This is a genomic window from Microbulbifer maximicatervae (SeqCode), assembly GCF_052468295.1.
The window spans coordinates 3,132,843-3,190,513 of the sequence record NZ_CP174340.1 but is presented as its reverse complement, the minus strand read 5'-3'; the positions used below and the strand labels follow the sequence as shown (position 1 = coordinate 3,190,513).

The following is a 57,671-nucleotide window of genomic DNA, read 5'->3' as shown; positions in this document are numbered from 1 at the left end:
GCTCTCTGCGATTTCGAGAGCCTCCTCGGCGACTCTTTGCGCAGTGGCCTGGCGATTACGCATCTGTTCTACCAGGGAGGGCTCCCGGTTGGCCTTCTGGTTCTGGATATGTACCGCTTGCCTGTATACCTTATCTGACACAATAAACTCTTCCGCTCGCTGGTTGATTTCGCTGTAGCGTGTATTCAGTTCTGAGATCTTCTTGGATAGATGTTCAAGATCCAGGATATCGTCGAAGTAAAGGGCGATCAGCCGCTCGCACTCCCTGGCGATTGCAAGGTACTCATTGCCTACCTGCCGGTGTCCCTCATAGTTCTTTTTAAAATTGAAGAAAGTTTGCACACCGCCCAATAGCGCGGCCAGCAGGGCCAGCGCCGCACCACTCCACTTGGTCCAATCAGGCAGCTCCGCATTGATCAAGGAGAAGAAAAGCGAACCGAGGAATAAGTTGACGACAACGATGGGCACCCCGCAAAGCACATGCAAATTGCGCCCCTTCATAGAGGCTCGAAAGTGGCTGTGTTTGCACAGGTGAGCATTCCAGCGGAGCTTCTCCAGGACTTCCACGGTATTGGGTATAGTGCTCATGATTCCTTTCCGCCCTCATTCTACTTCTAGCTATTGTGGGCGATAGTTTGACGGATGCCAGCGAGATGTACAGGGAAGATGACCACATTCGAAAGTTTGGACTACGGGGGTGGCCTAGATGTTCCGTTTTAAGCCTCGGGAGGAGGTATGTGGGTACTCACATCCTCCCGAGGCCAAATGCTTTGCAGGAATTAGAAGCTGTAAATGATTCCCAGTGCAGTGAAGTTAGCTTTCTCATCTTCTATTTCAAAGATGGTGTGCTCAAGGCCAATATCCCAAGTGCCAGTAGACCAGGATATCTCTGCACCATAGTAGGGATTACTGCTGCTCTCTTTCTCAGCATCCCAATCTCCAGACCAAGAGTCGCTTTCTGACTCCAGGAGCTCTCCACTTGGGGAGTACCAGCTGCCGGAATAGGCGTAACTAGCTGTGCCACCAGAGGTTTTGCGCCATTGGTGAACTCCAAATCTGGCACTCGCGTTTAGGTGTCTGTGCAATTGTGCCGTAAATGCAGTGCCAAGGCTGTACGATTTATACTCGGTTTTAGCGTGGCTAGCAGAAGAAACATCTACGATATATTTATAGCCATCAATGTCATATTCACCTTCATCGTGCAGTCCATATCTAGATTGCTGCTCTAGGCTACCCAGATCAGTCATTCCTGCTTCAATAGCAATATACTTATTGATGCGATAACCAAGAGTAAATCCATAACCAGTAGAGTCTAAGTCTTCCTTAGTCACATAGGCGTTATCGGAGGAGTCGAACTGTGTGAAACCCAGAGAAGCCTTCAGATAGAAAGGCTGTTCTTCGGCGTAAATACTGGAACTGAATAACGCGATAACAGCGGCGATAGCGGTGCGTTTCAAGGGGTACCTCATATACTAACTGGTCGTTTTTTATACTAGTTCTCACTTTAGGATGGCTGAGCATCTATTTAGTGCGGACTAAAAAGCTAAAAATAATGGAATGTCATTATTGTATATTTTTACCTATTTTTCTAAAAGTGCCCGCTGATAGATTTTCTTATTTGATGGGCTCTACTCAATAAGTGGTTACTTGCTTGCATCACAAAGTGAAGGTTAATACCGTGAGTGAAAATCAAGCAGTTATGTTTACTCCATGTTGCTCCTAAACGCTTATAGAATTTCTTCCTCTGAAGTACTGCGCAGACCGCCTACTTTCTTGTATTTTGTATACCTGCCTGAGATGCGTTAACAGATGCCTTTACTGGCCTGAACCTAGAATCTCAGGAAATATAAACTTATAAAAATCAACCCTTGAGTTGTTGGGGGCAGGTATGTCGATTGCGCGGCAGCGCTTTATAGTTTTGGGTCCTCTTTTTGCTGTGGCCTTCTATTTCTTTGTATCAGCGTTGGGAATGCAGTATCTACCGGCAGTAACTGCTGCAATTACCTTGTTAACAGTGATTTGGTGGATAACGGAGGCACTGCCAATCCCCGCAACGTCACTGGTGCCTTTTGTCCTCTTGCCTCTATTTGGAGTAGCGGATCATCGGGAGGTGGCAGCTTCCTTGGGAAGTCATGTCATTCTGTTGCTGATGGGGGCCTTTATTTTGTCCAAGGCCCTGGAGAAAAGTGGGGCCCACGAGCGCCTTGCCCTGTATATGTTGCGTATTGTGGGGGTCTCCAGCGGCCGCAGGCTGGTACTCGGATTTATGTTGGCGGCAGGCTTCCTGAGCATGTGGATTTCCAATACCGCTACCACATTGATGATGCTGCCTATAGCCCTGGCAATTCTCAGTAAGATCGATAACGAACGCTTAAGTATTGCCCTGATCCTGGGTATTGCCTATGCCGCAAGTCTGGGTGGGGTAGGTACTCCTCTGGGCACGCCGCCCAATGTTATTTTTATGGGAATATACGAGGAAGTAACCGGACGAGAGTTTAGCTTTCTGGGTTGGATGAAAATAGGAGTCCCAGTTGCTTTGGTGACACTGCCTATAATGGCCCTCTGGCTGACCCGTCATGTGCATCTGAAAAATGACATTGAGCCCCCTCAAGTGGGAGAGTGGAGGCAAGAGGAAAAGCGAACCTTAATGGTTTTCGGTGTGGCAATTCTCCTATGGGTTACTCGCAATGCACCGTTTGGTGGTTGGAGTGAATTGATAGGTATTGATGCTGCCGGTGATGGAACCGTAGCTCTAGCAGCCGTTGTCGCTATGTTTCTAGTGCCTAACGGTAAGGGAGGGCGCCTGCTCGATTGGCAGACCGCAGAGACGATCCCCTGGGGAATGCTATTACTGTTTGCCGGTGGTATAGCGCTAGCAAAAGGTTTCTCCAGTTCCGGACTGAGCGATATGCTCGGCAACGGTCTTTCTTTCCTGACGGCGATGCCACTGTGGTTGTTGTTGGTAATTCTATGCCTTAGTGTGACCTTCTTGACAGAGATAACCAGCAATACAGCTACGGCAACTCTACTTATGCCAATTTTAGCTGTAGCCGCCACTTCAGCGGGTTTTGAGCCCATGGTGCTGATGATACCTGCGGCGATGAGTGCCAGTTGTGCATTTATGCTGCCTGTAGCTACAGCGCCTAATGCGATTGCGTATGGAACCGGTAAAGTACGTATACAGGATATGGTTCGAGAGGGCGCGATACTTAGTGTGACAGCATCGCTGATAATAGCGGGGATGAGTTGGTTGATCCTGGCTGGTTAGTGTTCGCCAAGGCCATAAAAGTAGGGCTTAAATAGTTGTTAGAATATGTATTTAAAGGTTGGGTATTGGAATTCACACGCTGATTGAGTCTCTGAGGATCAAATTCAGACAATAAAATATCAATGGAACAAAGAAAAATAGGTAGGAGAGATAGAGTTCTATGAATAAAACCACGGCAACACTGTTGCTCACCCTTAGTTTAGTAGGGTGTGGCGAGACAGAAAATAACCAAGTAGCAGAGGACAAAACCTTGTTTAGCGAGCAGGCTTCCGCTCCTGTAGCCAAGAAAGTGCCTCATAAAATTGTTATGCATGGTCATGAGCGTATCGATAATTACTATTGGATGCGCGATGATGAACGTAAAGCGCCAGATGTTATTGCTCATCTCGAAGCAGAAAATGCTTATACCGACTCGGTAATGCACCACACCAAAGAGTTACAGGAATTACTCTTTGAGGAAATGACTGGTCGTCTGGAGAAAGATAAATCAACGGTCCCCGTTTACTATAATGGTTATTGGTATTACAGCCGCTATCTTCCCGAGAAAGAATACGCGATCCACGCGCGACGTAAAGGGACCCAGGAAGCACCTGAAGAGGTTTTGCTGGATGTGAATATGCTGGCTGAAGACCACGGCTACTTTAGTGTAGGGCGCCTGGCGGTTTCTCCCAGTAATCAATTGGTAGCATATCCTGAAGATAGTGTTGGGCGCCGTGTTTACACGATTCGCTTCAAGGACTTAAAGACTGGTGAGATGCTGCCAGATAAATTGGAGAATGCTTCACCAGTTGCCGTTTGGGCAAACGATAACCAAACTGTCTTCTATATCAATAAAGACCATCAAACTCTGCTCGGCTATCAGGTAATGCGCCATAAGTTGGGCACGCCACAGAGTGAAGATGTTGTTGTTTACGAAGAGATGGATAAGGCTTTCTATACGTGGATTTCCAAATCCCGGGATGGGGAGCTGATACGCATTCACCACAGCTCTACAACTAGCAGTGGCCAGTCAATCCTGGACGCAAACACCCCTCTCGCGGATTTTGCTCCCTTATACCCCCGGGAAGAGGATCATGAGTATTCAGCGCTAAAGTTAGGGAATGATTTTTATATCATGACTAACTGGCAAGCTGAAAACTTCCGACTTATGAAGGTTGCCATGGATGACGCAGCAGATAAGTCTAATTGGCAGGAAGTCATACCTCATAGTAGTGAGGTTTTGTTGGAAGATTTCACTTTATTTGATCATCATCTGGCAGTAATAGAACGAAAAGCGGGGCAAACGGGTCTCCGAATTATCAATTTAGAGAATAATAAAGACTTTCAAGTCGGGTTTAATGATCCAGTATATAGGCTGGGCTTGAGTTCAAACCCAAACTTGGACTCAGAGAGTGTTCGAGTATCTTATTCGAGTTTAACGACACCAAATAGTGTCTATGAAGCCAAGCTAGATAGTGGCGATTTGGAATTGCTTAAACAAGACAAGGTTCTGGGTGGTTTTGACCCAGAGCACTATCAGAGCGAGGGTATCCTGGTAGCTGCACGCGATGGTGTTAAGGTGCCAGTATCTTTGGTTTATCGTAAAGATAAATTTAAGAAAGATGGCTCTAATCCATTACTGCAATATGCCTATGGCTCATACGGTAGTACCGTTGACCCCTGGTTCCGCTCTTCAGTAGTGTCTTTGCTTGATCGTGGTTTTGTATTTGCTATTGCCCATATTCGTGGCGGCCAAAAGTTGGGGCGTGCCTGGTACGAAGATGGAAAGATGTTCAATAAAAAGAATACTTTCACTGATTTTATCGACGTTACCAAGGCGTTGGGGAAATTAAAATATGGCGCCCCTGATAAGATCTTTGCTTCAGGTGGTAGTGCCGGGGGGCTGTTGATGGGGGCGGTAGTCAATATGGAGCCGGATTTGTACCGGGGAGTTACTGCGGCGGTGCCATTTGTTGATGTGGTAACTACCATGCTGGATGAGTCAATTCCCCTGACTGTTAATGAGTATGACGAGTGGGGCAATCCTAATAATAAGGATAGTTACGAATATATGCTTTCCTATTCTCCCTATGACCAGGTGAAAGCTCAGGATTACCCCAATATGTTGGTAACCACTGGGCTACATGATTCCCAGGTGCAATACTTTGAGCCAATGAAATGGGTGGCAAAGTTACGCGAATTGAAGACCGATGAAAATCAGTTGTTATTCAATACCAATATGGAAGCCGGTCACGGTGGCTCTTCGGGTCGTTTCCGTCGCTATAAGGAGACCGCTTTACAGTATGCATTTTACCTCGATTTACTTGGGTATAAAAATGGAGAGACTGATAAGAAGGTTAAGTAATAAATCTGTTATGCTTATTTTAGAGATATAGGTCTGATTATGGGTAGCTAATTATTCTTTATATTTCTACTTAAGTATCATGTAAATAAAGGGGAGCTAGCTTCCCTTTATTTGTTGGGGAAGTTGAAATGTCCTTTTCTTTTTCAGCTTTCTGAAATATTAACTTCTAGAGTCAGTTGGCTTTTCGTGTTGTTTGGGCAGGATAAACACGCATCACCTTTTTAGTATTCCGCTAAAACTCCAAATGCTTTGAATTTCTATTTATAGGCGTAGAATGGAGATAGATTTACTGGAAGGTCTGAATTATGCGTGAGTTCGCCGCCATTGAGGCACCTGTGATTGATCGATTTGGAGGGTTAGACGGACTTCAGTCGAAGCTGGTTAAGCCAAAGCCTGCGCAGCTCTTGAGAGAGATACATGATAGTCTGTGGTTGTCATCGGCATCCCGGGCTGTTTTTCAAGCCGGTTTTAGTTGGAAGGTTGTTGAAAAAAAGTGGCCGGATATAGAGAAGATCTTTTATGGCTTTGATGTTTCATTCTGTCGTTACTTACCGGAAGAGGCGTTAGATGACCTAATGCGGCAGGAAGGTATGATCAAGCACTGGACTAAAACTCGCTCCATTCAGAGAAATGCAGACTTCTTTTGGCATTTATCTAATGAGCATGGAAGTTTGGGAGCGTATTTCTCTAGCTGGAATACAGACAACTATATTGAGAATCTTCTGTACTTGCGTAAAGGTGGTGATCGACTCGGCGGTAAGACTGCCCAAGTATTTCTAAGACGAATGGGAGTTGATACTTTGGTTTTTGCAAGTGATACCATTCGAGCCTTAATCCGAGAAGGGGTTGTCGACAAGTCTCCCTCCTCCAAGAAAGACTGGGCTGCACTAAAAGCAGCCATCGAAACTTGGCAGTCCCAGTCAAATCGTAGTTTGAATGAGATTAGCCAGATATTATCACTTTCAGTAGGTTAAACAACTGGGGTATTTAGTTGGTAGATGTTCCTACCAACCTGAATGCTTGATCGAAAGTTAATCGGTTATAGCTGACGGCACAACCTGAAAGTCCACGGACAACGAAGCCTCATACTGAACTTCGTCGAAGGAACTAACCTCTGTTTCTATATATGCTTCTGAAAAGCTATCTTCAAGTTTACTGTTTCTAGCTCTGGAAGCAGTAACGATAACCTCTTCTATAGCTCCAACTCCCGCTGTCCATGATAGCCGATATTCTTTGTACGGATATTGACTGGAGTTAACTGAATGCTCAGGGTTCTCTCATAGTCAGCTTTTTGTTCCATGATTTTGGCTAGCGCCTTAGATCGGACCTTTTTTGTATATTCAGATACTTCTGAATGCTCAAAAGAAGTACTCACTATTTCTATTTCTTTATTTTCATCGGTTAGCCTTGCGATAGACTGTAAATGTCCCTCCTTGTTAATAGTTATTGCAACCCTGTTAATAACTTTATAGCTGGAAGGATTTTTGCCTAGCCAACCAAATTGTGGGGAAGATGAAAATTTTGAATTTTTAATCTTAGCTCGGTCTATGCCAGCCTTTATTAAGCTCTCGGTTAATTATTCACGCAAAGAACTATTGCTGGCAATGGCGTCTGATAGGAGAGGCTCTTCAGTGGTGACAATAATATTGACTATAGCTTGGTCTGAATAAGCCGTTTCTTTTGCACTGCCGTGGAGAGTCAAAACTCTTGATATTGGGTAAATTAGGTCGCGTAAGTCCTGGGGGGAGCCTTTAATCTCTGGGGTTGCCATTGAAAGGCTGGGAATGATTAGCGAAGCTAAAAGAGCAAGTCTTTTCATATTGACACTTCCAAACTGTGAATAAATGACAATCTATCAGGAAACTGGCTTATTGCCGATCAATGGCACTATATCGACTTTCCTAGTTTCCTTCCAATTGTTGCAGCTGAAACAGTTCATTGTAGCTGTATATTCGCAAAGTATCGCCCAATTACCATTCATGATACGACTATTACTACTTTGGTATTTTAGTACCGCTTATCGCTGCAAAATTACCATTTATCGGTCTCAGCCAGGTTCTAAAACCAGTTCACAGACAATCGATTGCATCACTTTAAAGTGCGCACTTGGTCATCAATTGAGGATAAAAATTCAATGGATGACAGCAAGCAATAACAAATTATCTTAGTGACATACGAGTTGGGCAGAGCTGATGGGTTTACTGGTAAATAAGAAGTTAATAGCGCTTTCTTTGACGGCATTGCTGGCCGCGTGTGGAGGTGGTGGAGGGAGCTCCTCTTCGGATTCGGACAACCCCTCTTCAGATAGTAGCGGTAGTGGTAATAATAGTGGCGGTAGCGGTAGCGGTAGCGGTAGCGGTAGTGGTAGCGATCAGGGTTCGTCCGGTAGCGATGATAATCCGATCTCGGATAATGTGGGCACTACAGTTGTGGTGGGAGACGTAGAGCATACAGATTTAGGCTTCGCCTCATTGACTGCCATTGACGTAACTTTGCCAGAAGGTATGAACAATGCCCGTGAGGTTTACCAGATGGCACACTATATAGCGCGAACTGACGGGGAGCAGGATGAAGAGGATATTGATATCCCGATTCGTAGTTATACTGCGACCTGTGCAACAGATACCGATACTCCGAGAATGTTTGTTTCCACTACTTTGTCAGAGGGGGACACTGCTGCGGATACAACTCACGGTTCTATTTATGAGCTACAGTATGATCCGGATACTTCCAGTTTTGAGCCAACAGGTAATGCAACGCTGTTAAATCAGTGTTATGAATCCCACGGTGTGGCTGTAAGCTCTGATTGCTCCACAGTAGCAGTTCTATGCAATACAGATTATCAAGCCAATGAGCGTTATGAGGTTGAAGCTGACCTTGTTGAGCAATACGGTTCAACGTGGATGAAAATGGAAGATAACATTGACACCATTGAATCCCGTATTGCGAATGAAATTGGTCTTCTGGTTGCGACCAACCACGGTAAATATATCGACTTCTTTACTGAACACCCTACGCTGACGTTTGACGATTTCCTTCCTGGTTTGAAGGCAAACTTCCCGGATACTGATTTTGGGGACTCGCCATCCTTTACCACTATTAAAGATTCCGATATGCAAGAGGAGATGGAGTATATTATTTCCAGTCTTTCCTCTGGCGACTATGACGATTTACTACAACACATTCGAGATGCCAGTTACAGCTATAACGAGCAGGTTTGGCTGCTAGAGTGGGAAAATCAGCCTTTAAGTGAAGTTCCTGATGCTTACGTAGTAAATAAAATGCACGGTGGAACTCATCTTGGTGCACAAGAGCTGATTTATGTTGAGGCTGACAGCCAGGGTCGTAGTAGCTATGGTTTCTCGGTTTCTGCTCGGGTATTTGATGGGAATGGGAGTTCTCATTATTCAGCGGGCTTAACGGTTATTGACCGTAAAAATTGGTCCCTGGATATGAGCAGCTCAGATAATCGCGGTTGGTATTGGGCCTGCGGTGACGGTCATGTAGTAAACATTCGCTCATTCTATAATCCAGACAACGAGATGTTTGGTGCAATTTGCACCAGTGATTGGAACGACTGGATAGGTAGCACTCATGGGCAACTGGGAACCATTGCAGTGAAAATGGAAACTTCCAGTTCGTCTACAGAAGGGCGCTTTAATCACTTCGTACCATCAACGTCTGCGATGGTATCAAATGGTGGCGGTCATACTGTTGTACCAGTGGATGCCAATACGAACCTTTCTTTGATCGTCTCGCCTAAATATATTGAAGATGCGGATATGGATCGCTTTCTCCAGGATGAGGTTGGTATTGATCCATCTGGGGAAGGCCCGTTTGATGAAGATTGTGCAGATTACGACACCACAAACTGTTTCCTGTCCTATATGAGTTATAACTATTGGGAAGATGACGATAATTTCTCCACAATAACAAGGCAGGGACTTTATTCTGGTGATGCATTAGACTTCAGCTCTTTAACCCGTGTTGGCATCGCCAAAATCAGCTCTACCGGTAGTATGGAAGGCCAGGGTTTTAATTGGTTGGTTGAGGATGATGATTGCCAAATTAGTGATCCACAACTTATTGATTTAAAAAATGGACGCTACTTATTTGGGTATGCAAAATTCCAGTGTATTTCTGATAACCTGGCCTATAACCGTATTTATGCTGACAGCGGCTCTAAAAGATTATTAGTGCCAAAAGCCTATTATGTAATGGAAGTTGATGCAGAACTAAACGTACTTGAAGGGCCAATCGAGTTACCTAATTATGGATGGGGTGGTTTGGATGAGCCTATGTCCTTAGGTGATGGAAAAGTAGCTTGGACTTATATTAAAAACCCCACCTACGATAACTATGTAAGTGGTCAGCAAAATGTTTGGCAGGCGATGATTTACCATTCAAATAGCGTTAATTAATTTTGTCTCTTGAACTGTTGTAATGATACTGGGAGATAAATTTGGTAAGGGGGCTCCCCCTTACCGCCCTCCTATTTTTTTCTAATCGAATTCGTCCTGATTTCTGAAATATGGCCGCGTATATGGGGAATGAAGAACTTACTTTTTTGCTATCAAAAAAATTGATTCCTTACTAGGCTGCCACTCCTGGTCAATAAAAAAACCAACTCGTGTAAGCTTGTCTAAAAGCTCCTGTCTGTCAATTTTGTGGACATAAGGGGCCAGGTTTATGCGTTGCATCACTGGGATCAGGAATCGCCAATTGCTTTTCTTAATTAATGCAGTACTTGATACAAATATGCCCCCCGGTTTTAATAAATTGTAAACCCGCGCGATAGCACCATCTATATCCTCCAGAAGATGTAATATATTTAGCCCTAAGATGGCGTTAAAACTATCTGGTTCGAATTTTAGTGAACCTAAGGTGCCTTGTTGAAAACTTATGTTTTTTATGGAAGCGATTTTTGCTTTTTGCTTGGCAATATCCAGCATCTTCTCGGAAATATCAGTAGCAGTTATACTGTTTACATAGGGAGAATGATGAATAGCGGTGCTGCCGGTGCCGCATCCAAATTCCAGTACAGACCAGTCTGCCTGAAAATATTCTTGTGTTATAGCCAGTTTTCTCTTGTAACTTTTTAAATCTTTTATAGGGCTTTTGCCATAGCGCGCTGCAGTTTTATCCCAAAACTTTTTTGGCTCTATCATTTTTCCTTCCTACCGTAGATGTTCAATGAGTATGCATTCGGCCGGCGGATAACTTACTACTAGATGATTACCTTTTGATTTTAAGTGTATGTAGTATATTTCCCGAGTAGTTAGCCTCTAAAAATTATCTCCGTAGAGATTCTCATATATTTATACCTTGTAATTCTTGCTGCATGTTTTAATTTAGTGCCACAATTTTTATGGAAAGGGTGCATAACGTGTCATAGGTATATCGATAGAAAAGTGGCTGCGATACTTGTGTGCTAGGATAGGGCTTGGTTGAAATTTAAGCGATCCAGCCTTTTCTTTATATAAATCATTTCTTCGAAAAGATAGCTTGCTCCAAAATTTTTTTGGAAGTGCTCACTCACCTTTAGTTTCATTAATACTGTGACCTAGAGCGAAGTCGCGGTTTTTAGTTTTTGCGAACTTTGTCACACTCAGGTGAGCCCCCTTCTATTTGTGACTGTAAAGTCACTTTGCTTGTCGCCCTAAGATTCTGTTTGGCGCTATTAGTCATATTCTTGGCACTTATTAACCGGATACCTTTCGCAAGCCATAAAACAGTCTCGGCAACATAAAAAGACAATTTAAAAAATTGGGACCAAGCCCGAGCAAAAATAAAAAGGACATCACAATGACACTTTATCAACGATTGGGTGCGAGCTTCTCTTTACTATTAGCGGGGCTTTTGGGATCAGCCTCTGCAAGTGCGGATAACTGCTACATCCTGGTTCATGGCCATGGTACTGAGGGCCATATCAAGCAGCGTACTAACTCCCAGGGTAATCTTGAGCAGCCGGCTTTAGATTATTGGAGTGAGGCCTACTTCGATGAATACGCGGGTAGTGACTTTATTGAACAATTACGTGTAAATGGCGGCAATTACGGTGTGGTTGGTTACAACTCCACCGATGAGGGCGAGATGCCCTACTGGCATGACGGCACAGCGGGTGAAATCGCTCGGCAGATAATCGCTATTCGCAATGGCGAAGGCGATGATTATGAGCATGAAAACCAGTGTGCTGCCGATGACACTTTCTATGTGATTGCCCACAGTCAGGGCGCCACCCAGATGATGTACCTCGCGGGCAATGCCGTACCGGGGTCCCCTTACTATAACCGTGCTTACAACCAGCTGGATTCCAATACTGTGACCGAAACCTCGAAGGTTTGTACTGGCTCCTGGTTCTGGAAAAGCTGTAAGACGAAAACCGAAACCGTTAATGTCGCAGGTCTGAATGATAGCTACGCAGTTGAAGTGGACTTTGATACTGCCATTAGCGGTATCGCGGCAATCTTTACTACTGGTGGTGCAATCACCGGTACAGAAGGGGTTGATCGACTGTGTAACGGTAGCTGGATCGAAGATTTGATCAACGATTGGTTTATCGGTCGTGAGTGCGCAGCAGTACGTTACCTGCAAACCAATGATGTCTATGCTGTACGCAACTATGTCGGCACCAACCTGGCTGCACCGGTTTATACCATTGGAGGCTACGCCGGTTTCCCAGGTATTGAGAGTGCTAGCTCTTTGCTGTTGGGCGGTGAGGACGATGGTTACATCAATCTGGCTTCCCAGATGAACTGCTCTGGTTCTGCTAAGCGCAACTTGTGGTCAAATCTGAAGGAATACAAGACCTTCCTGGGCATCGCTTACGGTAGTGCTATCTTCTCCTGCGATAATGACAACAAAGGGACAGCGCGTTCCTATAACCTAGCGAGCATTTATACCGACCATGATGCTCAGCGTAATGGCGGTATCATGGCCCCAGACTACACCGGTATCCCCGATGGCCTGAACTGTGGTGCCGGTAAAAATACGGCTGGTCGTATTGCTGCCTGTACAGAGTAATTGCCTCATCGTTTTAAAAAAGCCCGCTTTTAAGCGGGCTTTTTAGTTAGCGGGAATCACATATTTACTTCTATTAATTTTTAGCTCTAGTGATCCTCTACCACTTGCAAATTGTTCTCTGCTTTCTCACGAGATATTTCGATCTCTTCCGCAAAAATCTCATGGATGCCGAAACGGTAACTGTCAGTACTATTTGCCGCATGGGTACCGCCTGGAATCGTTGTAAATGCAACGCGCCAGGGAGTGTTCTCTCGTTCTTTCCAGTACTGATGCCAGGAGAGTGCATCTTTGCGCAGGTTTGGCATGTCTTTGGAGCCACTGGTTACTACCAGAGTCAGATCCTCTCTTGTCGCTTGTACAGGTTCCCTGTAGAAAAATTCCTGTTGTGGTAGGAAGGTGGCATTGCTGGCTATCAATCCTTTAAACAGGTCGGGCTTAGAAAATGCCGTGTAAAGCACAAAATATCCCCCTCGACTTTGACCGAAGAGAACTCGTTGATGAGGGTCTACCGAGTAGTGGCTTTCAACTGCTGGCAAGAGCTCCCGCTCTAGAAAGTTGAGAAACTGCGGTGCACCGCCATACTTAAGTGTGTCACTGTCACTGTCACTGTCACTGTCACTGTCACTGTCACTGTCACCGGGTAGTGAAAAGTCAAAACTCCGATGATTGATCTCGGGTTTAAATGAGCCGTAAGCAATACCTACGATAATCGCCTCGGGGGCGTAATCATCGTAATGCATAAACAGGTGATTAGTAGCCAAAATTGGGAACAGTGAATCCCCATCGAGGAGATAAATGACCGGGTAAGTTGTATCCTCGTTTGGATTATAGCCCTCAGGCAGGCGAGTATAGATATGGTAGGGGCGCCCAATAATCGCTGAATCCAGCTTAAAGTAGTCCCCTTTCAGGGCAGGCAAAAACTCAAGAGGCTGGAAATGACTTTCAGGAGAAGAGTTACTTTGGTGATTAGCAGGGCAGCCACTTAGCAGTCCGGCTGCTAATAGCGTTGATAGAAAACGAATAAGGGGCTTTTTCATCGAATCTCCTATACTAACGATGGGATTCATTGGTTGACCAATTCTATTCTTATATTCTCAAGTGGGGTGCTAATGAGCAATATAAAGCTTGCTGCTGGTATCGATTTTCCTGCAATAGAAGTAAAGCGACTTGGTGGAGGTGAGTTGGTACTGGGGAAGGCCGAAGGTAGTTTCCCTTGGCAGATGGTAGTCGTTTACCGAGGCAAGCACTGCCCGCTTTGTACCAAGTATTTGCGTGTATTGAGTGTGCTACTACCCCGCTATCATGCGGAGGGTATTGACGTAGCTGCTGTCTCTGCCGATACGGAGGAAAAAGCTTCTCTGCATATGGAAACAATTCAGCCGGGATTTACTGTCGGTTACGGTTTATCAATACCCCAAATGCAGCAGCTTGGGCTCTATATTTCAAAACCCCGCTCCCCTGAAGAAACAGATAGGCCCTTTGCTGAACCGGGTGTTTTTGTCATCAACGAATCTGGAAGGCTGCAAATAGTCGACATTTCCAATGCACCTTTTGCGAGGCCTGACTTGCAAACGCTATTGGTGGGTATCGAGTTTATCCGAAACCCTGATAACCATTACCCAATTAGGGGAACATATTAAGGTTTTTTAAATACTCTGCTAATTCAGGGGGTTATATTTGGATTAAAAGTTTGTAGTAAAGTTAGAGATCTGGAATTTAAGGGGGTAGGGTAGTGACGAATGCTTTTCTCTCAGAGGTGAATAACTTCAAGCTTAATCCAATTGATAATAGTAAAGTCGTATTAATTGATGGCTCCAACCAAAGAGCTATACCCGTTTATGGTAGAGAGATTGTTGCTCAATACCAATTTCTCGATAAAGTGTTAGTTATCCTACATGATTGATGGTCTCTGGATCAGGGAGTTAATATCTACCTGCTCTCTAGAGGAAGAATTTTGGATTTTGCTTTGAGTTCGGATATCGACTTATGGGGAGATTTAGATGACGTGAAAGTTATGCAGCCGGATACTATTTGCTTTTCTTTTCCGAGTGCTTTGCACTGGCGACTGCGCTGCTATAAGCGGGCAAGACCGGCTTTATATCTTTCTCTTCCTTATAGTTTTTGGTGGCGTCGAAACTTATTTTATTCCTGGTTTTCATTGCAACGCCTCAAGTGAATAGTATATATAAATATCAGGCGGCGAATCTGTAATTGTACATTACCCAAGTAAGATAACAGGTGTTTACCCTGTTATCTCACTTTTATTCAATAGAGCTGAACTTTCTTTGTCGGATTTTTGAAGCGATAGCTTCAACGTGAATAGCCTATTTAGAAATTGTTCAGCTCTTCCCGTAGATCGATCTCTAGTTCCTCTGAGCTAGTAATCCATACGCTTTTATCCGGCGCAGGAAACACACCTATTTCAATGCCGTCACCTTTTAAGCCAGAAAGCCATTTCTTTAAAAACTGTGGTAAGGGAATACTTTTAGGGGTGAGGCCCGTTTCATTCTCAGCATAGGCTTGGGCAAATTCAGCGCTTGGCCATACTGGCAGATATTCAAAGCCACCATCTTCATCGGTGTGTATTTTAAGAAAGCAATTTTGGCTATCGATCAGTATCCAGATCTCCCGCTCTTCTCCGGCTATGCTCAGAAAATACTCGTAGCGATCTTCACAGCTGAGATTAGTTATTTCACTTAAATCTGGGGTACTCATATATCAATTCATTGTAGCTAGGTAATAGGCGAGTAGGGATAACTGAAGGCCTGCTCATCTAGAGGCATAGCTGTTATACCAATTAATGCGGGGCATTATGCGCGAATACAAGCCGCTATCCAAATGCTTTGCCGAGATGGTCAGCGGCAGGGGGAGAGAAAGAGTTTCTATAGAACTTAAGTCTATGGTTAGAGTGAAGAGGAAATTGGAATGCTCAAAATAAAAAAAACGGGCATTAAGCCCGTTTTCAATACTTCTCTTCCTGTGAGCGACTACTTTCTCCTTTTTAGTAATTCGCTAACCAGGAAGCGCTGTGAATACCGTCATTCAGTGACATTAAAATTACTGTAAAATCAATAGGTTACGCGTCTATCACACCATCAAGTGACTCTTAGATTGATAGCATCTGGCGACTCTGGTGTAGAAAAAGGACACTATCTGATGACTCAACCTTTATTGAAACTCATTCATGGGGGGGGCTGCTTTCTATCTAAGTTGTCCACTACACTCAGTTTGCTCAAGAAAAAGCACCCGTTTATCTCATTTAGCTCATAACCTAAACATTCGTAAAGTTGGCCTTAGTAGTTGCGGTTCAGTGCCGGTGAAAGCCCATCACAAAGCAGGTTGGCTACCGTAAGGCCTCCATGCATCATCTGCTTGTTGATGACCCAGCTGGTAGCGCTGACGGAGTAACGATGAAAGCGTATTATTATGTTGGAGCCACGTCGCTTAGCCGCACGAACTGCAGCAGTGCGAATGGCTTCTATGCTGGGTGAGAGAGTTGGTGAAACCGTTGGGTTTCAGGTGCGGGGGGAGCGGAAGTCCAGTAAAAGGGCTCGTATTCTGGTTGTAACTGAGCGCATTCTCACACGCCTTTTACAGGCAGATCCAGAGCTGATATCAAGCGCCCTGATTATATTCGAAGAGTTCAATAAGCACAGACTGCGGGCGGACCTCTCCTTCGCCCTGCATCTCCAGTCCCAGGAGTACCTGCGAGACGACCTTAAACTACTGGTGATGTCAGCCGCTCTGGATACTGATGCGATCTCCTCACTGCTAAACGACGCCCATACCATCACTAGTGAAGGGCGAAACCTCGAATACCTTGAACAACGGTAGGAACCTGAGAGTCCGCGCCAGATGCCATCATTAATGGCAACGTGCAATCCTTGCGTAGGGAGGAAGGTAGTATTTTGGCTTTTCTGCCTGGAGTCGCCGAGATCAAGCAGGTGGAAACCTTGCTCAGGGGGCGACTAAATAAGGATAGCAACCGGCGAATTATTGTCATCGCCCCACTGTTCGGGGATTTGAGCCGGGAACAACAGGACCAAGCTATATCTCCCTCAGCAGAAGGAATACGCAAAATAGTTTTGGCTTCTAATGTGGTCGAAACCAGTCTGACTATTGAGGGTGTTTGAATTGTCATCGATTCCGGACTCGTTGGAACTTGACCTTGTAGGGTGGACCCGCCTAATGGTTGTAAAAATGTCGGAAAACCACGGATATGCTAGAAAAAACGGATGGGATAGATCAAAAAAAGCTAATTTCTCTACAGATTTTGTAAAGATTGGAAGTTGTGCTCGGAAGAGTAAGATTATTTCAAAAGCCTGATAGTGAACAAGGCCCTGCTGTATAGATATCGTGAGGCACGATAGTAATTTTCTAATATCCTTTACTATTGCCAAGTGTGCCAATCATTATTGGAGCTTGGGGTGCCTGAAAACTAATATATGTAATTGGTACGAAGGCGTTAAATAAATAGGCTGCTCTGATCTTAAAAAAATATATATTTTAGTTGTGATCTCTTGCTCAGAATAGGCTGACGGTATTTGACTATAGCAGGGATAATCTTTAGCGGTTAAAGTCAATTTTTGCCTGCTTATAGCAGGTGAGTGATCAAATAATCAATGGACAGATTTTTGTCAATGATGAATTTACTAAAATTTGCTCTTTGCTCGCTAATTTTTTTCACGCATTTAGCTGTTAGTCAGTCCATTTCTTATCGTTATGATGAGCAATCACGCTTAACTGAAGTGATTTATCCAGATGGTATTTCCCTAAATTACACCTATGACAGTATGGGAAATAGGTTAATAAAGAGAGTTGAGCGTTCTGACATCGATAAAAAAATACCAAGGAAACCCAGGTTAAAATTACCCAGTAATTATTTGGAAGTAGAATATCCAGTTGTTAACCTAGAGTGGGATTTAGAGCAAGGTACGATAGAGCCTAAGTATTTTGAAATTTTCTTAGGGCATGATTCCAGTCCATCTCTTTATAAATCGGCGATTACAGGCATGACAATGGAATACATTATGCCTGAACTTACTGCTGATCCAATTTATTGGCGTGTGGTTTCCGTATCGGAAGATGGAAGCAAAATATCGAGTGATACTTACCAGTTTAGCCCTTTGGATGGCGATTCAGATGGAATTCCTGATCATATAGAAGATTTACTGTGTACAGATAAAAATAGCTCTGATTCAGATGGTGATGGATTATCTGATTATCAAGAAAATAAAGTAAGCTTTTACCATAGGGATGTGGGTGAAACTGATCCGTGTGATAATGATAGTGATAATGATCTAATCCCTGATGGTTGGGAAATTGCTTATGGTATTGACCCGCTAGTTGATGATAGTTCTGAGGACTATGATAACGATGGTATTTCGAACTTTGTTACATATGTGCTCGACACTCCTGATTACCCTGCTGCAGCGGACCGCGATGCAGATACTCTACCTGATGTTTGGGAGGCCGCTAACGGGTTAGATCCTTTACAGGCAGACGATGCAGTACTTGACCGGGACGGCGATGGTTTTAGTACGGTAGAAGAATATCTGGTGGGCCGGGATCACAATGACATTAACGATAAGCCCCAAGGTACTTGGACGGATTTTGAAGACGCTACGCTGTCACCGTTCCACTGGTTTATGCGTGATTCGGTTGCCTGGCAAGTGGATGATGAGCGTACAGTAGATGGAAGCCTCTACGCATTACGCCCAGGGGTAATTGGCCATGGCCAGCAATCGACACTCGAAACAATTATCAACAGCCAAGGTGGATTGTTCCGTTTTGATGTGTCAACCAACTCTGAAAATACGCATGATAAATTGCGGCTTTATATTAATGGCCAATTGGAAGGGACGTGGTCAGGAGAGCAGGCATTCTCGATTACGGGTAAGCTCCCTGCTAATCGTAGGCTGGCTAACACCAATATCCCTGGCGATTGCCCTCTGGCTCCAATCACTTTTCTTTAGCGCCCAGATCTGGCATCGTTATTCTTCGGTCAGCTGTCGGTAGCATTCTGTCATCACTTAATCTCTTGGTGGAGAAGAAGCGGCAGATGTTACCTTCAGATGACCGTTCTTTTCCAGGGGGTTAAGTGATGCACTTCAAAGTTTAATGCAGGAAGCTATATAAATTTGACAATAAAAATGTTGACAAAGGTAGCTCTTTACAGGTTATCTTAATAGGCGAATTACATTCAATAGGGAAGTTGGTTGTGAAGAAGTATAACGTTGTCCGGAAACTGTTCATTGCGTTGATAACCGTTTTGGCACCCACTCTTGCGTATTCCGGTACGGAAGACCAAGCGACTAACCCTGATCCCGAACTGTCAAGCAGCTCTCAAGTTACGAGAAAAATAGAAGGCGAGTTTTCCGTAGATCCGTCAGGGAACTCGAATTACACAATCCCATTATTTGTTCCAAAAGGCACCGCCAATCACCAACCTTCAATTCACATTTCATACTCAACTGGAAGCGGTATTGATTTAGTTGGATATGGGATGGATATTGGTGAGGTCTCCTCAATTGTACCCCGTCAGCACCTTCCGGACATATTAGCCTGATTGCATATGTCTAAGAGACACTTTTGGCTCATCGTTACCCCTGAGTGGAATGGTGATGACTAAACGAGGCCAATCAAAACATAGTGCAGAGAAAGCTGTACGTGATATCCGCAGTGCCACACGACGTCAATACTTCGCTGAAGAAAAGCTCCGCATAGTACTGGAAGGTCTTCGTGGTGAGGATAGCGTTGCTGAGCTATGCCGACGCGAGGGCATTACGATAATTCAGCAATAGTACAAGCTTGATGAGAAAAACCGTCTCTTAAATCAGGCAGCAATGTGTCCGGAAGGTTCTGACGACGTACAGGTCTGATTCCTTCTATTAATATAGTGTTTTCTAGATAGTCTCATTGTACCAATTGTCACGGAATCAGACCCTCTTTATTCACCCTTAATGGGACAGCAGTGTATTAGTATGGAAACTTTAGTCGAGATTCTTAGAGAAAATAGTAGTTTCACACCAGAAAAAAAAGCTTATATCTATTTAAAAAATGGGGAAGAAGAATCGGATTCACTTACCTATCAGAACCTGCTAGAGCTGGCTGAACAAATGGCCGGGCAGATCCTGGAACGAAGCCAGGTCGGAGACCGTGTTCTGCTTTTAATGCCGCCAGGCCTCGACTACATCAAAAGCTTTTTTGCTTGTCTGTTCGCCGGTGTTATTGCCGTTCCGGCCTATCCGCCACATAGCGCCAAACATTCATTCTCCCGAATTACCTCCATTTTAAAAGACTGCCAACCTAGCCTGCTGATTACCTGCGCTGATTTGGCTGACAAATTTGCAACGCCGATATTTCAACCCATAGAAGAAGAGTTTGGCTGCCAGGTAGAGTACGTCAGTAACCTCACCCAGCCCAGCGACAAGCAATTACCCGAAATCGACCCGCAGGGCATCGCTTTTTTGCAATATACCTCGGGCTCTACCGGCGATCCCAAAGGCGTTATGGTGACGCACCATAACCTGGTGGAAAATGAGAAACTGATCCATCAGGCATTCGCCCATACCTCCGACAGCATTATCGTGGGCTGGTTGCCGCTGTTTCATGACATGGGGCTTATCGGCAACTTGCTTCAGCCGCTGTTTGTCGGCGCTACCGCAATTTTAATGCCGCCCCAGGCATTTATTCAAAAACCCGTGCGCTGGCTCAATGCCATTGCACACTACAAGGCAAATTCCAGCGGCGGGCCAAATTTTGCGTACCGTTTATGCGTAGACAAAATCCGCCCGGAAGAAGTGCAAGACCTGGACTTATCTCACTGGCGGCTGGCTTTTAACGGTTCGGAAAAGGTACAGGCCAATACGCTTCGCGATTTTACCCACTTGCTTTCCAATACCGGCTTTAGCGAGCAGGCACTGTTTCCCTGTTATGGTATGGCTGAGGCGACCTTGTATGTTTCAGGGATGAAAACGCAGCCGAATTATTATATGGCCGAGATCGGGGCACTGGCAGAGAATCAATTTAAGCCAGCCCCTCAAGGTCTGGAGCTGGTCGGCAGTGGCGTGCCGGAACCGGGCATGCGTATCGCCATCGTTGAGCCGGAGCAGCATGTCCGTTTAGCCGACGGCGGCATCGGAGAGATCTGGCTGCAACATGCCAGTGTCGCCAAGGGATACTGGCAAAAGCCCGAGCTGACTCGAGAGTATTTTGCCGCGCAACTGACCGGCGAGCAGGGAAATTGGCTGCGCACCGGCGATCTTGGCTTTATGCTGGGGGATGAACTGGTTGTTACCGGCAGGCGCAAGGAAATGCTAATTATCTGCGGCCGCAATTATTATCCGCAAGATATCGAAGAGACCGTCCGCCAGGCAAGCGAGTTATGCCAGCAAGATGCTACGGCCAGCTTCGCCGTTGACGGAGCGGGACAGGAACAGCTGGTTGTCGTGCAGGAAGTCAAACGCAGTGCATTGCGGGGACTGAACAGCGAAGAGCTGAGCGCAAAAATCCGCAAAGCGGTCGCCTTGGAGCACCAGCTGGAAGTAACTGAAGTGGTCCTGATAAAACCGGCATCCATTTTGAAAACTACCAGCGGCAAAATCCGCCGCCTGGCGCTGAAACAAGCCTATCTGGCCAATGAATTAAAGCGGGTATCATCTTTAAAATCGCCTGATAAAAAGGCGGCTGGCAAGCTTAACAACAGCGCCGAAGTCGCCGCGTTAATCGAAAAATTACAGGAATTTACAGGCCCTGAAGTAGTGCTTGGCGCGGATACGGAAATTTTTTCCATTGCGCAAAACTCACTGAAAATGATCCAGCTGCAGCACTTTATCGAAGAGCAACTGGCGACAGAGATCAGCCTGTCTGCGTTATTAGAGTGCGAGCACCTAGCGCAACTGGCGGCATTGCTTGGCGGGGCTAAGCAGAATCAGCAGAAAACGGATCCAGGTCTGGCGCAAGCCAGCGACGCACTGCCAACAGCCTTGCAGTATTTATGTTTTGAACAGTTAAAAGATCCGCAAAGTAATAAATACAACCTGGCCATGGCACTTGAGCTTCACAGCGGTCCAGATGCCGGGCAACTGGCCTCAGTTGTGGGCGAGCAGTTGCAGCGGCTACCGCTTTTAAGCACGCGTTTTCGCGAGCAGGCCGGACAAATAGAAAGTTTTATCCAGGAGGATGTGCAGGCCTTTTTTGCCCACCCTGAGTGTACGCCTGAGCAGGCGCAGCAAGCACTTACCACCCTGGTACAAACTCCGCTTGATTTATCCTGCTCCCAGCTTTACCAGGTACATTATTGGCCGCATTCCGGCGGTGGCGCCAGCCTGCTGGTGTTAATCCACCATGCCATTGCCGATGCCACCAGCTTACAGTATCTGGCTCTGGAGCTGCTTGGCGAGCCTGCTTCCAGCGCGCCTGCCTTTTCGGAGTTTTCCGCCCGCGCCTGCGTAGCTGCGGTAAATACGGGCGGGACGCCTTCTCAGGACGAACACCAGCAGCCGCTGAAATTAAGCCGGGAAATCGGCGAAAATGGTCAGGGGAGCGGGGTACATTTCTTTAACCTTAACGCAAGCCTGAAAACGCAGCTGGAACAAGTGGCAAGAGCCAATAAAACCACGCTGAACCATGTTTTACAGCTTGCCTTTAGCATAGGCTTGTCGCGTTACAGCGAAGCGAGCCTGATCCATTTGATCAACCCGGTAACCGTGAGAGGGCAAAGGTATCTCTCCAGTATTGGCTATTTTGTCAATCCCGTGATCGTGACTTTTTCTCCGTCCGCCGACATGAGCTTCAGCCAGTTGCTCAAGGCAAGCCGCGAGCACTTTTTCTCCCGGCTGGAGCAGGCAACGAACCAGTCAGGCCGACGTCCGGGAGAGCACAAGGGGCAAGCCCTGTTCACTTTCCTGGAGTCGTCGGAAAATATCGATGGCCGCCTGCTGTTGGGGGATGCCAATGTGGCTGGCGATTATAACGGCCACCGCATTAACAGCATCGCCCTTCCGGTAACGGATTTGATCAGCGAACTCGACATTTATATCGCCCAGGGCGAAGCGCTGGCGGGCAAACTGGTATTTGACCGCGCCCTATGGTCGCAGCAAGATGCCGGGCAGTTTATCTCGGACTTTATCTCTATCCTGGGCTTTGCCGCCGAATCAAGCGACAGACCAAGCTGGCGCTGGTTTGAACAGCCGGACACAGCACCCGATGCCGCAGAAAAACAGCCGTTTAAAGGCCCTGATCTGCTGGCACAAATCGCACACCAGGTGCAAGTACAACCGGATGCGCCTGCTTTGCGGGACTTACACGGCAACGAACTCAGTTATGCCGGGCTATGGCAATTTAGCGGCGAGCTGGCCAACCGCTTGAAAAACGAATACCGGCTGGGCTGGCAAGACAGCGTGGCGATTTACATGGATGCCGGGGTTTGCCGGGTGATTGCCATGTTAGCTGTGTTGCGCGTCGGCGCCAATTATGTGCCGGTTGATAAAAACTATCCGCAGGGGCGTTGCCGCGATATTCTCTCGGTTGCCAAGCCGCAACTGGCCCTGGTCGACAGCTGCAGCGAGGCATTGCCGGTAAGGCAATGTCCGTTATCTCTGGATGTTTTCGGTTGCACTTCGAGCGAACTGGCAGCGGTCGAGTTGCCACCAGAGCGGCTTGCCTACACCATTTTTACATCGGGCAGTACCGGCCGTCCAAAAGGGGTTGCCGTTTCCTATCTGGGTATCAACCAATTGCTGGCATGGGCACAGACCCGCTACAGCCGGGAAGATTGCGCCCAGGTGCTGGCTTCAACCTCCATTTGTTTTGATATTTCCGTTTTTGAACTTTTTATCCCGCTGGCGATGGGCGGCCAGGTGGCGCTGATCGGCTCTATTCTGGAGTTGCCGGGCTTGCCGGATAAAGAAAAGCTGACCTTAGTCAACAGCGTGCCTTCGGCCGTATCGGCAGCGCTTGAGGCTGCATTGCTTCCCAAGAGCTTGCGGGTCGTCAACCTGGCCGGAGAAGCGCTTTCCCGGCAGCTGGTCAAACGCCTGAAGGCAGAGTTGCCGTGCCGGGTTTTCAATTTATACGGGCCTTCTGAAGATACGGTTTATTCCACCTGCCAGGAAGTTGCCGGCAATGATAAACCATTGATCGGAAGGGAATTAACGGGCAGCCAGGGTTATATTCTCGATGCCTGGCTCAACCCGGTACCCGAAGGGGCTGTCGGGGAATTGTACCTGTCAGGTCCCGGCGTCTGCCGCGGCTATATGTCGCAGCCTGAATTGACGGCTTCGGCATTTTTGCCGGATCCCTTTGCATCCATCCCGGGGCAGCGAATGTACCGCACCGGCGATCTGGTCCGGCGTCAGCGCGACGGCAGCCTGGAGTATATCGGGCGCAAAGATCAGCAAATCAAACTCAGGGGCCAGCGTATCGAACTCGAGGAAATCGAGTCGCAATTATGCCTGCTTGAAGATATCCATGAAGCCGTGGTTTCGGTCCATCAAGAGCAACTGGTCGCTTATGTGGTTACCCGCAGCGAGACTATGCGCAGCGGGCAGTTGAAGCAGCACCTGGCTGAGCACTTGCCTGCCTATATGGTGCCCTCGTTATTTGTCGAACTGGCACAAATCCCCAGGTTGGCCAACGGCAAAACCGACCGCTCTTCGCTGCCCCAGGTAAACCTCAGCCAGGAGTTTTCCGCCCCCGAGGGGGAGCTGGAAAATGCCCTGGCGGCAATCTGGCAACAAGAGCTGTCGCTTGAGCAAATTGGCCGCAACGACGACCTGTTTACCCTGGGGGCACACTCGCTCAGTGTGTTGAAGGTCAAGTACCAGATCAGCGAACAATTCGGGGCCGATCTTGAAATCGCCGATCTGATCGAGCTGCGGACCGTGTCCGAGTTGGCAGCCCTGATACAAAGTAAAAATGAAGTAAAGGAATTATTGATTGAAATCGGCCAGCAGGACGAAGACGATCAGGAGCTTGAGGAATTCGTGTTATGACACTTGAGAGTCTGTTAAGCGCTCTAAAGGGAGCAAAAGTATCTTTGTCTTTAAAAGGCGGGGAATTGTCAGTAAAAGCTCCCAAGGGGGCGCTGACCGCCGAACTTAAAGCAGCTATGGTGTCCCATAAAGCCGAATTGCTTAAAGCGCTGCAGGCCCAGGTGCAGGACTTGCCCCGGGTCGACAAAGCCAGTGTGCCGCTAACCCGTACCCAATATGGCATCTGGCTTGCCCATAATCTCGATGCCTCCCAGGCAAGCGCCTACAATATGCCGGCTGCGGTGGAGATCCGCGGCGAGCTGAACGAGGCGGCCTTGCGCCGGGCGATGCAGGCTTTGGTTGCGCTCAATCCCGTCCTGAATAGCCATATCGCCCAGCAGGGAGATGAGGTAAACCTGGTAAGAAATAACAGTGAATTTCCCCTGGATGCCTTACACAAGGTAAATAAAAGCGACCTGCAGGCCCATATCGACGATTTTTTGGGTCAGCCGTTTGACCTTGCCGCCGGGCCCTTATTGCGCACCCGGTTGATTGAACTGTCAAAGGCGGAACATGTGTTATTGGTGGTGGTGCACCATATTGTTGCCGACGGGCATTCTGTCAATGTGCTCAAACAACAGCTGTGCGACTTGTATCAGCAATATTGCGATGCCCCGGATCAGGCCGCGCCCAAGCCCGGCCAATGGGGCTTTGAAAATTACGCCCTGTGGTGCCATCAGCAAGATACCAGCGCCCGGCTGAATTACTGGACCAATGAATTAAACGATGCCCCGCAATGCCTGAGCTTACCCTTTAAACAGTTAAACGAGGCGTCGCAAAGCCGTCCGGTGCAGCGCCGTTTATCCCTGTCGCCCGAGCAGAGCCTGGAAATCAGAACTTTTGCCCGGCAGCAGGGCTGTACCACCAACATGCTGATGTTAAGCGCCTTTCACCTCTTGCTGGGCAAGTTAAGCGGCAGCCGCGATGTTGTGGTGGGCGTGCCCGGCATTCACCGGCCGTTTCAGGCATTGGAGGATGCGGTAGGGCTTTTTTTAGATGTCATGCCGATACGGATGCGTTGGCAGGACGATACTTCTGTAGAAGATTTGCTCGGTCAGTGCCGTAGCGGCATGACAGAAGCTTTTCGCAATACCGGCATCGCCTTTCATGATTTGATCGCCGAATTAAAGCTGGCGCGGGATAAGCACCATCCGATTTTTCAGTGTTTTTTCAATTTTCTTTCCCAGGGCAGCCGCGACTGGCATTTCGGTGCTGCGGCAACGACAGATCTGGAAGTGCCGATCGTCGCCAACAAATTTGATCTGACTTTCTATGTTGAAGACAAAGAAAGCCTGCAACTGATCGCCCAGTTTGATGAAAGCCGTTATTCAGCCTCCCATGTGGAAATCTGGCTGCAGCAATACCGGCAGCTTTTAACCCTGATGTGCAGTCAGGGACAAGCCCGTATCGGGGAGGTCTCCCTGTTATCGCTTGCCCCTGCGCTATCAGAGGGCCCTTTGTTACCGGATGAATCCCTTATCAGGCCGCAAGAGCAACTGCTGAGCTGGGCAGAGCGCCAGCCGGATGCAATTGCCGTCCAGGCCGGGGAGAAAAGCTACACTTACCGGGATTTGGCCGCAGATGTCCAGCACAAGGCAGAAGAGCTCAGCCATAGCGGTTTGGACCGGGGCTGTGTTGCCATTATTGCCCGGCGCAGTTATGAACTTGTGGTTCATATGTATGCCTGTTTGCAAAGCCAAAGGCCGTTTTTTCTGCTTAACCCGGATTATCCCGCCGATAAACTCAAGCGCCTGATCGCGCAGGCCGGTGCCGAAACCGTTATTGACCTGGCGGGTAAGTTATCCTCAGGGGACGGACAATCCGCCCGGCGGTATAAAGACGTAACCGATATCCGGTTGCAAGATGCTTCCCTGGCCTATCTGGCCGCCACGTCAGGCAGCTCGGCCCAGGCGAAAATTGTCTTGGGGCGGTGGCAGGCTATTGCCAACTACACCCGCTGGACCCGGCGTTATTTTGAAATTCAGCCGGGTACTGTCTGCGCCATGTTGTCAAATGTCGGTCATGATCCCCTGTTGCGGGATGTCTTCTCCTGCCTGGGGAACGGGGCGACTTTGGCCATTGCCGATAAGGTCCAGTCTGCGGAGCAGCTTGCCGACTATTTAAAGCAAAACCGGATCCGGGTGGCGGGTATGTCGCCTGCGCTGGCCCGGTTATTGACCACGGTTGACGGCGCGCGGGAATTACCGGCATTGCGCGATTTGTGGCTGGTGGGTGAAAGCCTGAGTTCCAGCCAGGCGGCAGAATTACTGAAACAGCTAAAAGATACCCGTTTGCATAACCTTTACGGCGCCACCGAAACGCAGCAGATGCTCAGCGTTTACAGTGTTTGCAGCCAAGAGCAGCTGCGCTGGTCAAACTGTCCGGTCGGCCGGAGCCTGGACGGGGGCGAGCTGCTGGTGCTTAACGGCAATACGGCAGCCGGCACCGGCGAACTCGGCGAAGTGGTATTTGTCAGCCCCTACCTGAGCTTAGGTTATCTGGCGGATGATGCCGACAGCAGTGCCGACAACAATGCATTCTTTGCTTACCGGGGCATACCGGCGTACCGCACCGGGGATTTGGGCTATCTGGATGAGCAGGGAGTTCTGCATCTGCAGGGCCGTAAAGACAGCCAGATCCAGATCCGCGGGTTCAGGGTAGAGCCGCAAGAAATCATTGCTACTCTTGAATTGCTTGAGGGAGTCAAAGATGCCGTGATCCTCGCGGCAGACGACACACAGGAAGGACTTGTCGCCTGCCTGGCCAGCTCCCGCGCAATAGAATTTGCCGAACTGCTTAACCATTGCCAAACCTATTTGCCGCAGTACATGTGTCCTGTGGCCCTGATTTGCCTGGACGAACTGCCGCGCACGGCGCACGGTAAAATCGACCGTGAAAAGTTACGTCAGCTGCAGCAGCAAACCACCACGGCGCTTATTCCACCTGCCGGTAAGCTGGAACAGGAAATCGCCGGAATATTTGCCGAGGTACTTAACACCCGGGTGTGTTGCCGGCTGCATTTTTATGCCCAGGGCGGACATTCGCTGGCCGCGCTGCAAATCATTTCCCTGTTAAAAGCCCGTCTGGATTTGTCGGTTTCGATAGAGCAGTTTATCACCCTCGGATGCGTGGCGGACCTGGCCGGGTATTTCGAGCAGCAGCCGCAGCTAGAGGCGGACGAGTCCCAGCCGGTGATTATGGCCGAGCCCGAATCCAGGTTCGAACCTATGGCATTTACCGTGATGCAGGAAGGGTTGCAGGTTTCACGTGAATTCAAGCAGGGCTCTGCTGCCGCCGGTGGTTTCTCATACCTGGAAGTTGATGTCAGCAATATGGCGATTGAACGCCTGCAACAGGTACTGAATATCCTGATACGGCGCCATGATATGCTGCGGGTGATCGAATTGCCGGACCAGCGTTTTGCCGTGCTCGATGACGTTGAAGAATTTATTATTAAAGTGCACGATCTCAGCACTTTACCCCAGGCCGAGCGGGAGGCGCAGCATGCCTTGCTGCGCCGGAAGATCAGCACCCAGTCAATGGACTGGACCCGCTGGCCGAGCTTTAAAGCCGAGCTGTTCTGCCTGGACGGCCGGGAGCAAAGACTGGCCCTGTGTTTCTCGCATATGTTTATCGATCACCGCAGCGGCCAGATCCTGGCGCAGGAAATGTTTGATCTGTACCGTAACCCGGAGCAGCTGCCTGCACCGCTGCAGCTGAGTTTCAGGGATGTTGCCCGTGCCCGTATGCAACAAAAGCAGACGGCAAAATACCGGGACGACAAAGCCTACTGGCTGGCGCAGATCCCTGAGATGCCGTTTTCGCCGCAGCTGCCGTTGGCCGGGAATGCCGACACCAACTCCCATGACAGCAAAGTCCTCAAGGGACGCCTGGAAAAGGCAAAATGGCACCGCCTGGTGCGTCTTGCCGGTATGCAGGGCTGCTCGGCATCGGCCTTTTTACTGGAATGTCTGTGCCAGGTGCTTTCCGCCTGGAGCGAAAACAGCCAGTTTACCCTTAGCCTGCTGATCAATGACCGTCCGGCAGCGCCGCAGGAGATTGAAAAGCTGGTGGGTAATTTCAGCTCGCTCTTGCTGTACAGCCATCTGCCGCAGCCTTACCAGACGTTTAATGCCAGACTGAATATCGCCCAGCGGACACTTTCCGACAATATGGCGCACCGCTCCTTTGAAGGGCTGGAGGTCTTACATGAGTTTAACCGGATAAGAAAGTGCAATCAGACTTTGCCGGTGACCTTTACCAGTTTATTAAACAGCCAGGTTGGCGCGATTAAAGATCCTGTCCGCTACCGGCATGTCGACAATGTCGACCACCTCGGCCTGGAGTGTGTTTTCCAGGAAACGCCGGATGGTCTGGAGTTTCGCTGGCATGAAAAGCAGGGGCTGTTTAAGTTTTCGTCACAGCTGATGTTAGATGCCATGCTAGGTTTTCTTGAGCACCTGGCGCTGCCCGATACCGACTGGCACGCCTGGCAACCGCTCAGCTGCGCCGGTGAAAACCGCCTGGCGTTCAACCAAACTTATCAACCCCTGCCCGAGGGACTGCTGCATCAGCCGCTGGTAGAACAGGCCCTGGCTGAGCCGGAAAAAACGGCAATCGTACAGGGACAGACACGGATCACCTACGGCCAGCTGCTGATGATGGCGGATCAGCTGGCAGGGGAGCTACGCGCAGCGCAGGTACAGAACAATGAGCTGGTGGCTGTGCATATGAGCAAGTCCTGGCAGCAGGTGGTGGCTGTGCTCGCCATTCACCTGGCGGGAGCGGCCTATCTGCCTATCGACAGTTCGCTTCCTCTTGCCAGGCGCCGGCAACTGCTGGTTCAGGGGGAGGTCCGGGTGGCGCTGGTCAGCGAAGAAGATGCTGCGCTGACCGATGTCCGCCAGCTGAAAGTGGCAAGCACGCCTGTCACAGACTATACCCTGGCACGTCCCGGGCAATCGCCGGTCAGCGGCGATGACCTGGCCTATGTGTTATTTACTTCCGGCTCTACCGGGACTCCCAAAGGGGTGATGATCCGCCATGAAGCGGCTAGAAATACCATAGAAGATATCAATAAACGTTTTGCCGTGGGCTCGTCAGACGCCGTTTTGGGCATTTCTTCATTAAGCTTCGATCTTTCGGTATATGACATCTTCGGCGTGCTGGCCACCGGGGCTAAACTGGTCCTGCCTCTGGCGGAGCAAAACCGCGATCCGGGAGCCTGGAGCCGCTTGCTGGCAGACGAGCAGGTTTCCCTGTGGAACAGCGTGCCGGCGCTGATGCAAATGTATCTGGATCACAATGACGGCGAAATAGCTCCTGACCTGCGTTTGTGTATGCTAAGCGGCGACTGGATAGGGTTAAAGCTGGCCAAACAAATTCTCGAACAGCCGCATGTCAGCCTGATCAGTTTAGGCGGGGCGACGGAAGCTTCCATTTGGTCTATCTATTATCCGGTTACGCAAATCCAGAGCCAGTGGCACAGTATTCCCTATGGCCGTCCGCTGGCCAACCAGGGATATTTTGTCCTTAACGACCAGATGCAAGATTGTCCCGACGGTATCAAAGGCGATCTCTATATCAGCGGTCAGGGCTTAGCCGACGGCTACTGGAAAGATGAGCAGCGCAGCGCACAAAGCTTTATCTATTGTCCCGGCCGCAAGATGCGCTTATACAAAACCGGCGATAAGGGCTGTTTTTTAGCCAACGGCAATATCGAGTTCCTGGGACGTGAAGACAGTCAGATCAAGCTGCACGGCTACCGTATCGAGCTGGGGGAAATTGAAGCCCGGCTGCTCGACTCCCCTGAGGTGTCGGCAGCCGTGGTCGATGTGCGCAGCAATAAAGATCACAAACAGCTGGTTGCCTATCTGGTTACCGAGGCCCGGGAAAACGCAGTGCCCAATCCCGACTTGCTAACGGCCTTGGATCAGGCGCTGAGCGAAAGCCTTCCGCCCTACATGTTGCCGCAAGAATATGCCGCGCTGGCCAGCCTGCCCCTGACGGCAAACGGCAAGGTGGACCGAAGTGTGCTGGCCGATCTGGCCACCACCCCCAGACCCATTCGACAAGAAACTACTTTGGTGGATGCCGGGCAGGACGATGAGGTGGCCATTGCGGTGAAAGCGGCCATCGGCCGTTTGCTGAAACTGCCGGTGGTGGCGCCCGACGCCAGTTTTGCCGCGCAGGGGGGCGATTCCATCCAGGCGGTGAGGCTGTCAAACCAGCTGCGCAAACAAGGGATAAACCTGGAACTGGTGACCATTTTTAACGCTGCCGACGTAGCCACCTTATGCCGTAAGGCGGTCCGGCTGCAGCAGGGGGAGAAAGTCTCCCTTGAAGCCAGCAAGATAGCGCTGGATGGTCATCCCGAATTCAGCGGTTTCAGTCATGCCATTGCGGCCACGCCGATGCAGCGCGCCATGTTATTGCATACGCAAATGGATGCAACCGCCTATGTCAACCAGATACTGCTGGATATCGACAGCGGTTTCGATAAAACCGCACTGGAGCAGGCCTGGACAGCTTTGGCTCAGCGCCACCCGATTTTAACAACCCGGTTTGGCGTACTTGAAGAGCAGGGCGTTGTGCAGCTGCTGGGGGCCAAGTCCGAGGTGCAGATCTGCGAGCATGATCTGACCGGTATGCCCGATGCGCGCAGCCAGGTTGAAGAGCAGCGCAACCGGATGAAACATTTTGCCGACGGCTGTTATGGCGCGGCCCTGCTCCGGTTTGACGTTTTTTACCTCGGCCATGATGAAGCTGTGTTGGTGTTTACCTTCCACCATGCCTTGTTAGACGGCTGGTCATTGCCGCTGCTGTTTGCGGAACTGTTAAGCCTGTACCGCTCATCCGAAAGCCAGGCGCTGGCTCAGGCGCCGCAGTTTGCCGATTATGTCGCCTGGCTTGAAAGACAGGAGGCGGAAACCGCCAACAATTACTGGCGCGACCAGCTGAGCGGCTTCACAGCCCCGACCCGGTTATTGCCGGCCCAGGTAACGGATGCCCCCGGCAGTATTCTCGAACTGCCCCAGTTGCTGGATGAAAGCCTGACAACCCAGTTAAATCAATTGGCCCAGGCTGCCAATGTCACACTCGGGGTCTTGATCCGCCTGGCCTGGGCGCGCACGCTGCAGCGTTTGTCCGGCCAGCAGCAAGTGCTGTTCGGGGCCGTCAGCAGCGGCCGTCCTCCCGAAGTGGACGGTATCGACAGCATGCTCGGCCTGTTTTTAGTGTCTCTGCCTGTTACTTTCGGCGCAGAGCATGAAGCAAGTGTCGCCGAAGTCCTCAGGGACATGTTTGCCCAGCAACTGGAGTCCGAGCGCCATGGTTGGTTATCCCTGGCGGAGATCCAAAAACAAAGTGAAATCGCACCGGCTTCCGCCTTGTTCGAAAGCATTGTAGTGATGGAAAACTATCCGCTGGACGGCCTGTTACAGCACAACGACGGCTTATCTATCCGGGATATTTCGGTCTTTAGCGATACCCATTTTGAACTGGCATTGGTCGTCACGCCGGGGCAGAGGCTGAAACTGACCTTGCAATACCAGTCGGCCCTTTTGGAAACTCAGGCGGCGACAAATATTTTCGCCCAATTTAAACGTATTTTACATGAACTGGCCCAGGCAGAGTTAAACCAGCCTGTGCTTGAGATCTGCGGTGGCAGCATCGAGGATAAAAAAGTGCAGCAGCAATGGCTGGCAGGGGCTCAGGGGACTTTCCCGGTCGAGGATGTGCTTGAGCAAATTCAGCTACGCGCATTTGAGCGCGGGCAGCAGCTGGCGCTGCAGTGCGCGCGCCATCAGCTAACTTATCAGCAGCTGGCTTCATCGGTTGGCCAGCTGGCCGGTTTTTTCCGGGATCAGGGCATATCCGCCGGTAGTCCGGTCGTGGTTTGTTTGCCCCGCGGCTGTGACGTCGTGGTGACCATGTTGTCCCTGTGGCAGCTGGGGGCGGTATACGTACCCGTAGATGCCAAAATGCCGGCGCAGCGCATTGCCAATGTGATCTCGCAATCTTCACCTGTTGTGGTGCTTTGCGATGCGCAAACGGCGCATTTATGCCCGCCTTCCGTCACTCAGCTGCTATTGCCTGAGCTGTCCTGTGATACCAGCCCCGGGCAGCTGAAAGTCGCCAGGGGCGCCGGTTACCAGTTATTTACCTCGGGCACGACGGGGCAGCCCAAAGGGGTATGCGTCGATTATCTTGCCCTGGGAGCGTTTTTAGCGGCGGCGCAGCAGCGCCTGCAATGCACTGCGGATACCCGGGTATTGTCGGTCACGACCCCGACATTTGATATTTCCCTGCTGGAATGGCTTGCACCTTTGCTGGCGGGGGGCTGCGTGACTGTGGCCTCGGCAGATGAAGTACAGGACGGTAAAAAGCTGGCCGTCCTGGTATCGGAGCAGCAAATCAACTGGCTGCAAATGACCCCGACCGGCTGGCAGGTGCTGCTGGCAAGCGGCTGGCAGGGAGAGGCCGGTATGACCGCCCTGACTGGCGGCGAGCCCTTGACCGAGGCACTGGCCGGCCAGTTACTGGCCAAATGTGCCCGGGTGTTCAACTGCTACGGGCCGACCGAAGCTACGGTCTGGAGCATGATAGGCCAAGTCTCTGAATTGGATCTGGGTAAAGAAATCGAATTGACCGGCCCCTTATCGCAAAGTGCCCATCTGGTGCTGGACGATAATCTGCAGTCGGTCCCTGTCGGCGGCACGGGCGAGTTATGGATCGCCGGCGGCTCACTGGCCTGCGGTTATCTCAACGACGATAAGCAAACACAGCAAAGGTTTGTCGAAATCGACTGCGGCCTGGCAACGCCGGTCCGGGCTTACCGTACCGGAGATCTGGTCAGGCTCAGCAGCGGGCATTCGCTGCGTTATCTCGGCAGAAACGATCAGCAGATCAAACTCAACGGTTTTAGGGTCGAGCTGCAGGAAATTGAGCAGGAGATCGGCAACGGCATTGACCTTGATGCCGTGGTTTGCCTGCTGGCGGAAAACGAAGCGGGACAGTCAAGCCTGGTGGCCTTTGTCGTTGGCGCCGATGAGCAGGGCATAGAGCAGGCAAAACAGCATCTGCAAAATCGCCTGCCGCACTATATGCAGCCTGCAAACTGGTTATTGCTCGATGCGCTGCCGACCCATCCCAGCGGTAAAGTAAACCGCGCAGCCTTGCTGGAGAGTTTTACCCTCCGGGCCGGACATGAGCAAGCGGATTCCGAGCTGGAAGAGAAGCTTGTGGCCATCTGGGAAAAGGTGTTCGAGCATGCGCCGATTTCGGTAACCGCCGGCTTTTTCGAGATCGGCGGCAACTCGCTGCTGGCGACACGCCTGAGTGTCCTGTGCGAGGAAGAATTAAACAATATCACGCTTGATGTTAAACAGCTGCTGGCGGGCGCCAGCATCAGGACCATTGCTTGGACGCTGGAGCCCAGCTATTTGGTGAGCAAAAACCGTACGGCGGCATTGGCAGCAGAAGACTTAGAAGAATTTGAATGGCAGTAAGGAAAGATATGCAAGTTCAAGCTTTAGTGAATGAGTTAAATGAGAGCGGAATTTTTCTATTTGTAAGCGACGGCAAGCTCAAGGCGAAATCCAAGCCCGGTGCATTGACGCCCGAGCGGGCCGAGCTGATTAAAAATAACAAAGAGCAGCTGCTGAGCTTCTTAACTGCCGCCGGCGACCAGGAAAAGGTGGCCATGGAGCGGGTTGATCGCGACCAGGGCTGCGAACTTTCATTCTCCCAACAGAGGTTGTGGTTCTTAAACCAGCTTGCAGAGGGCACCTCGGCCTACAATATGCCGTTGGCGCTGGCGTTAGAAGGGGAGCTGGATATTGAACTGGCGGAGTCGGCCTTTAACACCATTATCGGGCGTCACGAAACCCTCAGAACCTGCTTTATAGAAACCGACGGCGAGGTGCGCCAGTTTATCCGGGACGAGGTGGAGTTTAGCTTGCCGGTGCAGGATCTTTCCCATCTTAGCGGTGAAGCGCTTGAGAGCCGGATAGAATGCCAGGTAGCGGCAGAAGCCGAACGTTTGTTTATGCTGGATAAAGATCTCATGCTTCGCGCCTGTTTGCTCCGTTGCAGCAAGGATCGGCATATCCTGTTGATCACTATGCACCATATTGCCAGCGACGGCTGGTCTTTGGGCCTGTTAACCGAAGAGTTTTGCGAGCTCTACAATGCCGGACAAGAGCAACGTTTGCCTGTACTGCCCCAGCTGTCTTATCAATATGCCGACTATGCGGTTCAGCAAAAGAAAACCATGGCCACGGCAGCCGCGCAAGCCGAACTCAACACCTTTAAGCAGGCGCTGGAAAAGGCGCCGCGCTTGCACAGCATACCTTTGGATAAAGCCCGTCCGACGGAGCAAAAATACCATGGCGAGCTACACCGCCAGCGGCTTTCGCCCGAGCTGAGCGAGCAATTGCGCCGCTTTGCCGGCAGCCGCGACGTATCCCTGTTTGCGTTAATGGAAACCGTATTTGCCATCCTTATCGGCCGCTTTAGCCGCAGCGAAGATGTGGTATTTGGTATGCCGGTGGCCAACCGTACCGATCGCAGCATGGAAAAAGTGATGGGCTTTTTTGCCAATACCCTGGTGCTCAATCACCAGCTGCCGGCTCAGGCGACTTTCAGCGAGCTGCTGACCCGTCACTCCCGGGAAATCTCACAAAGCTACAGCGCGCAGCATATCCCGTTCGAATCGCTGGTTGAAGCGATCAACCCGGAGCGGGAGCTTAGCTATAATCCCCTGTTCCAGATCTTTATTGCCTTTGAAAACGCCAGCCCGCCGTTACAGCTCCAAGGGCTGAAAGTGGATAAGCTGGAGCACTACCATAAGTTTTCCAAATTTGATCTCAGCCTGTATATCAAGGACGAAGCCGATGGTATCTGGTGCGGCTGGGAATACAACAGCGATCTGTTCGAATTAAAAACCGTCGAGGTTTTCGCACAATCTTATCTGAACTTGCTCGGTGCGGCCCTGAGTACGCCTCAGGCGAGTATTGCCACTTTGCTGGTACAGGCCGGGGACGATACCCGGGGAGCACGTCTGGGGGCGACTTTGGCCCTTGACGGGGCGGATGTCTGCGAACAAATTTTTCAGCAGGCAGAGCAGAGCCCGGATGCGCCGGCCCTGGTTTTTCAGGATCAGCGCCTGAGCTATGGCGAATTAAGCCAGCAGGTGCTGGGCATGAGCCAATACCTGCAGCAGGCGGGGGTCAAAAAGGGCGACCGCGTCGGCATCTATTTGCCGCGCAATACAGATTTAGTAGTAGCCATGCTGGCGGTGATGGCCTGCGGCGCGGCCTATATTCCGCTCGATCCCGAGTATCCCGAGTCACGTCTTAGCTATATTGCTGACAATGCGCAGGTGGCCGCAGTGATCGTGGCCTCTGACGATTTGCTGTTGCCCTTTGGCGATAAGCAGCCGGTGCTGGCCCTCGACAGCGCAAGGCGCGAGGTGGTGCACCCGCTGGTGCGTCCTGCGCTCTCCTTGGATCTGCCGGCCTACCTGATCTATACCTCCGGCTCTACCGGCAAACCTAAAGGGGTCGTGGTCAGTCACCGCAATGTGGTGAACCTGTTTAGTGCCCTGGATCAGCAACTGCCGCTTGACGGCGAACAAAAAGCCTTGCTTGCCGTGACCAGCGTATCCTTCGACATTTCCGTACTGGAGCTTTTCTGGACCCTGTCACGCGGGCAGAAAGTCGTGCTTTACCCAAGCCAGAACCGCCGGGCGCTGGATACGGTTGAAAGCGAGCTGCCCGAGCGCGAGCAGGGGGGCGGACTTAACTTCAGCCTGTATTATTTTGCCACAGATCCTGAGCGCGCCGGTCATGACAAATATGGCCTGCTCAAAGCCGGTGCAGAATTTGCCGATAAGCATGGTTTTGAAGCCGTCTGGGTGCCGGAGCGGCATTTCCATGAATTCGGCGGACAGTTCCCCAACCCTACCATAGCGGCGGCGGCCCTGTCTCTGGCAACCAAGCAGCTGCAGCTGCGTGCGGGCAGCGTGGTGCTGCCTCTGCATAACCCCATTAATGTCGCCGAAGACTGGTCTATGGTGGACAACCTGTCCCAGGGGCGTGCCGGTCTGGCGGTCACCTGCGGCTGGCATTTTAACGACTTTGTCTTTGCCCCGGATAACTACGACAACCGCTATGAGATCATGTTTAAGAGTCTCGACATCGTCCGCAACCTCTGGCGGGGCGAAGGCCACTGGCGCCGGGCCGGCAACGGCGAGCAAAACGAAGTCAAGATTCGCCCCTTGCCGGTACAGGCAGAAATTCCCGTGTGGATCACTACGGCGGGCAACCCGGAAACTTTCCGGCGTGCCGGCTTGGCCGGGGCCAACCTGCTGACCCATATTCTCGGCCAGTCGCCGCGGCAACTGGCGGAAAAAATCCAGGTTTACCGCAATGCCCGGGCTGAGGCGGGGTTAGATCCCAACACTGGCCGGGTTTCTGTGATGGTGCATACCTTTGTCAGTGAGGATATGGAAACGGCGGAAGCTATCGCCAAGGCGCCGTTTAAGGAATACCTACGCAGCTCTATCGGCCTGCTCAAGCCGTTTGCCAAAGCACAGGGCTGGGGTACGGATGTCGATCCCGAACAGCTGCTTGAAGCCGGGTGTGAGCGTTACTTCAGAACCAATGCCCTGTTCGGTACGGTCGAGCATTGCGCTAAGTTGGCGATGGACTTATATAATGCCGGCGTTGATGAAATTGCCAGCCTGATCGACTTTGGTGTTGACGCACAAATCGTAGTTAAGCACCTGGATAACTTACAGCAGCTGCACGTAAAAATGGCCAGGCACACTGCCAAGGCTGAGCCCCAGCAAAGCTTTTCCGAGGTCATTCGCCAGGAGCAGGTGACCTGGCTGCAAAGTACGCCTTCACTGGCCCATTTGATGATGAGCGAAGGTAAGGCCGAACAGGCTTTTGCGCAGCTGGAGTGTTTAATGCTGGGAGGCGAATACCTGTCGCCTGCGGTGCTGCGCGCCATCGCCTCTGTTTTTAGCGGCCGCTTATTCAATATGTACGGACCAACCGAAACTACAGTCTGGTCGTCGGTTACCGAGATTATTGCCGGGGACAGCATCATAGGCGAGCCTTTGGCCAATACCCAGTTTTATCTGCTCGACGATGCCCTCAATGTAGTGCCGCAGGGCATGATAGGTGAGTTGTATATCGGCGGCGAAGGGGTCACCCTGGGCTACTTTGAACAGGCAGGCTTAACCGCCGAGCGCTATATTCCCGACCCCTTTAGCGAAACGGGCGGACAGCGTTTGTACCGCACCGGCGATTTGATGCGCATCCGTCATGACGGCGCCCTGGAGTTTTGCGGCCGCCGCGATTTCCAGGTCAAACTCAGGGGCTACCGCATTGAACTTGGGGATATCGAAGAAGCCCTGCTCAATAACGAGCAGGTATCACAAGCCGTTGCCGCAGTGCGCAAAGATCAGAATCATAATGAGCGCCTGGTGGGGTATGTCACCTCCAAAGAGCTGGCCGAAACCGACAATGCACTGAGTGTCGAGCGCGTCGACAGCTGGCAGGCGCTGTACAATGAAACTTTTGTTGAAAACCAGGCGCAAACAGATCCCAGCCAAAACTTTGCCAGCTGGGTGAGCAGCTATACCGCCCAGGCTTACCCCTTGCCTCTGATGCAGGAGTGGATCTGCAATACCGTAGCCCGCATTCCTCATGACGAACAAAGCCGGATACTGGAAATCGGTGTCGGCACCGGCTTGATCCTGTTCCGTGTAGCGCCGAAAGTTGCCGGATATATCGGGGTAGATTTTGCCGATAACGGGCTGAACTTTATCAGCAAACATAGCGCATTCCTGGGAGAGAAGGCGAGTTCGATCGCGCTGCATAAGTGTGCCGCCGATCAATTCCAGGCGCATGTGGACGGTAAGTTCGACACTATTATCCTGAACTCTGTGGTCCAGTATTTCCCCTCTGCCGACTATCTGCGCGATGTATTGCAGCAAGGCCTGGAGCACCTGGAGCCGGGTGGAAAAATATATGTTGGCGATGTGCGCCACTATCAGCTGCATGAGCTGTTTTGCTCTTCGGTGGAACTTGCCCAGGCCCGGCCGGGGGATCGCCTGATCCAGTTACGCCACAGGATCAGCGAACGCGTAGCCCATGAGCGAGAACTCCTGTTAGATCCCAGCTTCTTCAAGGAACTGGGCTTAGAGCAGCTGACCCGGGTAGAAATTCTGGTCAAGGCCGAACAGGCCCACACGGAAATGAGCAAATACCGCTACGATGTGATCCTGCATACGGGGGAAGTCGAGGCTGCCGGGCAGGAAAGTCGGCTGATCTGGCAACAGGATGTCTTTACCGTGGCCGAGGTGGTGGCTGAATTGGACCAAACCCAGCCGGAGCTTATAGTGGTTGACGCTTTGCCCCATCCTTTGCTGGATCGGGATCTTAAGTCTGCTGCGCTGCTTGCCGGTGCCAGGCAGGACAAGCTCCTGTCGGAATTGGCCTCGGTGCATGAAAGCGAGTTTAACGGGCAAACCCGTGTCCTGCTTGATGCCGTCCGGGCCAACGGCTACACGGCGACGTTAAGTTGGGATCATACCCAGGCGCCGCACCTGGTCAGTATGCAGCTACGCCGTAGCGACGCCGGCCACCTTGCCAGCCGCCGGGAAATGACGCTTAACACAGGCAATAAGCAGGCGAGCCATAACAACCCACTGCAAAGCGAGCAGAGCCTGGCGCTGATCCCTTCTTTGCAGCGTACGGCCCGCAAATATCTGCCGGAATTTATGCAGCCGGATACCTATATAGTGGTGGAGCGTTGGCCCTATACCGCCAACGGTAAAATTGATGTCGCCAAACTGCCGGTGCCGGAAGCCCAGGTGCAAAAACGCCACGAATATACCGCGCCCACCAATGAGCTGGAGTCTAACCTGGTGGAGTTATGGCGAGAGATTCTCAACCTGGAGCAGGTGGGGGTCACCAGCAATTTCTTTGAATTGGGCGGACGCTCTTTACTGGCGGCGCAAATGCTGAACCGGATCAAGGAGCGCTGGCAGATAGAACTGACGGTGAAGGCATTATTTGAAAACCCGACCATCAGCCAGCTGGCTAAGTACATGAGCCGGGGAAGCCAGGGCAGTGACACCCTTGCACTTAAACCCGTCAGCCGCCAGCAGCAACTGCCGGCCTCCGAGCTGCAGCAGGGGTTGTGGTTTGCCGTCCATAAAGATACCGACGGTACCATGTACCATATGGCGATTGGGGTGGAACTGACCGGCGACCTTAACCTGGCCAATGTGCAGTTGAGTTTGCAGGCCCTGGTGGAACGCCATGAAATACTCAAATGTACTTTTGAGCTTGAGCGCGGCGAATTGACCCTGAACGTTAATCCCGAGCTGGAGATTCCAATCCCGGTGATCGATATTTCGGATACGCCGGAACAGGACTTGCAAATAAGGCAATGGCAGGAGTTGAACGCCTTTAAGGCGGCGCCTTTTGACTTGGTTGCCGGACCACTTGTGCGTTTAGGGATATTAAAGCTCTCACCCAAGCGCCATATTCTTATGTATGTGATCCACCACCTGATTTCGGACGGCTGGTCGAACCGCCTGCTGATCGGCGAGTTTATGGAAAACTATCAGCAGCTGGCATCTGGCGGCAGCTTGGCTTTTGAGCCGCTGACGGTGCAGTACCCGGATTATGCCTATTGGATGAAACAGCATTTTGATCAGGACAAACTCAATGGACAGTTGAGTTACTGGCAAGAGCAGCTCCACGGCTTGGCCGATCTGATGCCGCTACCCTGGGATAAAGCCAGGACAGACGTAGTGTCAGATCAGGGCATGGCGATCGATTTCGCCTTGACGGAAGCTGCGTCGGCAAGGCTTAAAGCCGTGTGTGCTGAAATGGCTATCACCCCCTATATGTTCACTTTGGCGGCCTGGCAACTCTTGCTGGCGGCCTGGTCTGAGCAGGATGATATTGTTATCGGGTCTCCGGTATCGAACCGTCCCAGCGCTGAACTGGAAAAGCTGGTGGGCTATTTCGTCAATACCGTGGTGCTTCGTAGCCGGGTGGCGGATGAGCTGGACTGGCGGGATTTCCTCAAGCAGATCAAATCAACGACCTTAGATGCCTACGGGCATCAGGATATTCCGTTTTCACGTGTGGTTGAAGCCATCAGCCCGCAGCGTACAGCAAGCCATATGCCGATTTACCAGGTTGCTTTTTCCTTTGAAAGCATTCGCAGCCTGCCCCAACAGTTTGCAGGGCTGGCAGTACAGCAGCTGAGAGAACCTGAAACCCTGGCCAAATATGATCTGTCACTGACCCTGATTGAATTTGAACACCAGCTTCAGGGTTCGATCTCCTTTAAACAGGCCTTATTTGAGCGCTCCACCATTGAACTAGTGACCGGACAGTTCAGTGCTTTGATCGAGCACTTGCTGGAAATGCCGTCAGATCCGCTGCAAGCGATAAAACAGCGGGTTCGCTCTGCATTTGTGCAGCAGCGGGAGCAAGTAATGGAAGCGGCGCAGCAAAACCGTATACAACGGTTGCAGTCACGCCGCCGACGCCAAATAGCAAGCTAATTCAGGTCATTTGGAATAAGAACAATTGTGAATCAAAGATATCCCCTTTCTCCCGTACAGCAACAGGTTTGGGACAACCGCCTGCTGCTGCAAGCCGATGAAACCGACGTTTTCGAATTGGCTGTCTCAGTACTGTCCACTGCCCTGGATCTGGTTGCGGCATTAGAGCAGGTGTGCCGCTCCCAGGAAATTTTTCACACCCGGTTTGCCGTGCAGCCGGGGGCACAGGCCTGCCAGTATGTCAGTGAGCAGAGCAATGCCGACATTAAGCTCTGCACCGATGAAGATGAATTTGCCAGGGTCAAAGCCGATTTTCAGAACTGGTGCCTGGACTATGAGCAAGGCCCCCTGGTGCGGCTTTGTCTTTGGCAAAAGGCTGCGGGCCATTTCAGTGTTGTGATTGCCGCAAGCCCCTTATTGCTCGATGCGGGCAGTATTAAAGCCTGGTTTTTGGCGGCGCTGCAAACCCCTTCGGTAGACGGTGCAGAAGATGAACTGGCCTATCTTGATGTCAGCGACTGGTTACACGAAGAAACCGAACATGAAAATAGTTTTTGGCAATCTCATGTGCTGATTAAGGCTCACTCTCAAGGGAACGCAATCACAGAATCGGCTTGGGTCAGCCAAGAATTACTCCGTTCGGAGTCGCAGCAGCTCAGTGAGCTTGCCAGACAACAGCAGCTGTCGGTGCAGGAGTGGATTTTGCTGCGCTGGTCCGCTTTTCTTGCCAGCCAGCTGGGACAAGGGGAGCTGGCTTTAGGTTACTATAGCGATGGCCGTCAGCAAGATGAGCTGAGCGATGTGATCGGCCCGCTAGCGCGGTTTTTACCTCTTAACCTGGATATATCAGATGCGGCCCTGGCGCGGGGCATAAGCGGCATTTGCAAGCAAGCCGTCGCCCACCAAGAGACGCTTTCAGCCATCCCAGACTATAAAGCCCAGGCAAGACATGGTATTGCCTTTAGCGGCGAGTATCTTCACCGTAGTGAGCAATTGTCGCTGCAGCTGATTAAACAGCCGGGAGCTACGTGCGGTAACCTGGATTTGCTACAGGTACAGATGTCGGATTCTGGTGCTGAGCAGCTTAACTGGCGTCTGCCGCTTGCCGACGGCAATGAAGAGGCCGCCGAGCAGCTACTGGCAGAATTTATCCGGGACTGGCTGCTTGAGCCGGGCAAAAATTATCATGCCCGTGAAGAAATGCTGGCAGATGCGATTTTGGGGGGCTGTTTGCAAGTTTCCCATGGCCGCGAGCAAGGGGAAGCTTCAGCAAATACATGCTGGCAGCTGACCTCTTCAACGTTAACGGCTTTGGATACGCTTTGTCAGCAACAGCAGCTGCCGGTGGAAGATGTTATTTCAGCCGCCTATGCCTGCGTGCTGGTGGCACTACAACGGCAAGATCAGGTTGCTTTCGCCCGTCACCGGGGACAGGTCGTGCCGTCTTCCCCTCGTAGCGTCAGCTGCATAGATGCTGAAATGCTTCAGGCCCGGTTTGAACCGGCAATGAGCTTACAAGAGCTTTATCTGGCCCGGGGTATCGAATGTTTTACCCCCGGGGCTGGCAACTGGCAGTCGCTTGTTGATCACAAGCGGGTAAATACCGCCCTATTGTTTAATGACAACGGCAATAGCCAAGTGATGGCCCATTTATCCCCTTACCGGGCAGAATACGAATTACTGCTGGCCTATCAGGGGCAGGGGCAGTTTACGCTTTTTACTGATCAGGCAGTTTTTGCTAGACATCTGCCAGCGGCAATCGGCCAGGCGTTAGTGGCGGTTATCGAGCAGTTTATTGGTCAGCCCGAGTGCACCTATGGGCAGCTGGCATTTACCGCAGATGCCGGGCATAGCGAGCCGCTACCTTCGGCTGGGGCTCCTGCCAACCTGATTGCCTGGTTTAAAAAGCAGGTGGCCGCCAGTGCTGGCGATCAGGTGGCGGTGCAAGATGCCGCTGCCACCCTCACATATCGCCAGCTGGATGAGCAGTCGGACAGGCTTGCCGGGCTGTTGCAGCGCCGGGGCGCGAAAGCCGGGATGCCGGTAGGTATTATGCTGGAAAAAGGCATCCCCCAGGTGGTGGCTATGCTGGCGGTATTAAAAACCGGCGCCTGTTACGTACCTTTGGACAGTGCCAATCCGGCTTCCAGAAATCAATATATTATCGACGACAGCCAGATGCAGCTCTGTATTGCCGCCTCAGAAGAAGTGCTGTCGGGATTTGCGGTGCAAGCTCTGGTGTATAGCGATGACCTACCTGAAGCCGGTCCGTTTGCAGCAGATGACATCTCGCCAGAAGATCTGACCTATGTGATCTATACCTCAGGAACCACAGGACAGCCCAAAGGGGTCAAGGTACGCCATAAAAATGTCGTATCCTTGTTCGCTACCTTGCCGGACGAGATACAACCCCAACAGCAAGACAGCTGGCTGCTGCTGCACTCTTTTGCCTTTGACTTCTCTGTATGGGAAATTTGGGGAGCCCTACTGTTCGGCGGCCGTGTTTATATTCCCGAGACTGAAAGCATCAGAGATCTGAGATTACTGGCAAAAGTCATTGCCGAGCAGCAGATCACTATTTTAAACCAAACTCCTTCGGCATTTTATCCGTTGATCGGACATTTGCTGGCGCAACCGTCAAGCTCGCTGAGAACAGTTATCTTTGGCGGTGAAAAACTGGAATTGCCTAGATTACAGCCTTGGTATGCGGCGGGCAATGAGCAGGTACAGCTCATTAATATGTACGGAATCACGGAAGTGACGGTGCATGCCAGCTATTACCCTGTGTTGTCTGAGGATGTCGCCCGGCACCAGAGCATCATAGGCCATCCGCTGCCGGATATGGCCATCTTCAATTGCGACCACTTGGGGCGGCAATTGCCTCCGGCATTTTGCGGGGAGTTATGGCTCAGCGGCCATGGCCTGGCCGATGGCTATCTGGGCAAACCAGAACTCAGCGATGAAAAGTTTGTCATTCGGGGCCAGACGCGCCATTACCGCAGCGGCGATTTAGGCTATCGCAATGAAGACGGTTTGTGGGTATATACCGGGCGTTTGGATGAGCAGGTTCAGATCCGCGGCTATCGCATTGAGCTAGGCGAGATCCGCTACGCCCTGGAGCAGCAAGCGCAGGTGATACAGGCTGAAATCACCACGCAGGCAAGCGCCAGCGGCGATGATATTCTGGTTGCTTTGATCCGCGCCGCTCAGGTGCTGGACGAAGAAAGCTTAAAGGCAGCACTGGCGGGGCAGTTGCCTGCCTATATGCTGCCTAACCGTATCCTGCAGGTAGAGGAGTTTCCCCGCACTGCCAACGGTAAACTGGATCTGGCCAAGGCGTTGCAGCTGGCGAAAAACGAAACTGATCCAAGTTGTGCCATGACAGCCGAGGAGGGGCAAATATCGGCTATTTGGCAGCATGTACTCGGGGTTGACTCGGTATCGGCACAGGATAACTTTTTTGCATTGGGAGGGCACTCGCTTCTTGCCACGGAGGTGGTGCTGAAAGTCGGCAAAGCTTTTGGTGTCGATATGCCTCTGGTGGCGCTGCTGGAATCGCCAACCGTTGCAGGCATGGCCGAATATATTGCCCAGCACCAGCACCAGCACCAGCACCAGCACCAGCACCAGCACCAGCACCAGCACCAGCACCAGCACCAGAGTGCCAGTCATGAACAAGTGTTTGTATCAGAACCGCAGGCCGCACACCAGCCATTCCCGCTAACCGATATCCAGCATGCCTACCGTTTCGGCAGCGAAGACAATATGGAAATGGGGCAGGTACTGTCGAGTAACTACCGTGAAATCGATTGGCACGATTTGGATCTTGATGCCTTTAGCAGCGCCCTGAACCGGCTGATCACCCGCCATGACATGTTGCGTGTGGTGGTGCTCGCCGGTGATCAACAGCAGATACTGGCCGAGGTACCGGCATTTGATATCGACTTGCTCGATGTCAAATGCCTGAGCGAACAGGACAGGGCGGCGCAGTTAAGCCGCCGCCGCGAGCTGATACTGGCAAAACAGCTAAACAGCTCCACCTGGCCTTTATTCGATGTCAAAGTTACCCGATTGTCCGACAGTGACTACCGGCTTCATTTGATCATGAATTCCCTGATTGTCGATGCTTGGAGCGAACTGATCTTATCACGCGAATTTATCCGTTTCTATGAAGAGCCCCAGGTGCAACTGCCGGCATTGTCGCTGACATTCAGGGACTATGTCCTGCATCAGCAGGCGATGAAGCAGAGCCCGTCCTATCTGAAAAGCAAAGATTACTGGCTGCAGCGCCTTGCCGATTTTCCGCTGCGCCCGGCCCTGCCTCTGGTTAAACAGCCGGAGCAGCTGTCAGAGGTAACGTTTGTCAGCCGCAAGAAAAAAATCGATCGCCAGGCATGGCAAATGCTTAAAGACAGGGCGGCGCAATACCAGGTATCGCCCACCGGGTTGCTGCTGGCCTGTTACAGCAAGGTTTTAAGCTTATGGAGCGAAGAAGCGCGCTTTGTCATCAACCTGACCTTATTTAACCGTGCCCCCGTACACCAGCAGGTGATGGATATAGTGGGGGACTTTACTACGGTAAATCTGTTGGCGGTGGAGCATGCCGGGGCGGATCTGGCAACCTTGATGCAGGAGCTGCAAAAGCGTCTCTGGCAGGATCTCGACCATAAAGATTTTAACGGCATCGAGGTGGTGCGCGCCCTGGCCAGCCAAAAAGGTAGTTTCCAGGATGCCCTGATGCCGGTGGTCTTCACCAGTACCCTGGGGATGGAAGGCCAGGCAAGTCAGGAGCTTGAAGAGCACTTTTCTGTCGCCAGAACGGCGCAGGTCTGGCTCGACCATGCCGTGGCCGAATCGGACGGCGAGCTGTACCTGACCTGGAGCAGCGTCGACGACCTGTTCCCGGAAAACTTGATGGCGGATATGTTCAACTGTTATTACGACATGCTGATATTTATGGCCGACGGCAGTGATTTCGGGCTTTTGCCGCAGGACAAATTGTTGCCAACGGCGCAACTGCAAAGCCGGCAGGCGACCAATGATACGGCTTTATCCTTGCCGAGCGGGCTATTACATCAGGGCATAGTCGAACGTGCGCTGAGCCATCCTGAAAAGGTGGCTGTGGTACAGGGGCAGACAAGCTTAACCTATGGCGAGTTGCTGCAATATGCCCGGCTGCTGGCTGAGCAGCTGCAGCAGCAGGCGCTGCCAAAAGGCGAGCTTGTGGGTGTGGTGATGCGCAAGAGCTGGCAGCAGGTAGTGGCCGTGCTGGCGGTGCAGCTTGCCGGAGGGGCCTATTTGCCCGTGGATGCCAATTTGCCCCAGCAACGCTGCGAGCAACTTTTACAGGAAGGGCTGGCAAGCCACATTATCGTCGAGGAGGCAATTGCCGGACTGGATAACTACAATCAGCTGTCCCTTTCCGGCTGTGACTTGCAGCGCAGCGAAGCGCCTGTACTTAAAGATCCACAGCTAACTGTTGACGATCTAGCCTATGTGATTTTCACCTCAGGTTCGACCGGAAAACCTAAGGGGGTTGTGATCACCCATGGCGCGGCGCGCAATACCATAGAAGATATCAATCAGCGCTTCCAGGTGACCTGTGAAGATGCTGTGCTCGGGCTTTCCGCCTTAAGCTTTGACCTGTCGGTGTACGATATTTTTGGCGTCCTGGCGGCCGGCGGCAAGCTGGTTTTACCGAGGGATGATGAAAACCGCGATCCGGGCCGCTGGCTGCATTATATCGAGCAGCACCAGGTGACTATCTGGAACAGCGTACCGGCCCTGATGCAGATGCTGGTGGAATACAGCAGCGGCCACCATTTTCCCGAAAGCCTGCGTTTAAGCATGCTGAGCGGTGACTGGATCAATGTCGCCATGGCCGCTACCTTGCGGGACTTGTGTCCCGAGATGCAACTCATCAGCCTGGGCGGTGCAACCGAAGCGTCGATCTGGTCGATCTTCTACCCCATAGAGGTGGTAGATCCGGCCTGGAGCAGCATCCCCTATGGTAAGCCTTTGGCCAACCAGGGCTACCTGGTACTGAACGAAAACATGGATTTTTGTCCTGACTGGGTAAAAGGGGATCTCTATATTACTGGCGAGGGGCTTGCCCGGGGCTACTGGCAGGACAGGCAAAAAACCGAATATCACTTTATCGATTCACCACGCTACGACCAAAAGTTATATAAAACCGGCGACAAGGGACGCTATTTGCCCGACGGAAATATTCAATTCCTAGGCCGGGAAGATAACCAGGTGAAGATCCGTGGATACCGCATCGAACTGGAAGAAATCGAATATTACTTGCTGCAGTACCCCGGGATCAGTGCGGCGAAAGTGGTGGTGATTGAAGATGTAAAACGGCGCAAGCACCTTGCAGCCTATGTTACCTCGGGCGAACAACTAGATAGCAGCCAAGTGCAGCAAGTGCTGGCGGCCAGCTTGCCCGAATATATGGTGCCTGCGTTTTGGCAGGTGTTGGACTCTCTACCCTTAGGACGCAACGGCAAAGTAGATCTGGCGGCTTTGCCTGTCATTGAATTCGGGGCGGAAACCTCCCCGGAGCACCAGCTTGCCGCCGACCCCCTTGTCCGCAGCGTGCAGCAGATTTGCTGCGGGCTGCTCGAACTCGACAGCTTAGAGCCTGAAGATAACCTGATTATGCAAGGGGCGGATTCGATCATGGTCACTAAGCTTTTGGTTCAGCTCAAGCAAACCTTTGAGGTGGACCTGCCCATAGCCTCGTTATTTGCCAATCCCACCGTCAGCGCGATCGTGACGCTTATCAAAGCGACAACAATACAACAACAGTCACAAGAGACTAAAGAGACTGAAGAAACTGAAGTCATGGAGTTTTAATTAATGCGTAACAATATTTCCCAATTGATTCTGCAACTGCAGGAAGCGGGCATTCGCCTTGAAGCCAAAAATGGCAAGCTGAGTGTTTCGGCGGGTAAGGGCGTTTTAACGGCAGAGCGTCAGGCATTGATCAAAGAAAACAAAGATGCATTACTCCAGTGGCTGAACCAGTTTGACTCCCAGGGCGACAGCGGCCTATGCGCTTCAGCCGCTCACCCGGTTGAGCTGTCCTACGGCCAGGCCCGATTCTGGTTTATGGAGCAAATCGAAGATTCCCTCAGCGCCTACCATATCGTCAGTGCACTGGAATTAGAGGGCAAGCTCGATGTCGGCGCCGCCAACCGGGCGCTGAAACAGATTATTGCCCGTCATGAAAGTTTAAGAACCGTATTTGCCAGCGAGCAGGGTAAGCCGGTGGCCAGTCTGTTGCCTGAGGTCGATTTTGCTATCGACGAGCATGATCTGAGCGCCAGCGCGGATATCGATGCCCAGGTCGACAAGCTGGTGCAGCAGGCCTACCATCACCAGTTCGATTTGACCCGACCGCCGTTAATGGCGGTAAAACTGTTAAAGCTGGCGGATGAGCGCCATGTGCTGGTCTTTACCTTACACCATATAGTGGCAGATGCCTGGTCAATGGCCAATTTAAACCAGGAATTTACCCGCTATTACCAGGCCGAGCTGCAGCAGGCGGCGGCGGATATCGCGCCTTTGGCGCTGCAATACCGGGATTTTGTCGCCTGGCAAAAAAACACGGTTTCTGAGCATAAACTGGCGCAGCAATTTGACTACTGGCAAAGCGAGCTGCAGGATTTGGCCCCGATACTGCCGCTGCCGAGAAAACAAAATTACGGCAAGGTTATGAGCTACGATGGGGATAAAGTCAAAATCTCCCTGCCCGAGCAGCTGACCTCCGAGTTATCCTGGGTCGCCAAATCTCAGGGGGTTACCCTGAACAACCTGATGCTGGCGGCATTTTCCTGGTTGCTGCACCGTTATTCCGGCCAGCAGGATATCGCTATCGGCTCTGCCGTTTCTCTGCGTCATGATCAGCGCCTGAATCCCCTGATAGGCCTGTTTTTAAATTACCTGGTCATGCGCAACCAGGTTGATCCGGGGCTGACCTTCGGCCAGCTGATCCAAGGGGTACAGCAAAAGTCGCTGCAGGCGTTTGCCAATCAGGATCTGCCGTTCGAGCAACTGGTGGATAAATTAGATCTGGAAAGAAGCCTGAGTCACCAGCCGCTGACGCAAATCAACTTCTCTTATATGAACACCTTAACCGGAGAAGTGGCCCTGCCGGATCTCAAGGTAACGCCGTTTGCCTCGGACAAAGACCAGGCCATGTATGAACTCTCCCTCAGCGTGCGGGAAGAGGCGAATACACTGGCGTGCGAGCTGGAATTTAATACCCGCTTTTACGACAAGGCGCAGATCTCCGCCATGTTGGGCGATTTCAGCAAAATGCTGGCGTGGGCCGCCGGACATGACGATTTGCCTCTGTTCCATTATCTGCCCCAGGTCGGTGGTGATTATGAGGAATATGTCGGGCAAGACGCCAGTCTGCACGCGATTGTCGAGCAGCAGGCGCGCCTGATCCCGGATGAGCCCGCGGTGTCTTTAAGCTTTGATAGCCTCAGCTACCGCGAACTGAACGAACAGGCCAATATCCTGGCCCACGATTTACTGGCGCGGGGAGTAAAACCCGGGCAGCGCATCGCCATTGCCATGCCCAAAGACCTGCCTTTGCCGGTTGCCATCCTCGCCGTGCTGAAAACTGGCGCCACCTATGTGCCGCTGGACATGGAATATCCGCACCAGCGCCTGGTGGATATGCTGGAAACCAGCCGCTGCGGCCTTATCCTGGTAAGCGGCAGCACCTCGCTGCCTCCAGAGCTAAATGCTTATGCCGAAACCCTGGATGTGACGCAGGTGTTGAAAAATAAGCAGGCATATCCCACCAGCAATCCAGAGGTTGCCTGCTCCCCCGAAACCCCGGCCTATATTGTTTTTACCTCCGGATCTACCGGTAAGCCCAAGGCAGTACTTATGCCCCACAGGGCTATGGTACACCTGGTGGAGTGGAGCTCAGAGCGGGTGCAAATCGAGCGGCGCATGCTGCAGTTTGCCAGCATCAGCTTTGATATTCACTGCCAGGAAATGTTTATGACCTGGTACCAGGGCAAGCATCTGTTTTTGATTGAAGGGGAATTGACCAAGGTTATTATCGAGACCATCTCCTATATAGGTGAACACTCCATAGATACGGTAATTCTGCCCGCCGCCGTGATGCGGGCATTAAGTGATCAGTTTGATCTGCGTTCAGACTGGTTCCTGGTGCTCAGAAACCTGATTTCCACTGCGGAAGCGATCCAATTTACCCTGTCGTTACAGCATATGCTTGCCAACCTGCCTGACTGCCGCTTGCACGATTTTTACGGGCCGTCAGAAACCCATGTGGCCCTGATCAAGTCCTACCCGCAAAACCTGCAGGACTGGCAACAGCAGCTGTCTATCGGCCGGGGCAATAAACATATCGGCTGCCGTATCCTGGACAAGGCCCTGACGCCTGTGCCCGATGGCGTGACCGGCGAGTTGTATCTTTCGGGGGCCTGCCTGGCCAGCGGTTATCTAGACAACGGCGCGGCAACGGCGGAAAAATTTATTCCGGATCCGTTCAGCCAGGTGCCCGGGGTACGCATGTACCGCACCGGCGATTTGGTCAGGCGCCTGCCAAACGGCGAGATCAAGTATATCGAGCGCGCGGACTTTATGATCAAGCTCAGGGGCTACAGGATCGAGCCGGGAGAAATTGAGAATCAGTTATGCAGCAGCACGCACGTCAAGCAGGCTTATGTGACCAAGCAGCAACTTACCCATAGCGAACAGTTGATCGCTTATGTGGTACCTACGCTGTTCCCGTTTGATACCCAGGCCGCCAAAGAGCATCTGCGCAATGTTTTGCCGGTCTATATGATCCCCAGCCAGATTATTGCGGTGGAAGCCCTGCCGCTGACCGCAAACGGTAAGGTGGATCAGGCGGCCTTGGCGCAACTGCCCCAGGTTGAACAGGCCGAGGTTGAAGTCAGCGATAAACCTGAAAACAGCGCCGAACAGGTACTGCAGCAGTTATGGCAGGAGTTGCTGGAAACCCCGGCCATAGGCGTCAACGATGACTTTTTCTCCATCGGCGGCCATTCGCTGCTGGCGATCCAGCTGGTCAATATCATCAATGACAACCTCGGCTTGTCGTTGTCGCTGCAGGCCATATTCGAGTATGCCACTATCAGGGAGCTGACCTACCACCTGGGCGAACTGCTGGGAGGCCAGGAAAATATTGAAACCGTTTGCGAGCAGTACCTGGCGTTGTCGCAAATGAGTGAAGAGGAGCTGTCAGAATTTTCGCAGGCGTTATCATGATGAATAGCAAATCCAATCTCTTAGATCAGAAACGCCGTGCCCTGCTGCAAAAGCTGACCCAGCAAAAAGGCATCACCCTGGGGGCGCAGAGCGAAATCGTCAAGCGCACCCAAGATCAGGATATCCCGCTGAGTTTTGCCCAGCAGAGATTGTGGTTCCTGGCCCAGCTCAACCCGCAAGGGACAGAGTACAACCTGCATATGGCGGTGAAGATGAAAGGCGAGTTTTGCCACAGATCTTTCGAGTCCGCCTGGCAGGAGCTGATTGAGCAAAATCCCGTGCTGCGGGTGGTGATGAAAGAGCGTGACGGTATTCCGTACCAGCAGGTCAAACAACTTGAAGAGTTGCCGCTGCAGTTCCACGATCTGGCGGATTTATCGGCAGAGCGCCGGGAATCCGAGCTGGAGCGTTTAAGGTTATTGGGGCCGGGTACGCCTTTTGATTTGGGCAGGGCCCCCTTATTCCGTATCCGTTTGATTAAACTGGCGGATACCCAGCATGTGTTCACCCTGACCATCCACCATATCATTACCGACGGCCAGTCTTTGGATCTGCTGGTAAACCAGTTCAGCCATTTTTATCTGGCACATGCTGAGCAGCAGGAGCAGAAGGTAGATGCTCCTAAAGTTGATTACCTGGATTTTTGTTTCTGGCAGCGGGGCGAAGCCTTTGCCAAAAAGCTCGATGTGCTGGATAAATACTGGCTTGAGCGACTTGCCAATCTAGCGCCGCTAAACACTATTCCCGGCGACTTTGTCCGCCCGGCAGTGAGGCAGGGGCAGGGCAAGCATTACCGTATCGAACTGGATGCAGACCTGACTTGCAAATTGCGCGACCTGGCTAAACGAAATGAAACGACCATGTTTATTTTGATGCAGGCCGCTTGGTCGTCCCTGTTAAGCCTTTATACCCGGAACGACGATATCGTGCTCGGCAGTCCGGTGTCCGGACGCACACGCGGCGAATTTGACGGTGTCCCGGGATTTTTTGCCAATACCCTGGTTTTTCGCCACAGAATTTGTCCCGAGGACAGCTTTGCTGCGATACTGGTCCAGCATAAAAAGACCGTAGTGGCCGGGCTGCAGCACCAGGATATGCCGTTTGACCGTCTGGTGGATAAACTCGCCCTGCAGCGCGATTTAAGCTATACCCCCCTGTTTCAACTTTCGTTCGCCATGCAAAGGGGAGAATTGCTGGATCAGTCGCTTGGCAAGTTGCAGATCAGTGATTTTTCCAGCAAGGAAGCCGGCTCTCAGTTTGATTTGAGCCTACAGGTCAATGACGTTTCCCGTTACCTGGCGTGTGAATGGCAATACGATACCGCTCTGTTTAAACCGGAAACTATCATACGTTTAGGCCAGCTTTATGTCCGCTTGCTTAGCTGCGTGGCAGCGCAGCCGGACTGCGCCATAGGGAAGCTGTCGCTGTTAAATGAACAGCAGCGCCACGAGCTGCTTGCCGCTGTCCCGGCGCCAACGCCGCAAAATACGGCGCAGACTTGCCTGCATGAGTTATTTGAGGCGAGCGTTGCCCGGGATCCCGAGAAGCTTGCCGTGGTTTGCGGCGAAGAGTCCCTGAGCTACGAGCAGCTTAACCGCCGCGCCAACCAGCTGGCCCGTTATCTGCAAAACCAGGGGGTTAAACCGGATACTTTGGTGGGCCTGAGTGTCGAACGCTCGCTGACCATGGTGGTCGGGATTTTGGCGATCTTAAAAGCCGGCGGTGCTTATGTGCCGTTAGATCCGGGTTATCCGGCTTCGCGACTGGAATACATGATAGCAGACAGCGAGGTCGGCCTGGTGCTGACGCAGCAGTCGGTTCAGGCAAGCGTGTCTGCATTGCATGATAAAACCGTCTCTCTTGATGCCCCCGAGATGCAAGCCCTGCTGGCGGATCTGCCAGCGGAGAACCTTGCCGCAGCCGACTTGGGACTTAAGGCGGATCATCTTGCCTATGTTATTTATACCTCGGGCTCGACCGGCAAACCTAAAGGCGCTTTGGTCCAGCATGACAATGTCGTGCGCCTGATGACCACGGCCCGGGAGCATTTTGATTTCAGCGCTGCTGATACCTGGAGTTTGTTCCATTCCTATGCTTTTGATTTTTCCGTATGGGAATTATGGGGCGCTCTGGCCTTTGGCGGCTCCCTGGTGGTGGTGCCTTACCAGGTATCGCGCAGCCCGGCAGATTTCTACCGGTTGTTGAAGCAGCATAAAGTCAGCGTGTTAAACCAAACGCCAAGTGCGTTTTATCAGCTTGTCCAGGAAGACAGCCAGCAAGAAGGCGACGGCCTGGCCCTGCGCTATGTGATTTTCGGCGGGGAAGCTCTCAGCTTTGCCCAGCTTGCTCCCTGGGTCGAAAAACATGGCGATGCCGCCCCTGAGCTGATCAATATGTACGGCATTACCGAAACTACCGTACATGTGACCTACCGTAAAATTCTCCGGGAGGAAATCGAAGCCAGACAGGGCGCCAGTTTAATCGGCAAGCCGCTGTCTGACTTGGGGATAGTCCTGTTGAACGAAAGCGGCCAGCTGGTCCCCGACGGTCTGGTGGGGGAAATGTATGTCTGTGGCGGTGGTGTCTGTCGGGGATATTTGAACCTGCCGGAGCTGACCGCCGACCGTTTTGCCAAACTTGAGCACTTTGGCACAAGCCGCTTTTACCGTACCGGGGATCTGGCCCGCCGCCAGCCTGACGGTGAGTATGCCTATCTGGGGCGTGCCGATCAGCAGGTGAAGATCAAAGGATTCCGTATTGAGCTCGGTGAGGTAGAGCATGCGGTGCGCGGCTGTCACGGCGTGCAGGAGGCTGTTGTAACCGTCCGGGATAACCATGTGGGCGATAAATACCTGGTGGGCTATCTGGTAGCAGAGAGCGGCACCGGTGATTTATCGGGGGAAGCGGTGAAAGCCGAGCTTGCTGCTCGCTTGCCGGAATTTATGATCCCGTCTGCCTGGGTGATACTACAGGCCCTGCCTTTAACCGCAAACGGCAAGGTTGATTTCAAGGCTCTGCCAGCGCCGGATATGAATACCGCCCTGGCCGAATATGTTGCCCCGTCAACACCAAGCCAGAAGATTTTATGCGATATCTGGCAACAGTTGCTCGATGTCGATCAGGTGGGCATGCTCGATAACTTCTTCGCTCTGGGGGGAGATTCCATCTTATCCCTGCGCGCGGTATCCCTGGCGCAAAAAGCAGGGCTGAACCTGACGACCCAGGCGCTGTATCAGGCAGCCAATCTGGAAGAATTAAGCCATAAGCTTTCGGCTCAGCAGAAAGTGGTTGTAGATGAACTCCAGGCCCCTTTTGCCATGGTGTCGCCGCAGATACGGGCGAAGCTGCCGGAAAGCGTGACCGATGCCTATCCGGTCACCGCCTTGCAGCTTGGTATGGTGTTCCATAACCAGCTCAGCGGCAGCAAAGAAACCTACCACAATGTCTATGCGCTGCGCCTGGGGCTTGAGGCGGATATCGACCTGCTCAGGCAGGCGGTGGCCTGCGTGATCGCCGAACATGAAGTGCTGCGCACTGAATTTAACTTTGAATTGTCCGAGACCCCTTTGCAGCTGGTGCATGAGTCGGCGCAGGCGGAAATTTTCTGGGTTGATCTGACTCGGGATCCGGATGTTGATGCGACCATCGAGAAATGGCATGCAGAGGAAGGGCAAAATGCCGTTTCCTGGCAGCAGGCGCCCTTGTTCAAGCTGGTGTTGTTTAAGCTCTCGGAAGATGACTGTATGCTGGGTTACAGCGGCCACCATGCCATGCTTGACGGCTGGAGCCTCTATGAGATGCTCCAGCAGGTGGTGCTCAACTACCAGCAGCTGTTGCAGGGAAAAAACATTTCCAGCCGCCGGTTTATGCTGCGTTTTGCCGATTATGTTGCTGCAGAGCGTAAAGCCGCCGCTGATCCCGCACAGGGGGAGTTCTGGCGCAACTATCTTGCCGATGCCCCCTTTAGCCAGCTGCCCAGGGCCTTGTCCCGGGATAAAAATGCTCCGTACCATACGGTCCAGCTGCACCTGCAGCGCGAGTTGATGGCGCCGCTGATTGAACTTGCGCAAAAGCAGGGGGTGACCATGAAAACCATGCTATTTACCGCCCACTTATCGGTGATGGGTTTTGTCAGCGGCCAGGATGAAACCCTGACTGGTCTGGTGTGCAACGGCCGTATCGAGCATGAGGATGCCGCCCAGGTGCTGGGGTTATACTTAAACTCGATTCCATGGCGGCAGAGTTTTTCTGCGCAGGATAACTGGCTGACCTGTTTGGCCAAAGTAGCGGGCCAGGAAGCCGAGTTGCTGCCCTATAGCCGTTTTCCTCTGGCAGAGCTGGTAAAACACAACAATAAGCGCGAGCTGTTCGAAGTTTTGTTTAACTATATCAGTATGCCGGGTATTTGTGCCGAAGCGGGCACCAAGGACGCCTTAAATGCCTTCGGTACGGTGAATTATCCCTTGCTGTGTAATGCCGTGTTCGACCCCCTGAACCAGATGGCCACCATCAACTTAAGTTATGACGGCAGCGAGCTCAACGAAGAGCAAATCAGGCGTTATGCCGGTTATTATGAGCGGGCGCTGACGGCGATGCTTAAGGAATCGACAACGCAGGTTTCATGCTCAAGCCTGTTGGCGGAGCCGGAAAAACAGGGCCTGTATGAGGCGCACCACAGCCGGGCGGACTGGAATTACCAGGCGTGCCTGCATGAAGATGTATTCAAACTGGCCAGCGAATATGACAGCAAGACTGCCGTGATTTGCGGCGAACAGCAGCTGAGTTATGGCGCGCTGAAAAAGCGGGCCACGCAACTGGCGGCCCGGATCCAACAGGCGGGCATCGCGGCAAACCAGCTGGTGGCTATCGATTGCCGGGACGGCATAGCCCAGGTTATTGCCATGCTGGCCTCCAGTTTATCCGGGGCCGCGTATCTGCCGGTTGATCCGGATTGGCCGCTGGCGAGAAAACAAAAGGTGGTTGAGCTGGGCGAGGTCAAGCTGGTACTGTGCGACGATAGCGCCCAGTGCCGGCAATATACCGGCGCCCAACATCAGCTGCTGGATTTATCCGCCGAGGAGATCTGGCAACTTGACGCACCTGAGGTGCAAACCCTGGCAACACCGGAAGATCTTGCCTATGTGATTTTCACCTCGGGCTCTACCGGCGAACCTAAGGGGGTTATGTTAAAGCACTGCGCGGTGCAAAATACCCTTAATGATATGGTGGCCCGCTTTGGCCTGAGCGACAGCGATACCGTGCTGGGACTCTCATCCATTGCTTTTGACCTGTCGGTGTTTGATGTATTTGCCAGCCTGCAGCACGGCATGACCTTAGTGTTGCCGCAAGCCGGGCAGCGCCGTAATCCCGAGTATTGGGGCGATTTGGTGCAGCGTCACCGGGTAACTGTCTGGAACAGCGTCCCGGCGATTTTCCAGCTGTGGGTCGATTATGAAAAATCCGCCGACAATGTCGCTTCTTATCCCGGGCTGCGTCGCGCGTTTTTATCTGGCGACTGGCTGCCGCTGCATTTAGCGGCAGACGCCGAAAGTATTGCCGGTAATGTCGAGGTGCACAGTTTGGGAGGGGCGACCGAAGCGGCTATCTGGTCGATCACTTATCCGATCGCCGGGCTGGATCCCAGCTGGCACAGCATTCCCTACGGCAAGGCGATGGCCAACCAGGCCTTTTATGTTTTCAACCCCCAGCTGCAGCTTTGTCCGGTATGGACCGAAGGGGATCTCTATATCGGCGGCGTCGGTCTGGCTGAGGGCTACTGGCGCGATCAACAAAAGACGGCGGCGCAGTTTATCAAGCACCCGCAAACCGGCGAACGCCTCTACCGCACCGGCGACAGGGGACGTTTCCTGCCCGACGGCAATATTGAATTTTTAGGACGCAGTGATTTCCAGGTGCAGATTAACGGTTACCGGGTCGAACTGGGGGAGATTGAAAGCGAACTGAACAAGCAGGCAGGAGTTAAAAGCAGTCTGCTGGCGGTGCACCAGGATCAGCAGCAGCGTCCGCACCTGATTGCCTATGTTCTGGCCGATGAAACCGTACCGGCGGCAATAGACGGCTGGCAGAGCGCCTTGGCGCTTACCCTGCCCCACTATATGC

23 protein-coding genes and 1 pseudogene (2 of these 24 cut by a window edge) are annotated in these 57,671 nt (G+C 51.6%); 16 read left to right on the top strand and 8 right to left on the bottom strand.

Annotation, left to right across the window (positions count from 1 at the left end):
• Positions 1-588 carry the 5' portion of an SLATT domain-containing protein gene (locus ACJJIQ_RS14310; protein WP_445362272.1) on the bottom strand. It extends 9 nt beyond the left edge of the window, so the window shows 588 of its 597 coding nt (coding positions 1-588); its start codon is at positions 586-588; its stop codon lies off the left edge, out of view.
• Between the two features lie 191 nt (positions 589-779).
• Positions 780-1,457 carry an outer membrane beta-barrel protein gene (locus ACJJIQ_RS14305; RefSeq protein WP_445362271.1) on the bottom strand — a complete coding sequence of 226 codons (678 nt, stop codon included), beginning with the start codon at positions 1,455-1,457 and terminating at the stop codon, positions 780-782.
• 431 nt (positions 1,458-1,888) lie between these two features.
• Between ACJJIQ_RS14305 and ACJJIQ_RS14300 the strand changes: the two genes are divergently transcribed.
• From ACJJIQ_RS14300 to ACJJIQ_RS14290, 3 genes are all read left to right on the top strand, one after another.
• Positions 1,889-3,268, top strand: a complete 1,380-nt coding sequence (locus ACJJIQ_RS14300; protein WP_444933934.1) for an SLC13 family permease — start codon at positions 1,889-1,891, stop codon at positions 3,266-3,268.
• 160 nt (positions 3,269-3,428) lie between these two features.
• Positions 3,429-5,612, top strand: coding sequence for a S9 family peptidase (locus ACJJIQ_RS14295; protein ID WP_445362270.1), 2,184 nt, complete (start codon positions 3,429-3,431; stop codon positions 5,610-5,612).
• Positions 5,613-5,917: 305 nt separating this feature from the next.
• Positions 5,918-6,586, top strand: coding sequence for a DNA-3-methyladenine glycosylase I (locus ACJJIQ_RS14290; protein ID WP_445362269.1), 669 nt, complete (start codon positions 5,918-5,920; stop codon positions 6,584-6,586).
• Between the two features lie 218 nt (positions 6,587-6,804).
• Here the strand turns inward: ACJJIQ_RS14290 and ACJJIQ_RS14285 are convergent, their stop codons facing one another.
• Both ACJJIQ_RS14285 and ACJJIQ_RS14280 read right to left on the bottom strand, forming a co-directional pair.
• Complete coding sequence (locus ACJJIQ_RS14285) at positions 6,805-7,146, bottom strand: SIMPL domain-containing protein (RefSeq protein WP_445364819.1); 342 nt, start codon at positions 7,144-7,146, stop codon at positions 6,805-6,807.
• A gap of 42 nt (positions 7,147-7,188) precedes the next feature.
• Entirely contained in the window at positions 7,189-7,431 is a 243-nt protein-coding gene (locus ACJJIQ_RS14280; RefSeq protein ID WP_445362268.1) for an SIMPL domain-containing protein, read from the bottom strand.
• Positions 7,432-7,804: 373 nt separating this feature from the next.
• Here ACJJIQ_RS14280 and ACJJIQ_RS14275 point away from each other — a divergent pair, with 373 nt between their 5' ends.
• Positions 7,805-10,033 carry a hypothetical protein gene (locus tag ACJJIQ_RS14275; RefSeq protein ID WP_445362267.1) on the top strand — a complete coding sequence of 743 codons (2,229 nt, stop codon included), beginning with the start codon at positions 7,805-7,807 and terminating at the stop codon, positions 10,031-10,033.
• A gap of 138 nt (positions 10,034-10,171) precedes the next feature.
• On the opposite strand, the gene ACJJIQ_RS14270 is transcribed toward ACJJIQ_RS14275, so the two are convergent.
• Positions 10,172-10,780 carry a class I SAM-dependent methyltransferase gene (locus ACJJIQ_RS14270; protein ID WP_445362266.1) on the bottom strand — a complete coding sequence of 203 codons (609 nt, stop codon included), beginning with the start codon at positions 10,778-10,780 and terminating at the stop codon, positions 10,172-10,174.
• A 637-nt stretch (positions 10,781-11,417) separates the two neighbouring features.
• On the opposite strand from ACJJIQ_RS14270, the gene ACJJIQ_RS14265 reads away from it, so the two are divergent.
• Positions 11,418-12,635, top strand: coding sequence for a hypothetical protein (locus ACJJIQ_RS14265; protein ID WP_444907544.1), 1,218 nt, complete (start codon positions 11,418-11,420; stop codon positions 12,633-12,635).
• An 86-nt stretch (positions 12,636-12,721) separates the two neighbouring features.
• On the opposite strand, the gene ACJJIQ_RS14260 is transcribed toward ACJJIQ_RS14265, so the two are convergent.
• On the bottom strand, positions 12,722-13,672 hold the full coding sequence (locus ACJJIQ_RS14260; RefSeq protein WP_445362265.1) for an alpha/beta hydrolase: 951 nt from the start codon (positions 13,670-13,672) through the stop codon (positions 12,722-12,724).
• 72 nt (positions 13,673-13,744) lie between these two features.
• On the opposite strand from ACJJIQ_RS14260, the gene ACJJIQ_RS14255 reads away from it, so the two are divergent.
• Positions 13,745-14,275 carry a redoxin domain-containing protein gene (locus ACJJIQ_RS14255; RefSeq protein WP_445362264.1) on the top strand — a complete coding sequence of 177 codons (531 nt, stop codon included), beginning with the start codon at positions 13,745-13,747 and terminating at the stop codon, positions 14,273-14,275.
• A 688-nt stretch (positions 14,276-14,963) separates the two neighbouring features.
• On the opposite strand, the gene ACJJIQ_RS14250 is transcribed toward ACJJIQ_RS14255, so the two are convergent.
• Entirely contained in the window at positions 14,964-15,350 is a 387-nt protein-coding gene (locus ACJJIQ_RS14250; protein ID WP_444907547.1) for a DUF2750 domain-containing protein, read from the bottom strand.
• 711 nt (positions 15,351-16,061) lie between these two features.
• On the opposite strand from ACJJIQ_RS14250, the gene ACJJIQ_RS14245 reads away from it, so the two are divergent.
• Together ACJJIQ_RS14245 and ACJJIQ_RS14240 are read left to right on the top strand one after the other, a co-directional pair.
• Positions 16,062-16,469, top strand: a complete 408-nt coding sequence (locus ACJJIQ_RS14245) for a hypothetical protein (protein WP_445362263.1) — start codon at positions 16,062-16,064, stop codon at positions 16,467-16,469.
• Between the two features lie 74 nt (positions 16,470-16,543).
• Positions 16,544-16,768, top strand: a complete 225-nt coding sequence (locus ACJJIQ_RS14240) for a hypothetical protein (RefSeq protein ID WP_445362262.1) — start codon at positions 16,544-16,546, stop codon at positions 16,766-16,768.
• A gap of 1,734 nt (positions 16,769-18,502) precedes the next feature.
• Here ACJJIQ_RS14240 and ACJJIQ_RS14235 read toward each other — a convergent pair.
• A complete protein-coding gene (locus ACJJIQ_RS14235; protein ID WP_445364818.1) occupies positions 18,503-18,580 on the bottom strand; it encodes a hypothetical protein in 78 nt (25 codons plus the stop codon).
• A 275-nt stretch (positions 18,581-18,855) separates the two neighbouring features.
• On the opposite strand from ACJJIQ_RS14235, the gene ACJJIQ_RS14230 reads away from it, so the two are divergent.
• From ACJJIQ_RS14230 to ACJJIQ_RS14195, 8 genes and pseudogenes are all read left to right on the top strand, one after another.
• A complete protein-coding gene (locus ACJJIQ_RS14230) occupies positions 18,856-19,203 on the top strand; it encodes a hypothetical protein (RefSeq protein WP_445362261.1) in 348 nt (115 codons plus the stop codon).
• Positions 19,204-19,258: 55 nt separating this feature from the next.
• Positions 19,259-19,420: pseudogene (locus ACJJIQ_RS14225) on the top strand (transposase); the annotation flags it as partial.
• 198 nt (positions 19,421-19,618) lie between these two features.
• Positions 19,619-24,631, top strand: a complete 5,013-nt coding sequence (locus ACJJIQ_RS14220) for a non-ribosomal peptide synthetase (RefSeq protein ID WP_445362260.1) — start codon at positions 19,619-19,621, stop codon at positions 24,629-24,631.
• On the top strand, positions 24,628-34,179 hold the full coding sequence (locus ACJJIQ_RS14215; protein ID WP_445362259.1) for a non-ribosomal peptide synthetase: 9,552 nt from the start codon (positions 24,628-24,630) through the stop codon (positions 34,177-34,179). Before ACJJIQ_RS14220 ends, ACJJIQ_RS14215 begins: the two co-directional genes overlap by 4 nt.
• 8 nt (positions 34,180-34,187) lie before the next feature.
• A complete protein-coding gene (locus tag ACJJIQ_RS14210; protein WP_445362258.1) occupies positions 34,188-41,270 on the top strand; it encodes a MupA/Atu3671 family FMN-dependent luciferase-like monooxygenase in 7,083 nt (2,360 codons plus the stop codon).
• Between the two features lie 27 nt (positions 41,271-41,297).
• The gene (locus ACJJIQ_RS14205) at positions 41,298-48,131 is read left to right on the top strand and encodes a non-ribosomal peptide synthetase (RefSeq protein WP_445362257.1); all 6,834 of its coding nucleotides are present in this window, start codon (positions 41,298-41,300) and stop codon (positions 48,129-48,131) included.
• Positions 48,132-48,134: 3 nt separating this feature from the next.
• Positions 48,135-51,551, top strand: a complete 3,417-nt coding sequence (locus ACJJIQ_RS14200; protein WP_445362256.1) for a non-ribosomal peptide synthetase — start codon at positions 48,135-48,137, stop codon at positions 51,549-51,551.
• Positions 51,548-57,671, top strand: the 5' portion of a protein-coding gene (locus ACJJIQ_RS14195) for a non-ribosomal peptide synthetase (protein WP_445362255.1). It continues 1,748 nt past the right edge of the window; the window shows 6,124 of its 7,872 coding nt (coding positions 1-6,124); the start codon lies at positions 51,548-51,550; its stop codon lies off the right edge, out of view. The genes ACJJIQ_RS14200 and ACJJIQ_RS14195 overlap by 4 nt, the downstream gene beginning before the upstream one ends.

What these genes read in the sequence shown, in the direction of transcription:
- ACJJIQ_RS14215 (WP_445362259.1), top strand. Translation starts at nt 24,628, where the DNA reads ATGACACTTGAGAGTCTGTTAAGCGCTCTAAAGGGAGCAAAAGTATCT.
- ACJJIQ_RS14245 (WP_445362263.1), top strand. Translation starts at nt 16,062, where the DNA reads ATGTTGGAGCCACGTCGCTTAGCCGCACGAACTGCAGCAGTGCGAATG.
- ACJJIQ_RS14260 (WP_445362265.1), bottom strand. Translation starts at nt 13,672, where the DNA reads ATGAAAAAGCCCCTTATTCGTTTTCTATCAACGCTATTAGCAGCCGGA.
- ACJJIQ_RS14300 (WP_444933934.1), top strand. Translation starts at nt 1,889, where the DNA reads ATGTCGATTGCGCGGCAGCGCTTTATAGTTTTGGGTCCTCTTTTTGCT.
- ACJJIQ_RS14280 (WP_445362268.1), bottom strand. Translation starts at nt 7,431, where the DNA reads ATGAAAAGACTTGCTCTTTTAGCTTCGCTAATCATTCCCAGCCTTTCA.
- ACJJIQ_RS14295 (WP_445362270.1), top strand. Translation starts at nt 3,429, where the DNA reads ATGAATAAAACCACGGCAACACTGTTGCTCACCCTTAGTTTAGTAGGG.
- ACJJIQ_RS14200 (WP_445362256.1), top strand. Translation starts at nt 48,135, where the DNA reads ATGCGTAACAATATTTCCCAATTGATTCTGCAACTGCAGGAAGCGGGC.
- ACJJIQ_RS14250 (WP_444907547.1), bottom strand. Translation starts at nt 15,350, where the DNA reads ATGAGTACCCCAGATTTAAGTGAAATAACTAATCTCAGCTGTGAAGAT.
- ACJJIQ_RS14220 (WP_445362260.1), top strand. Translation starts at nt 19,619, where the DNA reads ATGGAAACTTTAGTCGAGATTCTTAGAGAAAATAGTAGTTTCACACCA.
- ACJJIQ_RS14210 (WP_445362258.1), top strand. Translation starts at nt 34,188, where the DNA reads ATGCAAGTTCAAGCTTTAGTGAATGAGTTAAATGAGAGCGGAATTTTT.
- ACJJIQ_RS14265 (WP_444907544.1), top strand. Translation starts at nt 11,418, where the DNA reads ATGACACTTTATCAACGATTGGGTGCGAGCTTCTCTTTACTATTAGCG.
- ACJJIQ_RS14275 (WP_445362267.1), top strand. Translation starts at nt 7,805, where the DNA reads ATGGGTTTACTGGTAAATAAGAAGTTAATAGCGCTTTCTTTGACGGCA.
- ACJJIQ_RS14255 (WP_445362264.1), top strand. Translation starts at nt 13,745, where the DNA reads ATGAGCAATATAAAGCTTGCTGCTGGTATCGATTTTCCTGCAATAGAA.
- ACJJIQ_RS14270 (WP_445362266.1), bottom strand. Translation starts at nt 10,780, where the DNA reads ATGATAGAGCCAAAAAAGTTTTGGGATAAAACTGCAGCGCGCTATGGC.
- ACJJIQ_RS14290 (WP_445362269.1), top strand. Translation starts at nt 5,918, where the DNA reads ATGCGTGAGTTCGCCGCCATTGAGGCACCTGTGATTGATCGATTTGGA.